Annotated in this window: 60 protein-coding genes and 1 riboswitch (1 of these 61 running past the window's edge); of the genes, 5 read left to right on the top strand and 55 right to left on the bottom strand. The window is 34.0% G+C overall.

Annotation, left to right across the window (positions count from 1 at the left end):
- The 6 genes from ACYSNW_RS14060 to perR all read right to left on the bottom strand — a co-directional run.
- On the bottom strand, positions 1-344 hold the 5' portion of the coding sequence (locus ACYSNW_RS14060; RefSeq protein WP_461745511.1) for a GNAT family N-acetyltransferase. Its footprint begins 130 nt before the window's first position; the window shows 344 of its 474 coding nt (coding positions 1-344); it begins with the start codon at positions 342-344; its stop codon lies off the left edge, out of view.
- A gap of 112 nt (positions 345-456) precedes the next feature.
- Positions 457-1,383: a homoserine O-acetyltransferase MetA gene (metA, locus tag ACYSNW_RS14055; protein ID WP_461745510.1), complete on the bottom strand. Its 927-nt coding sequence runs from the start codon at positions 1,381-1,383 to the stop codon at positions 457-459.
- A 149-nt stretch (positions 1,384-1,532) separates the two neighbouring features.
- Complete coding sequence (locus tag ACYSNW_RS14050; protein ID WP_461745508.1) at positions 1,533-2,171, bottom strand: YczE/YyaS/YitT family protein; 639 nt, start codon at positions 2,169-2,171, stop codon at positions 1,533-1,535.
- 168 nt (positions 2,172-2,339) lie between these two features.
- Positions 2,340-3,692, bottom strand: coding sequence for an NADH oxidase (locus tag ACYSNW_RS14045; RefSeq protein WP_461745507.1), 1,353 nt, complete (start codon positions 3,690-3,692; stop codon positions 2,340-2,342).
- Positions 3,693-3,940: 248 nt separating this feature from the next.
- Positions 3,941-4,321, bottom strand: coding sequence for a RidA family protein (locus ACYSNW_RS14040; RefSeq protein WP_461745505.1), 381 nt, complete (start codon positions 4,319-4,321; stop codon positions 3,941-3,943).
- Positions 4,322-4,340: 19 nt separating this feature from the next.
- Complete coding sequence (gene perR, locus ACYSNW_RS14035) at positions 4,341-4,766, bottom strand: peroxide-responsive transcriptional repressor PerR (protein ID WP_461745504.1); 426 nt, start codon at positions 4,764-4,766, stop codon at positions 4,341-4,343.
- A 477-nt stretch (positions 4,767-5,243) separates the two neighbouring features.
- Between perR and ACYSNW_RS14030 the strand changes: the two genes are divergently transcribed.
- Entirely contained in the window at positions 5,244-6,239 is a 996-nt protein-coding gene (locus ACYSNW_RS14030; protein WP_461745502.1) for a 4-hydroxy-3-methylbut-2-enyl diphosphate reductase, read from the top strand.
- A 102-nt stretch (positions 6,240-6,341) separates the two neighbouring features.
- On the opposite strand, the gene ACYSNW_RS14025 is transcribed toward ACYSNW_RS14030, so the two are convergent.
- The 3 genes from ACYSNW_RS14025 to ACYSNW_RS14015 form a co-directional block, all read right to left on the bottom strand.
- The gene (locus ACYSNW_RS14025; protein WP_461745500.1) at positions 6,342-7,199 is read right to left on the bottom strand and encodes a glucosaminidase domain-containing protein; all 858 of its coding nucleotides are present in this window, start codon (positions 7,197-7,199) and stop codon (positions 6,342-6,344) included.
- Between the two features lie 285 nt (positions 7,200-7,484).
- A complete protein-coding gene (gene tkt, locus ACYSNW_RS14020; protein WP_461745498.1) occupies positions 7,485-9,479 on the bottom strand; it encodes a transketolase in 1,995 nt (664 codons plus the stop codon).
- A gap of 98 nt (positions 9,480-9,577) precedes the next feature.
- On the bottom strand, positions 9,578-9,820 hold the full coding sequence (locus tag ACYSNW_RS14015) for a DUF896 family protein (protein ID WP_461745496.1): 243 nt from the start codon (positions 9,818-9,820) through the stop codon (positions 9,578-9,580).
- A 148-nt stretch (positions 9,821-9,968) separates the two neighbouring features.
- On the opposite strand from ACYSNW_RS14015, the gene lexA reads away from it, so the two are divergent.
- Positions 9,969-10,589 carry a transcriptional repressor LexA gene (gene lexA, locus ACYSNW_RS14010; protein ID WP_461745494.1) on the top strand — a complete coding sequence of 207 codons (621 nt, stop codon included), beginning with the start codon at positions 9,969-9,971 and terminating at the stop codon, positions 10,587-10,589.
- 252 nt (positions 10,590-10,841) lie between these two features.
- Here lexA and ACYSNW_RS14005 read toward each other — a convergent pair whose 3' ends face one another.
- From ACYSNW_RS14005 to ACYSNW_RS13895, 23 genes are all read right to left on the bottom strand, one after another.
- Positions 10,842-11,342 carry a dihydrofolate reductase gene (locus tag ACYSNW_RS14005; RefSeq protein ID WP_461745493.1) on the bottom strand — a complete coding sequence of 167 codons (501 nt, stop codon included), beginning with the start codon at positions 11,340-11,342 and terminating at the stop codon, positions 10,842-10,844.
- Between the two features lie 19 nt (positions 11,343-11,361).
- Positions 11,362-12,309: a thymidylate synthase gene (locus tag ACYSNW_RS14000; RefSeq protein ID WP_461745491.1), complete on the bottom strand. Its 948-nt coding sequence runs from the start codon at positions 12,307-12,309 to the stop codon at positions 11,362-11,364.
- 12 nt (positions 12,310-12,321) lie between these two features.
- Positions 12,322-14,217: an ABC-F family ATP-binding cassette domain-containing protein gene (locus tag ACYSNW_RS13995; protein ID WP_461745489.1), complete on the bottom strand. Its 1,896-nt coding sequence runs from the start codon at positions 14,215-14,217 to the stop codon at positions 12,322-12,324.
- A 66-nt stretch (positions 14,218-14,283) separates the two neighbouring features.
- Entirely contained in the window at positions 14,284-16,344 is a 2,061-nt protein-coding gene (locus ACYSNW_RS13990) for a cation:proton antiporter (RefSeq protein WP_461745487.1), read from the bottom strand.
- 814 nt (positions 16,345-17,158) lie between these two features.
- Positions 17,159-17,434, bottom strand: a complete 276-nt coding sequence (locus ACYSNW_RS13985) for a hypothetical protein (protein ID WP_461745485.1) — start codon at positions 17,432-17,434, stop codon at positions 17,159-17,161.
- A gap of 87 nt (positions 17,435-17,521) precedes the next feature.
- On the bottom strand, positions 17,522-17,989 hold the full coding sequence (locus ACYSNW_RS13980) for a hypothetical protein (protein WP_461745483.1): 468 nt from the start codon (positions 17,987-17,989) through the stop codon (positions 17,522-17,524).
- 170 nt (positions 17,990-18,159) lie between these two features.
- Positions 18,160-18,357 (bottom strand): hypothetical protein, encoded by a 198-nt coding sequence (locus ACYSNW_RS13975; protein WP_461745481.1) that lies wholly within the window; start codon positions 18,355-18,357, stop codon positions 18,160-18,162.
- Between the two features lie 159 nt (positions 18,358-18,516).
- A complete protein-coding gene (locus ACYSNW_RS13970; RefSeq protein WP_461745479.1) occupies positions 18,517-19,365 on the bottom strand; it encodes a DegV family protein in 849 nt (282 codons plus the stop codon).
- Positions 19,366-19,444: 79 nt separating this feature from the next.
- A complete protein-coding gene (locus ACYSNW_RS13965; protein WP_461745623.1) occupies positions 19,445-20,554 on the bottom strand; it encodes an LCP family protein in 1,110 nt (369 codons plus the stop codon).
- Positions 20,555-20,894: 340 nt separating this feature from the next.
- Positions 20,895-21,743: a prephenate dehydratase gene (gene pheA / locus ACYSNW_RS13960; RefSeq protein ID WP_461745477.1), complete on the bottom strand. Its 849-nt coding sequence runs from the start codon at positions 21,741-21,743 to the stop codon at positions 20,895-20,897.
- A 13-nt stretch (positions 21,744-21,756) separates the two neighbouring features.
- Positions 21,757-22,257 carry a shikimate kinase gene (locus ACYSNW_RS13955; RefSeq protein ID WP_461745475.1) on the bottom strand — a complete coding sequence of 167 codons (501 nt, stop codon included), beginning with the start codon at positions 22,255-22,257 and terminating at the stop codon, positions 21,757-21,759.
- Between the two features lie 15 nt (positions 22,258-22,272).
- Positions 22,273-23,556 carry a 3-phosphoshikimate 1-carboxyvinyltransferase gene (gene aroA / locus ACYSNW_RS13950; protein WP_461745473.1) on the bottom strand — a complete coding sequence of 428 codons (1,284 nt, stop codon included), beginning with the start codon at positions 23,554-23,556 and terminating at the stop codon, positions 22,273-22,275.
- A gap of 16 nt (positions 23,557-23,572) precedes the next feature.
- A complete protein-coding gene (locus ACYSNW_RS13945) occupies positions 23,573-24,670 on the bottom strand; it encodes a prephenate dehydrogenase (protein WP_461745471.1) in 1,098 nt (365 codons plus the stop codon).
- Between the two features lie 27 nt (positions 24,671-24,697).
- On the bottom strand, positions 24,698-25,864 hold the full coding sequence (gene aroC / locus ACYSNW_RS13940; protein WP_461745469.1) for a chorismate synthase: 1,167 nt from the start codon (positions 25,862-25,864) through the stop codon (positions 24,698-24,700).
- A gap of 11 nt (positions 25,865-25,875) precedes the next feature.
- Entirely contained in the window at positions 25,876-26,937 is a 1,062-nt protein-coding gene (gene aroB / locus ACYSNW_RS13935) for a 3-dehydroquinate synthase (RefSeq protein ID WP_461745467.1), read from the bottom strand.
- Positions 26,938-27,038: 101 nt separating this feature from the next.
- Positions 27,039-28,061 carry a 3-deoxy-7-phosphoheptulonate synthase gene (gene aroF, locus ACYSNW_RS13930; protein WP_461745466.1) on the bottom strand — a complete coding sequence of 341 codons (1,023 nt, stop codon included), beginning with the start codon at positions 28,059-28,061 and terminating at the stop codon, positions 27,039-27,041.
- Positions 28,062-28,104: 43 nt separating this feature from the next.
- Positions 28,105-28,974 (bottom strand): shikimate dehydrogenase, encoded by an 870-nt coding sequence (gene aroE, locus ACYSNW_RS13925; protein ID WP_461745464.1) that lies wholly within the window; start codon positions 28,972-28,974, stop codon positions 28,105-28,107.
- 576 nt (positions 28,975-29,550) lie between these two features.
- Positions 29,551-29,946: an HIT family protein gene (locus ACYSNW_RS13920; protein WP_461745462.1), complete on the bottom strand. Its 396-nt coding sequence runs from the start codon at positions 29,944-29,946 to the stop codon at positions 29,551-29,553.
- 97 nt (positions 29,947-30,043) lie between these two features.
- A complete protein-coding gene (locus ACYSNW_RS13915) occupies positions 30,044-30,496 on the bottom strand; it encodes a hypothetical protein (RefSeq protein ID WP_461745460.1) in 453 nt (150 codons plus the stop codon).
- A gap of 77 nt (positions 30,497-30,573) precedes the next feature.
- Positions 30,574-30,945, bottom strand: coding sequence for a thioesterase family protein (locus tag ACYSNW_RS13910; protein ID WP_461745458.1), 372 nt, complete (start codon positions 30,943-30,945; stop codon positions 30,574-30,576).
- Between the two features lie 3 nt (positions 30,946-30,948).
- Positions 30,949-32,160: a CCA tRNA nucleotidyltransferase gene (locus ACYSNW_RS13905; protein WP_461745456.1), complete on the bottom strand. Its 1,212-nt coding sequence runs from the start codon at positions 32,158-32,160 to the stop codon at positions 30,949-30,951.
- Positions 32,157-32,945, bottom strand: a complete 789-nt coding sequence (dapB, locus tag ACYSNW_RS13900) for a 4-hydroxy-tetrahydrodipicolinate reductase (RefSeq protein ID WP_461745454.1) — start codon at positions 32,943-32,945, stop codon at positions 32,157-32,159. The genes ACYSNW_RS13905 and dapB overlap by 4 nt, the downstream gene beginning before the upstream one ends.
- Positions 32,938-33,285, bottom strand: a complete 348-nt coding sequence (locus tag ACYSNW_RS13895) for a nucleotide pyrophosphohydrolase (protein WP_461745453.1) — start codon at positions 33,283-33,285, stop codon at positions 32,938-32,940. Before ACYSNW_RS13895 ends, dapB begins: the two co-directional genes overlap by 8 nt.
- 112 nt (positions 33,286-33,397) lie before the next feature.
- Between ACYSNW_RS13895 and ACYSNW_RS13890 the strand changes: the two genes are divergently transcribed.
- Positions 33,398-34,279, top strand: coding sequence for a YitT family protein (locus ACYSNW_RS13890; protein WP_461745452.1), 882 nt, complete (start codon positions 33,398-33,400; stop codon positions 34,277-34,279).
- A 116-nt stretch (positions 34,280-34,395) separates the two neighbouring features.
- Here ACYSNW_RS13890 and ACYSNW_RS13885 read toward each other — a convergent pair whose 3' ends face one another.
- The 10 genes from ACYSNW_RS13885 to ACYSNW_RS13840 all read right to left on the bottom strand — a co-directional run bounded on the left by ACYSNW_RS13885 (position 34,396) and on the right by ACYSNW_RS13840 (position 45,651).
- The gene (locus ACYSNW_RS13885) at positions 34,396-34,950 is read right to left on the bottom strand and encodes a ReoY family proteolytic degradation factor (RefSeq protein WP_461745450.1); all 555 of its coding nucleotides are present in this window, start codon (positions 34,948-34,950) and stop codon (positions 34,396-34,398) included.
- 10 nt (positions 34,951-34,960) lie between these two features.
- Complete coding sequence (locus ACYSNW_RS13880) at positions 34,961-36,217, bottom strand: tetratricopeptide repeat protein (RefSeq protein WP_461745448.1); 1,257 nt, start codon at positions 36,215-36,217, stop codon at positions 34,961-34,963.
- Between the two features lie 8 nt (positions 36,218-36,225).
- Positions 36,226-37,275 carry a hypothetical protein gene (locus ACYSNW_RS13875; RefSeq protein ID WP_461745447.1) on the bottom strand — a complete coding sequence of 350 codons (1,050 nt, stop codon included), beginning with the start codon at positions 37,273-37,275 and terminating at the stop codon, positions 36,226-36,228.
- A gap of 731 nt (positions 37,276-38,006) precedes the next feature.
- Entirely contained in the window at positions 38,007-38,282 is a 276-nt protein-coding gene (locus ACYSNW_RS13870) for an HU family DNA-binding protein (protein WP_461745445.1), read from the bottom strand.
- Positions 38,283-38,533: 251 nt separating this feature from the next.
- On the bottom strand, positions 38,534-39,844 hold the full coding sequence (gene der / locus ACYSNW_RS13865; RefSeq protein WP_461745443.1) for a ribosome biogenesis GTPase Der: 1,311 nt from the start codon (positions 39,842-39,844) through the stop codon (positions 38,534-38,536).
- Positions 39,845-40,337: 493 nt separating this feature from the next.
- A complete protein-coding gene (gene rpsA, locus ACYSNW_RS13860; protein WP_461745441.1) occupies positions 40,338-41,543 on the bottom strand; it encodes a 30S ribosomal protein S1 in 1,206 nt (401 codons plus the stop codon).
- A gap of 113 nt (positions 41,544-41,656) precedes the next feature.
- Positions 41,657-42,337, bottom strand: a complete 681-nt coding sequence (gene cmk, locus ACYSNW_RS13855) for a (d)CMP kinase (protein WP_461745440.1) — start codon at positions 42,335-42,337, stop codon at positions 41,657-41,659.
- Positions 42,338-42,563: 226 nt separating this feature from the next.
- Complete coding sequence (locus ACYSNW_RS13850) at positions 42,564-43,106, bottom strand: SAG1386/EF1546 family surface-associated protein (RefSeq protein ID WP_461745438.1); 543 nt, start codon at positions 43,104-43,106, stop codon at positions 42,564-42,566.
- A gap of 63 nt (positions 43,107-43,169) precedes the next feature.
- Positions 43,170-44,612: a RecQ family ATP-dependent DNA helicase gene (locus ACYSNW_RS13845; RefSeq protein ID WP_461745436.1), complete on the bottom strand. Its 1,443-nt coding sequence runs from the start codon at positions 44,610-44,612 to the stop codon at positions 43,170-43,172.
- Positions 44,599-45,651 carry a helix-turn-helix domain-containing protein gene (locus ACYSNW_RS13840; protein ID WP_461745434.1) on the bottom strand — a complete coding sequence of 351 codons (1,053 nt, stop codon included), beginning with the start codon at positions 45,649-45,651 and terminating at the stop codon, positions 44,599-44,601. The genes ACYSNW_RS13845 and ACYSNW_RS13840 overlap by 14 nt, the downstream gene beginning before the upstream one ends.
- Positions 45,652-45,687: 36 nt before the next feature.
- Between ACYSNW_RS13840 and ACYSNW_RS13835 the strand changes: the two genes are divergently transcribed.
- Positions 45,688-45,900: a ferredoxin gene (locus ACYSNW_RS13835; RefSeq protein WP_461745432.1), complete on the top strand. Its 213-nt coding sequence runs from the start codon at positions 45,688-45,690 to the stop codon at positions 45,898-45,900.
- Between the two features lie 118 nt (positions 45,901-46,018).
- On the opposite strand, the gene ACYSNW_RS13830 is transcribed toward ACYSNW_RS13835, so the two are convergent.
- The 9 genes from ACYSNW_RS13830 to ACYSNW_RS13790 all read right to left on the bottom strand — a co-directional run bounded on the left by ACYSNW_RS13830 (position 46,019) and on the right by ACYSNW_RS13790 (position 54,006).
- Positions 46,019-46,732 carry an alpha/beta hydrolase gene (locus ACYSNW_RS13830; protein ID WP_461745621.1) on the bottom strand — a complete coding sequence of 238 codons (714 nt, stop codon included), beginning with the start codon at positions 46,730-46,732 and terminating at the stop codon, positions 46,019-46,021.
- 519 nt (positions 46,733-47,251) lie between these two features.
- Positions 47,252-47,860, bottom strand: a complete 609-nt coding sequence (locus ACYSNW_RS13825) for an ECF transporter S component (RefSeq protein ID WP_461745431.1) — start codon at positions 47,858-47,860, stop codon at positions 47,252-47,254.
- Between the two features lie 208 nt (positions 47,861-48,068).
- A riboswitch (FMN riboswitch) is annotated at positions 48,069-48,192 on the bottom strand.
- Positions 48,193-48,293: 101 nt separating this feature from the next.
- On the bottom strand, positions 48,294-49,010 hold the full coding sequence (locus tag ACYSNW_RS13820) for a pseudouridine synthase (protein ID WP_461745429.1): 717 nt from the start codon (positions 49,008-49,010) through the stop codon (positions 48,294-48,296).
- Entirely contained in the window at positions 49,010-49,621 is a 612-nt protein-coding gene (gene scpB / locus ACYSNW_RS13815) for an SMC-Scp complex subunit ScpB (protein ID WP_461745427.1), read from the bottom strand. The genes ACYSNW_RS13820 and scpB overlap by 1 nt, the downstream gene beginning before the upstream one ends.
- Positions 49,618-50,400: a segregation/condensation protein A gene (locus ACYSNW_RS13810; protein WP_461745426.1), complete on the bottom strand. Its 783-nt coding sequence runs from the start codon at positions 50,398-50,400 to the stop codon at positions 49,618-49,620. The genes scpB and ACYSNW_RS13810 overlap by 4 nt, the downstream gene beginning before the upstream one ends.
- 432 nt (positions 50,401-50,832) lie before the next feature.
- Complete coding sequence (locus ACYSNW_RS13805) at positions 50,833-51,195, bottom strand: N-acetyltransferase (protein ID WP_461745424.1); 363 nt, start codon at positions 51,193-51,195, stop codon at positions 50,833-50,835.
- A gap of 37 nt (positions 51,196-51,232) precedes the next feature.
- Positions 51,233-52,138, bottom strand: a complete 906-nt coding sequence (gene xerD, locus ACYSNW_RS13800) for a site-specific tyrosine recombinase XerD (RefSeq protein ID WP_461745423.1) — start codon at positions 52,136-52,138, stop codon at positions 51,233-51,235.
- Between the two features lie 211 nt (positions 52,139-52,349).
- Entirely contained in the window at positions 52,350-52,910 is a 561-nt protein-coding gene (locus ACYSNW_RS13795; RefSeq protein ID WP_461745421.1) for a class I SAM-dependent methyltransferase, read from the bottom strand.
- A 166-nt stretch (positions 52,911-53,076) separates the two neighbouring features.
- The gene (locus tag ACYSNW_RS13790; protein ID WP_461745419.1) at positions 53,077-54,006 is read right to left on the bottom strand and encodes an alpha/beta hydrolase; all 930 of its coding nucleotides are present in this window, start codon (positions 54,004-54,006) and stop codon (positions 53,077-53,079) included.
- A gap of 331 nt (positions 54,007-54,337) precedes the next feature.
- On the opposite strand from ACYSNW_RS13790, the gene ACYSNW_RS13785 reads away from it, so the two are divergent.
- Entirely contained in the window at positions 54,338-55,102 is a 765-nt protein-coding gene (locus tag ACYSNW_RS13785; protein ID WP_461745417.1) for a peptidylprolyl isomerase, read from the top strand.
- A 56-nt stretch (positions 55,103-55,158) separates the two neighbouring features.
- Here ACYSNW_RS13785 and ACYSNW_RS13780 read toward each other — a convergent pair whose 3' ends face one another.
- The 4 genes from ACYSNW_RS13780 to ACYSNW_RS13765 form a co-directional block, all read right to left on the bottom strand.
- Positions 55,159-55,689 (bottom strand): TetR/AcrR family transcriptional regulator, encoded by a 531-nt coding sequence (locus ACYSNW_RS13780; RefSeq protein ID WP_461745416.1) that lies wholly within the window; start codon positions 55,687-55,689, stop codon positions 55,159-55,161.
- A gap of 399 nt (positions 55,690-56,088) precedes the next feature.
- On the bottom strand, positions 56,089-56,334 hold the full coding sequence (locus ACYSNW_RS13775; RefSeq protein ID WP_461745414.1) for a KH domain-containing protein: 246 nt from the start codon (positions 56,332-56,334) through the stop codon (positions 56,089-56,091).
- A gap of 11 nt (positions 56,335-56,345) precedes the next feature.
- Positions 56,346-56,621 (bottom strand): 30S ribosomal protein S16, encoded by a 276-nt coding sequence (gene rpsP / locus ACYSNW_RS13770; protein ID WP_461745413.1) that lies wholly within the window; start codon positions 56,619-56,621, stop codon positions 56,346-56,348.
- An 858-nt stretch (positions 56,622-57,479) separates the two neighbouring features.
- Positions 57,480-57,671, bottom strand: a 192-nt coding sequence (locus ACYSNW_RS13765; RefSeq protein ID WP_461745411.1) for a transposase, incomplete at its 5' end; no start/stop codon positions are given.

Genomic DNA, 57,671 nt, shown 5'->3' with positions numbered 1-57,671 from the left:
TCTAAACAATTCAATGCCTTTCTACCATAACCTTGATTTCGAAAGTCTTCAAAAATCAAAAAATCATAAATAAAAAATTTACGTCTATTCAATTCTTTTTCCAAATGAACCCATAAATACCCTATTGATTTCTCTATTTTTTCATCAAATAGTGTAAAAAGAAATTCATTCTTAGTCTCGTTTCCTTCTGGTAAAAGTGTAGCAAAACTTTTCTTAGCAAGTGATAAAGCTTCTGCTGCTTCCCAAGTACCAGCTTCAATTTTATCTTTCGCATAATCTGATATAGCAAAAGACAGATAATCAGTGTATTCTATATTTTTCATTTGATTTAATCGAATTGTCATAAGATACTTTCCAACTTTCGTTTTTTATTTTTAAATACACGATTATCAAACTAAATAAGTTATAGTTAACATAATATAATTATCATAAACCTAATCTGATTTGTCTTTTATTTTAGTTATTCTTTAACAAATCTTCCAAATGATAAGGCGTATTTTGGTACACCGCATAATTCAACCAATTCGAAAAAAGTAGTGACGCAGCCATATGCCAGCGTAATCTCGGTTCTTTCGAGCAATCATTCGCTGGAAAATAATTTTCTGGAATCAAGGGTGTTTCACCTTTATTTTGATCACGTAAAAATTCTTGCTGCAAGGTTTCTCGATCATATTCTAAATGACCCATCGCATAAAATGCACGATTATCTTTATTTCCAACTAAAAAAAGACCTGCTTCTTCTGATTCAACTAATATTTCTAAATCATCATCATTTTCTATATCTTCTCTGCGAACTTCAGTGTAACGAGAATGTGGAGCAAAAAAGCCATCATCAAACCCTTTAAAAATACACCAGGTCGGTTGAATTACCTCATGGAAATAAATACCAGATAGTTTCTTTTCTAATCTGTATTTATTAATTCCATGATGATAATATAATCCGGCTTGGGCTCCCCAACAAATATGGAAAGTTGAAAAAACATGTGTTTTACTCCATTCAAATATTACGTTTAATTCATCCCAATAATCAACTGCTTCAAAAGGTAGTTGTTCAATTGGAGCACCAGTAATAATCAACCCATCATAAAAATTATTTTTAACGGTATCGAATTTATGATAGAAACGCTCTAAATGATCAATAGAAGTATTTTTAACATCATGAGTGCTTGTATATAAAAATTCAACATGAATCTGTAAAGGTGTATTACTTAAAAGTCTTAGTAGTTGAACTTCTGTTTCATCTTTTTTAGGCATTAAATTAAGAACCAAAATTTTTAAAGGTCGGATATCTTGATGCATGGCGCGATCTTCGTCCATCACAAAAATTTTCTCTTTTTCTAATACTTTTATCGCCGGTAATTCTTTTGGTACTCTGATCGGCATAATCATATCCTCCTTTTAGTTCATTTTCTATAATTTTACGACAAAAAGAGCACAAAAGATAGTCTCATAAAGAAAAATCAGGTTCCTTTTCTTTATGAGACTAAAAGGTTGCTTAAAATAAGATTTTCCAAGACTCCACTACCATCGTATTAAGAACTAGATTTAACACTTTTTTCGATCAAAGGCTGACTGACCTTTTGATTCCAAAATTCAATCAACGGTCCTGTAAAAAAGGCATTAATAACCGTGCCAATACCTACAGGTCCAGTGAAAATTAGCGCAAGTACAACGAAAGAAACATCTTGTATGATTCGAATGGTTCGATATTGATAATTTGTATAGTCTACGATTATTGGTGCAATTGCATCATATGGCGCATTACCCAATTTTGCGGACATATAAAATGAAGCACCAAAAGTAAATATGGTAATTCCAATAACTAATAGAAAAATTCTTGATACACTTGTCACATTCAATTTAATCATATCTACATAAATCCAAGTAAAGAAATCAATAAAAAAGCCTGTTAAAACCATATTGATAACTGTACCAACCCCAATGTATTTTCGACCAAATACAAATACTATAAGTAGAATCAACACATTTACACCTAGTTGGTATACGCCTAGAGATAAACCAATGACTTCACTAATGCCAATATTTGCTGCTGTATATGGATCTAAACCAACATTCCCTATTCTTAAAGTAGCAACTCCAAATGCTAGGATAGCAACGCCTATCAAAGCATACAAAGAACGGATTACTAATTCTTTATTTGCACGACTCACTTTACCCCTCCTTTATGCTCTAGACAGTTATATTTATTATTAACATAATTGTAAATTCTATTCTATCTTAAAGCAAGTAAATCAATTAAGTAAAAAAACTAACAATCAGAAAATACTTAAGAAAAGCATTTCAAAATTGTTAGTTAAAAAAAGCATTAGCAAAATTTTTTATTTATTTAAGTTAATATTTTTTAAAGCTTCTTGTGCTAAAAGATTCAAATAGTTCCAAGGACGATCAAAATGAGGTTGGAAGAAGAAATCAGATAATGCTAAATCTTCCACTGTCATTTCATTTTGAACAGCTAAAGAAAGTGTGTTCGCAGATTGAGTGATATCATATTTCGACATCAACTGTCCACCAACAATTCGATTCGTTCCTTTTTCATAAACCAATTCCATCATCACATTTTCAGTTGTTGGCATAAATTCTGGACGATAGTTATCTTCGAAGAACGTAGAATCGACTTCTAAATTGTTAAGTTTAGCACTTTCTTGCGTTACTCCTGTTGATCCAATTTTCCAACCAAATAAATACAAACCAGAGGTTCCTTGTGTTCCACGATATGCAACTTTAGGTTCAGAAATATTAAGGCCAACCAACATCCCTTGACGAACTGCGTTAGTCGCTAATGGAATATAATTAGTTTTACCGCTTGGATTATAGTGTACTACTGCACTATCTCCTGCAGCAAAAATATCTGGATTACTTGAACGCATGTATTTATCAACTACGATTGCACCATTAGGTAACATTTCTACTTTATCTTTTAATAGTGTAGTATTTGGAAGGAAACCAACACACATAATAACCATATCAGCATCAAATTCTTGACTCGGCGTAACAACTTTTGAAATATTTCCTTCGCTATCAGCTTGAAATTCTTGAACGTTTTCACCTAATGCTAATGTAACTCCACGATCCACTAATTCTTTTTCTAAAACATCAGTAAACGGTTTATCCAAGTATTTATTTAAAATACGGTCTAATCCATCAATTAAGGTAACTTCTTTACCTGATTCTACAAATGCCTCAACGAGTTCGATACCGATGTAGCCACCACCAACCACAACAACTTTTTTGGCATCTTTTGCTTTTTCAATGATCACATTCGCTTGGTTATAGTTTTTACATAGTAGAACATTATTTGATTCAATACCAGGGATCGGAGGGATGATCGGCCAAGATCCAGTTGTCATCACTAATTTATCATAAGAAACAGTTTCTTCTTCATTTGTTATTAAATTTTTTGCCGTTACTTTTTTATTATCAACATCAATATTTTCTACGTTATGCTCCATTTTGACTTCAGCACCAAGAGATGCTAATTCTTCAGGATTCGAATAAAATAAGCCTGCAGCATCTTTCACTACTCCTCCAACATATAAGGCAATACCACAAGATAGAAACGAAACGTTATCATTTCTTTCATAAACAGTAACTTCTGCCTCCGGATTATTTGCTAAAATATTTTTTACTGCAGCAGTTCCAGCATGCGTGCATCCTACGACTACGACTTTCATTTGTGTAAATCCCTTCTTTCAAAAAATTGTTTCGCCAATCGTTATTTATTGATTGATCTATTATGACTATAACAAACTAAAAAAACGAGTTCGAGTTCTTTGCTTGTGAATTCATAATTATTTTTTCACAAACAGTAACGATTTTAATCATTTTTATTAAATCGGTTAAAAATCATTAGTTAAAAAGACTATTATAATAAGAAAAAAACTCGAAATCATTTTAATTTCGAGTTTGTGAATTCTATTTTCTATTCAGGAATGCTTGCAATAAATTCGATTTCAATTAAAACATCTTTTGGCAATCTTGCAACCTCAACCGCTGATCTTGCAGGAAGAGTATTAACGAATGCTATACCATAAGTTTCATTAAACGCAGTAAAATCATCCATATTCTTCAAAAAACAAGTTGTTTTGACGATGTGATTAAAATCTGTACCTGCTTCTTCTAAAATAGCCGCCATATTTTTTAATACTTGCATTGTTTGTTCTTCGATTGTTTCGCCAACTACTTCTCCTGTTTCTGGACTTAGAGGTACCTGTCCAGAAGCAAATAATAAGCCATTCAAAAGATTCGCTTGAACATAAGGTCCAATGGCTTTTGGTGCTTTGTGTGTGTGTATTCTTTTCATTATTTACTCCCTACTCCCTTTAATTTTGACACTCTGGACATAATCCATATAATTCTAAACGATGTTCATTGATTTCAAATCCAGTCAGCTTGCTAGCTGCCATCTCCACGTCATCAAGACCTGGATAATGGAAATCAACTATTTTCCCACAATTTTGACAAATTGCATGGTAATGTTTTTTTGAACTGAAATCAAAACGGCTAGATGCATCTCCATAACTCATTTCTTGCACAAAACCTATATTCGTAAACAATCGTAAATTGTTATAGACAGTTGCTACACTCATATTAGGAAAACGATTTTCTAGAGCGCGATAGATTTCATCGGCAGTTGGATGGCTGTGATTTTCAATCAAATATTCTAAAATTGCATATCTTTGTGGTGTGATACGAATATTAGCTTCCTTCAATTCTTCAAGCGCATTTTTTACCAGCGTATTATCCAAATGGCTCTCCTCCCTCTTCTTCTTTATTAAATAATACTATTTCTAATCTGCCTTTACAAGAAATAATCATCTTTTTCTTTGAAAAAAAGAAAATTTTCTTTATTTTTCTTAAAAATAGTTTATAAAACAACTCTTTATGAAAGAATTTTAATCACGAAATAAAGATCCTGTTTGTGATTTTTTTATCTTTACTAAAAAAATTGTAAGATAAACCAATCATTTTTATAACTAATTTTATTTTTCTATTTAGAGAATGTCGGAAATGGATAGCGACGACTATTTTTGTAATTTAGCTGGAATTCATCATCATAAAGCTTCGCTTATCTCACATAAGCTACATTTTCTCTTTTGATTTCTAGTTAATTGGCATTCCTCAATCATTTGCAAACATTTCCTAATTGAATTTCCATCTTTAAACAATTATAATATTTTTGTTGTATAGTAAATATATCTTGAAAAATAGGGGTTAACTAAAACATGGAAATTATAAATATTAGTCCTCGAGGCTATTGTTATGGCGTGGTAGATGCAATGGTTATTGCTCGAAATGCTTCTTTAGATGAGTCACTACCAAGACCAATTTATATTTTAGGAATGATCGTTCATAATGAACATGTCACCAATGCTTTTGAACAAATCGGGATTCACACTTTAGATGGAGCAAATCGAGAAGATATTTTATCCCAGATTGATGAAGGAACCGTTATTTTCACAGCACATGGAACTTCACCTAAAGTTAAACAACAAGCTATCGATAAAGGTCTTGTAACGATTGATGCAACTTGTCCTGATGTAATGATTACCCATGAATTGATTTTAGAAAAAGTAACAGCTGGTTACGAAATCATTTACATTGGCAAAAAAAATCATCCTGAACCAGAAGGCGCAATCGGTGTCGCACCGGAAAACGTTTATCTTGTAGCAAACTTAGAAGACATCAACAATCTTCAACTCGAAAATGATAAAATATTTGTCACTAATCAAACGACAATGAGTCAATGGGATGTAGCTAATTTAATGGATGCGATCAAATTGAAATATCCTCAAGTTGTTGTTCATAAAGATATTTGTAAAGCGACGCAAGTTCGTCAAGAGGCAGTTGTTAATCAAGCGGCAACTTGTGATTTAACTATTGTGGTGGGTGATCCTAAAAGTAACAATAGTAATCGGCTTGCTCAAGTTTCCGAACAACAGATTGGTGTTAAAGCATATCGCATAAAAGATGTTTCAGAAATAAATCCCGCTTGGTTCAACGAAGTTAAAAAAGTCGCGGTTACAGCTGGTGCTTCTACTCCAACGCAAATTGTGCGTGAAGTAATTGACTATTTAGAACAATTTGACTCACAAGATACTACGACTTTTGAGGCACTAACTAAAGTCACTGCCGAAAGCATCTTGCCTCGTCCTCGTATCAAAGATTTAAGTAAAAACAGAGAACGTCGATTAGCTGATTTGAGAAACGGTAAACGATAAAAGCGATTAGCTTGAAATCACAATTCAAAAACAAACGAGGTTGAAAATATTGCCACATTTTCAACCTCGTTTGTTTTATATTCTTAAAATTTTAACCATAAATCATGAAACAATTAACGTTTGTCCGACGGTTATTAATTCTGTACTTAGTCCATTAAGAGCCATCAATTGATCTACAGTTAGTCCATACCGTTCTGAGATTCCCCACAACGTGTCACCAGAAACGACAGTCACACTAGAACTATCAGTATAAGTTTGACCTGTTGCTTCAACAACAGCATTCGACTCATTTGCTACTTCTACCAGACTAGAATAACTCCAATCATAAGCAGTGAGTCCATAATTTTCAATCAGCCAATTCAATTTATAATTATAGTGTGGATCAGTTGCATAACGCCCTGCTAGAGCAGCAGTCGCATCTGAATAGTTTGTTGTATTGCTTTTCCATGATCCTGAATAATAATAATCACCAGTCGTAGAAACAGTTGTCTTTAATACGTTGGCATGATCTTGAAAAGATTCAGCATAAGAACTATAACTTCTAAATGGTTCCGTAATGGTCATCCACTGACCTTCCAGATATTCAGCTGTTGGCATATAAACAGATTGACCGTTATAACTGCCTTTGACGCCAAATAAATTGTAGTTAGGTGCTGAAGCAAGTGCAGAATCGCCAAAACTACTTTCTAATAAGGCTTGTGCTATCATTACAGAGGCATATAAATCATTTACTTCAGCTACATACGCAGCCGAATCGCTAATTGAATTAATAAAGGCTTGTTCTGAAGTTGTATCTCCTAAATTAGCTTCATTTGCCTGAACATTCACTGGTGCGATATTTCCTACAACAGGCATCAAAACTAACGAGGTTCCCACTAATGAAACAGCCTTTTTAGTATTGTCAGTTTTATTTTTTTGTTTCATAAAATGTCTTTCACTTCTTGTCATCTTATCGTCCAATTCCGCTCCTCCTCTAAAATTAGAGTTTCTTATATAATATCTTACTTTATTAGAATTTTTTATACAATAATTCATAACCAAAATTATATTTCTTAAAATAATTGTAACATAAAAGAAACATAAAAAAATGTTTTTAGCATTTTTATTCAAAGTTTCTAATAAAAATAAATAATAAAGGAGAAAACAAAAATTTGTAAAGATAAAAAAACTCGAAACAAAGCCAAAATCAGCTTTGTTTCGAGCTATTAATTTAATAGAAGTAGTCGAATTTTGTTACTAATTAAATTACAATTTATTAAATGTAGCAACAACATTTTCTACTGTAAAACCAAATTCACTTAATACTAAATCTCCAGGAGCAGAAGCGCCATAATGATTAATCGTAATTGTTGTTCCAGCAGAGCCAACGTAACGTTCCCATCCAAACGGAGAAGCTGCTTCAATCGCCACACGTTTTAAAACTTCTTTTGGTAAAACTGATTCTTTGTAATCCACCGATTGTTTTTCGAACAAATCAAAACTTGGCATTGAGACAACTGATACATCTGTCCCATTTTCAGCTAAAACTTTTTGCGCTTGAATCGCCAAATTCACTTCTGAACCAGTCGCAATTAAAATTCCTTCTGGTTTTGATCCTTTTTGTGCAGAGATTACATAAGCACCTTTTTGAACTGAATCACTTGCATGTTCTTTTGTTCCTTCAATTACTGGTAAGTTTTGTCTACTAAGAACTAAAATCGTTGGAGCATCTTTTGTAGTCATTGCAATTTTCCAAGCTGCTACAGTTTCATTTCCATCAGCTGGACGAATAACTTGTACACCAGGCATACAACGAACACTAGCTAATTGTTCAATTGGTTCATGAGTTGGACCATCTTCACCAACCGCTACTGAATCATGCGTCAATACATAGGTAACTGGTGTGTTTTGAATAGCTGCTAAACGAATTGCTGGACGTAAATAATCTGTAAATACAAAGAATGTTCCGCCGTAAATTCGACTTCCACCATGCAATTGAATCCCATTCATAGCTGCAGCCATCGCGAATTCACGAACACCAAACCAGATGTTACGTCCTTCGTATTGTCCTGGCTCAAAATCTTTTTCAGCAGCTACCATTGTATTATTAGAGGCAGATAAATCTGCTGACCCACCCCAGAAGCTTGGAACAGCTTTAGATAAGGCTTGAATTGTTTCTTTGCTAGTGACACGACTAGCTGCACTAGAACCAACTTCATAGCTTGGTAATTCATCTGCCCAATCTGCTGGTAATTCATCAGCAAAAGCGGTCTTGAATTGTTTAGCAAGTTCAGGATGTTCTTTTTCATAATTCGCAAAAAGTTCATTCCATGATGCTTCTGCTTTTTCCCCTTCAGTAATCATTGCTTCTTTAAAACGAGCTGCCACTTCTTCTGGAACAGTGAAATCAGGATATTCCCAACCATAAACTGCTTTTGCAGCTGTAATTCCGTCTTCGCCAATTGGAGCGCCATGAACAGCAGAGGTTCCTTCTTTTGGTGCGCCGTATCCAATAACAGTTTTAACCTCAATCAATGTCGGTTTGTTCGTTTCAGCTTTTGCTTCATCAATCGCTTTTGAAATTGCTGCTAAATCATTACCATCTTTTACTAAAATGTGTTGCCAACCATAAGCTTCATAACGTGCACCAACATTTTCAGTGAAAGCTTTAGAAATCGGACCATCAAGAGAAATATCATTTGAATCATACAACACGATTAATTTACCTAATTTCATATGACCAGCCATAGAACTTGCTTCTTGTGAAACACCTTCCATTAAATCGCCATCACCACATAAACTGAATGTATAATGATCCATCACTGGGAAACTATCTCTATTATAAGTTGCAGACAAATGAGCTTCAGCCATTGCCATCCCAACTGCCATTGCAATCCCTTGACCTAAAGGACCAGTAGTTGCTTCAACTCCATCAGTATGATGAACTTCAGGATGTCCTGGTGTTTTACTTTCCCATTGACGGAAATTTTTCAAATCATCAATCGTAACTTTATAGCCAGATAAATGTAATAAACTATAAAGAAGTGCAGAACCATGACCTGCAGATAAAATGAAACGGTCTCTATTAACCCAGTTCATAGATGTTGCTGGATTCACTTTTAAGTGTTTCGTCCACAATGCATATGCCATTGGGGCAGCACCCATTGGTAAACCAGGGTGACCTGAATTAGCTTTTTGAATCGCCTCAATACTTAATGTACGAACCGTGTTAACGCCTAGCTGATCTGTTGTATCGAACAAATAAATCATCTCCTATTTAGGTTTTTTTTACCTTTATTAGTTTATTTTAGCCTATTTAATCAATGAAAGCAATTACTTTTACAAAAAAAAGCAAAAAATTAATTTCGGTCATGCAATCCTTTTTCTTTTTGAATTTGTTTTAATTTTTCTGGAGTAACATCATTGCCTTCAGGGTCAACTACTTTCATCCCCTCAATATGATGTTTCATTCCACTTCTAAACGTTTCTAAATATTCCTGACGTAATTCTTTTTGTTCTGCTAATTCAGCTTCGGTTAAACTAGATTCTTTCGCCTTTTTAGCCAATTCATTTATACGGTTCATTTTGTCTTCTGATAACATGTTAGTTCCTCCTTCACTTTCCACATCTATCTTATAAGAACCTGCCTAAAAATACAACTCTCAACTCACAAAAAAACACGAACGCTTGTTTGATTATCTGTGAAAACTATGGTAAACTAAAAATATCATTAGAAAGAAGGTGCGACTTGTGGCAAAACGTACAGATACAAGACAAATTGAAGTCCTAAAATATATATATGAACAAGTTGAATTAAAAGGTTATCCACCCACGGTTCGCGAAATTGGCAAAGCAGTAGACCTTTCTTCTACTTCTACAGTTCATGGTCATTTAGCCAGACTAGAGAAAAAAGGCTTAATTTTAAGAGATCCTACTAAACCAAGAGCCATCGAGTTAACTGCTGAAGGTTTAGAAAAAATAGGTATTCAACCAAGCACCATTCCAATGCTTGGTGTTGTTACAGCTGGTGAACCAATTTTGGCTGTTGAAGAAGCTTCTGATTACTTCCCGCTTCCGCCTGATTTAAAGTATGAAAATAATTCTTTATTCATGTTAACCATTCGTGGAGAAAGTATGATTAATGCTGGCATACTCGATGGTGATCAGGTTATTGTTCGAAAACAAGCAACTGCTGAAAACGGCGATATTGTGATTGCGATGACTGATGAAGATGAGGCCACATGCAAACGATTTTTCAAAGAAGCAACTCATTTTCGTCTTCAACCAGAAAATGATGCATTGGAACCAATCATTCTAGCAAATGTTAGTATCTTAGGTAAAGTTGTTGGTTTATATCGCAATCATATTTAACTTTTTCAAGAACTAAAAATAGGCTAGCATCCAGAAAATTGACTCTTCAAATTTTCTGGATGCTAGCCTATTTCTATTCTTATTTTTCAAATTAGGAAGTTACTAAAAACAATTGAGACTTTCAAATTTTTCAAAAATCCAGTTGGAAATCAAGAAAAAAACGTAACGTATGTGAAACACAATCGAAGCTTTACAACAATAGATTTCAACTAAACTATAAAACTGTTTGTCACTATAAGTTTCAGAATTTTCCTAGTCGATTTGACATATTCTTTGATAAGTTTCAAACTGATATGGGTAATTGTTCTTTTGATCCTGCTCGCCCTCACTCAAATTGACAAGCGTCCACTCATCCCAATCAACTGTAGGAAAATATGTGTCTCCTTCAAATGTATGCTGAATAACCGTTCGATAAAGAACATCACAATAAGGAAGAAAGTTTTTATATACAATCGAACCACCTGCAATAAAAGTAATACCTGAAAACTCATCAGCATAGGTCAAAATTTCTTCAACAGAATGCATAACGATGATACCTTGAGCTTGATACAGCTGATCACTCGTCAAAACAATCGTTTTTCGATTCGGTAAAGGTTTACTTCCCATTCCCTCAAAAGTAGTCCGTCCCATTACAATTGTGTTATCTTCTGTCATCTGCTTAAAAAACTTCAAATCATTAGGTAAATGCCAGGGCATTTGATCGTCTTTACCAATCAACCCTTGCTCATCTTGTGCCCAAATAGCTGCTAACATCCTATTCCCCCTTTGTCATTTAAACGGCAATTGGTGCCTTAATCGTTGGATGTGGATCATACCCTTCAAGCATGATATCTTCCATTTCAAAATCAAAAACAGATTGCTTTTCTAGATTTAATTTCAATGTCGGACAGCTTCTAATTTCTCTTGTCAACTGTTCTTCCATTTGTTCAAAATGGTTATTGTATAAATGCGCATCTCCTAGAGTGTGAACAAACTCGCCAACTTCTAAACCAGTTTCGTGAGCAATTAAATGCGTTAATAGCGCATAACTAGCAATGTTAAATGGAACGCCAAGAAAAACATCAGCACTTCTTTGATAAAGTTGACAACTTAGTTTACCGTCATTTACATAAAACTGAAACATTGTATGACACGGCGGCAGCGCCATTGATGGAACGTCTTCAGGATTCCATGCTGATACAATTAAGCGACGAGAATCCGGTGTTGTTTTAATCATTTCAATCACAGCTTTGATTTGATCAATAAATCCACCATCTTTTGTTTCCCAATGACGCCATTGTGCCCCATAAATATTTCCTAATTCACCATGTTTCATTGCAAAATCATCATCAGATAAAATTTTTTCACAAAACAAATCATTTTGTTTGTCATATTCGTTTTTAAAGACTTCGTCTGTTAAACTTCGATGACCAAAATTTGTCATATCTGGTCCTGTATAGTCAGCGCTATTTATGTAACGTTCGAATGCCCACTCATCCCAAATATGATTATTATGTTGCAATAAATAGCGAATATTCGTATCGCCTTTTAAAAACCATAGTAATTCACTTTTTATTAGACCAAATGGCACACGTTTCGTAGTTAATAAAGGAAAACCTTCAGAAAGATCAAAACGCATTTGATACCCAAAAAGGCTTTTTGTTCCTGTCCCAGTTCGATCTCCTTTTTGATGTCCTTCGTTTAAAATTTTTCGTCCCAAATCTAAATAGGCTTCTTCCATAGTTACTTCCTCCTAGTTTTCAGCAAACTCACTTAAGTATTCCCAACGATCTAGTTTTTCTTCCAGTTCTTTTTCTGTTTGGGATAATTCTTTTTGCAGTTCTTGAAGTTTTGTAAAATCATCGACCTGTTGATTCATTTCATTAGTAATTGTTTCTGTTTTCTCTTCTAATTGCGCGATTTCTTGTTCAATCGTTGCCCATTCTTTTTGCTCCATATAAGTTAATTTAGATTTTTCTTTTTTCTCAATAACTTTATTTGAGTCATCTTCAATTTTAAGTTTCTTTTTGGTTTGCGCTTTTTCTTTGGTCGATTCGGCTAGATAATCACTCATTACACCGTAATAAGAAGTAATCTCACCAGCTCCTTTAAAAACTAGCAACTTCTCAATTGTCTTATCCAAAAAATAGCGATCATGAGAAACAGTGATTACAGCACCCTTAAATGTTCGAATATAATCTTCTAAAATTGTTAACGTATCAATATCTAAATCGTTTGTTGGTTCGTCCAGTAATAAAACATTCGGCTGACTAATCAAAAGTTTTAGTAAATATAACCGCCTTTTTTCGCCTCCTGAAAGTTTACCGATAATCGTTCCATGCATAAATCTAGGGAATAAGAAACGTTCTAATATTTCAGCAACGCCTATCGTTGTTCCATCAGAACGCTTAACCTCTTCTGCCGCTTCTTGTAAATAAGAAATCATTCGTTTTTCTGGATTCATCTTTTCATTTGTTTGTGTATAATAAGCAATTCGAACTGTTTCTCCCACTGAATAAATACCACTATCCAAAGGAATTCGACCAGCAATAATGTTCAATAACGTTGACTTGCCACTCCCGTTTTTTCCAGTAATCCCAATCCGTTCTCTTGATTGAACCAGTAAATCAAAGGCGTGTAAAATCGTTTTATTCTCAATAGCATAATCGCCATTTTTAATCTCAATTACTTTTTTTCCTAAACGTTGCGTAGCCAAATCCATATCGATTTGTTCTTTATGATTTGCCTGATTTAAGTTTCCTTTCAGTTCATGGAAACGATCTTGCCGCGCTTGTTGCTTTGTTCCACGTGCTTGAACTCCTGCCCGCATCCATTCTAATTCTTGTTTATATAGGCGGTTTCGTTTCTCATCTTGTTCAACCTCAACCCGTTCGCGTTCTGCTTTACTAATCAGATACGTCTCATAATTTCCTTTATATTCAAAAATTCGTCCAAATGACAATTCGAAGATACGATTTGATACCCGGTCTAGAAAATAGCGATCATGGGTAACCATTAAAACCGCACCACGATACTGATTTAAATAGGTTTCAAGCCACGTAATTGCATCGTAGTCTAAATGGTTGGTCGGTTCATCAAGTAAAAGTAAATCAGGCGATTCTATTAACACTTGAGCTAAACTGACTCTTTTTTTCTGTCCACCAGATAAATCACGGATTTTTTTATCTAATGTATCAATTCCTAATTTTTGAAGAACAATTTTAGCTTCAGTATCTGCATTCCAAGCATCCTCTTTATTCATGAGTTCTTCTGCTTGAACATATTGCTTTTGAATTTGCTCGTTCGTACCGTCTTCAGCCAATGCTAATAAAGCTAATTCATAATTTTTAACGGCTCGAAGAATAGGAGTATCGCCTTGAAATACAGCCTCCACAACAGATAAATCTTCATTCAACGTTTGGTCTTGGGATAAGTAGCCGATTTGATAGTCATTAGGGACCTGAAAAACTGTACTGTCGCCATCACCACTATCTTTTGATGCAAGAATATTCAACAACGTGGTTTTTCCTGTTCCGTTCGTTCCGATTAATCCAATACGGTCTTTTTCATGTATTGAAAAAGCGATTTGATCAAATAACGTTTTTTCGCCATATGTTTTCGTTAAATTGGAAATTTTCAATTCTTTCATTTTAAAATCACGCCCTTTTCATCCTTGCCTATTGTATCAAAAAAAAACGAAAAAAAGAAGCTAGTTTTATTTTTTACTAGCTTCTTCTCTAACTTGTTTCCGTAATCTATTAAAACCAAGCCCATTTGCAGTGTCATTAATTGAAAAAGATTCTAATAAATTGACATTTTTTCGGTATTCATTCGCTACAATTGAAGAAATTTTGTGATTAATTTCGTATGTATCAATTACATTTCGTTCTTCTTGATAGCCAATCAATAATTCTTTGACATAATCAGATTGTGAATGAATGATAAAGGAATCAATAAACGTTCCATCTTCTAATCGTTGCGCTAATTGTAAACGTCCTTCAATGAAAAAGCGAATCAACTCATCATCATAAACATCGGTCAAGTTATTTAAACTTTTAAGAATCACTTCTGTATTCTGTAAGAAGACTTGCCGAATACTTTCCATTTCTTCTTTTCTAAGCTCTGTTTTCACTTCATCCTCTTCATGATCCCACAAAGAATTTGTATGGATAAATAAATTAATGACTTGTCGCACAAACAAGAGCCAGAAACCGATTATTGATAATAATTGTTTTGCGATTGATCGTTCCATTCTAGTAATCAGTCGTTTATACAGTCTATACCCTTCGACATTAATCTCTTTTTGTCGGAAGCTTTCTTCTAAACCATCTTTTTCAATTGATACAATCAATGCTTGTAGTTCTTGCACATCTTGCTTCTTTTCAGCAGATAGCTGTTCCGTATAGAGTTCCTTAATTCTATCTTGATAATTTTCGATTACAACATTCATTTCCACATGAGGATCTGATTCGTTACGAAGCTTTAAATGTTCAATGACTTCTTTTAACAAATTGATTTCAATTGGATTCTCCGGTTGTTCTTCCTCAGTATCGGTTAAAAATGGCAAAATAACCAATCCACTAATTAAGGTAACCAGAATGACACAAGCTGTGATAAACAATAATAAGGAGCGTTCAATAAATAATTCACCATTGATAGTCATTGGCAAGATAAAGATTGTGGCTAAACTGACCGTTCCTTTCACTCCACCAAATGTCAAAATTAAAATTTCATTCATAAATTTACCAATATTTTTAAAACGGTTTTTAATCCCATAAATAAAAACAATCGACAGAAAACGTGTAGCGAATAACGTCACAGAAATTAGCAAAACAACTAACATTAAAAAGATATTTGAATACGTTTCACTATTCCAAATCGGTGAAAAGACTTGAGATAATTCAATGCCCAAAAATAGAAAAACTAAGGCATTAAGCATGAAAACAATTGTACTCCAGGTACTATCTGAAACACTTGACAATTCAGCTTCAAATAAAGAAACTTTCTTCAAACTCGAAGCCTGCATAACACCTGCTACAACAGCGGCGATGATCCCAGATACACCAAAAATTTCAGCAAGTACATAGGATAAAAATGGTAACAACAATTCTAATAGTAAATAGCCAGTAACATCTTTAGCTGAAGCTTTTTCTAACAAATGGACAATTTGTCTTTTTAGCAATACTAAAATGACACCCACTGCGGCACCCCCGACACTAGAAAACAATAATGTCCAAGAAGCATTAACCCATGAAAAAGACCCGGTTAATAAGGCAGCCAAGGCAAACTGAAAAGCAGTTACACCAGAAGCATCGTTAATTAATCCTTCACCGGCTAAAATATTCATAGCTTTAGCTGGAATTTGAATTTTACCAGATAATGAGCCTACTGCTACGGCATCAGTTGGTCCAAGTGCGGCACCGAAAGCAAAACAAGCAGCTATCGGTAACGCAGGAATAATCAAATGCAAAGTCCAACCTACTGTTAATAAGGTGATAATGACACCAGCAAAAGCTAAAAATAAAATGACACTAAAATTCTTTAACATTGAACGAATATTCGTTCTTTCTCCTTCTCTAAACAACAAAGGTGCTATAATCATCACTAAAAAAACTTCTGGTTCAAAAGTGATTCTCTGCCCCATTTCAGTTAAACCAATTAGCACACCAAAAATAATTTGTACCATCGGCAACGGAATAATCGGGACAATTCGATTAAAAACATTAGAAAAGGTAATGGCAAATGCAAATAGAATGATCCAATAAATTAACTCCATCCTATCTCTCCCTTCCTATTTAATATTGATTTTGCTTGGTAATTTGGATTTTTCAGACCCAATCTGATTTTCCAATATTTTTTCATTGTATCGAAATTGATCAAATGAAGATAAGACAAAAGTAGTTTAATTAACCTTTTCACCGATAATACAGGTCATTAAACAATCGATTAGAATCGAGCAATTGGACGAATCATTAGTTATTGCGCTCTCTGCAATGAATGATGACTAGGAAATTGCCGAGATTCTGATTGTTTTACGCCGATAATACAGGTCATTAAACAATCGGTTAGAATCGAGCAATTGGACAAACCAGCAGTGATTACGTTTTTTTACAATGAATGATGGTCAGGAAATTGCCGAGATTCTGATTGTTTTATACCAATTATTCGGTTTTAAAGGATAAAAATTTTTTTACTTTCTTTTATCTCACTCACTTTTCTTTTTGGTGCATAGACTCTTAGAAAAAAAGAGGAATGATTGAAGTCGGTTGTAGTGTTCGTTTTGGGGAGCTAACGAATAAAAGAAGAATACATCAACTACTTACTAGGTAATAAGCTTAAAAAATGTATAAATTTCAGTATTTTTTCAAAATTACTGAATTTAATGATTTGATTGGACTATTTAAATCAAATCACTAGCAGTAAACTTAATTATTAAATCGCAACACTTCTCATCATCAGAGTAAAACAAAAAAATTCTTTAGATAACGAATTTTTTCTACTTGAAATTGTGAAGAACTTCAAAAAACAAGCGAAACAATTCACCCGTCAAATTTTTTCTAGAACATCTGAAAATGATTATTCTTAGCATACTAATTTAATTGTCTATCTAAGCAGCGCAGTAATTTTTCTTTTTTCATACGAATTTTTTCTTCAATAAGCGCTAAATCTTTCTCTTTTTCACAAAGCTCCATTTGTGCGCGTTTAGCTTCTAAACGAAGCAATTCTGCTTTTATGATTTCTATTTTCTTATAGTTAAGAAAATTCCTTCTTTTAAGTTTATGTTTAAACTCCATTTTCTTTTCACAAGGTAACAAGCTGTATTGTTCCTTTAATTTAGCTATACGCTGCTCAAGTTCGTCGCTCACAACAAGACTTCCTTTCAAAATATCTTTAATTGATTTTAGTAATAAATACTAATCTATTTTACTTTGTAGACTGCTAATCAACTATAGTTATTCCTCATCTATCAAAATATCAATTTCCACTTGTTTATTTAATCTGGAAGCTAAAAATTCTAATAGCTCTTCAAGTGAACCAGAAAATTTTAACATCGGTTCTCGATGACCATTTTTGAAATAATTCATTTTTATTTCTTCATTTTTTAACAATAACACGATTCTATCAATTTCAGAATATAAAGTACCTGTCCGATCAAATGGACTCGCAATAATTCGATCTTCACTTAAGCCTCTAGCATCAATCAAAAAACTAAGCAAAATCAACGCTGCCAATACGCCTTTAATTTGATGCCCAATTAAAAATGAATAAATCAAACTCGCAGTACTTATCAAAAATAAAAACCAAAAATTTGTGCTCGCTTTTTGTGATTTTATACGAATGCTTTTTTGTACTAAATAAAGGTAACTATATAATACTAAAGTAAATAGACCTAAAATAATTGTAAAAAAATCAATAAACAAATAGATTACTCCTTTATAAAAATCATTTGAGACCAATCATAAAATTTTGTATGCCAACTTAATCAAATATGAGCGTCTATTTTGTCTATGAAATAGATTATAGCACTTATTTTTTAGAAAGATACAACTAAACCTTATATTTTATAATTTTGACAAAGTTTACTATTTAATTACTTGGTACTATCTGTAGCCAATTCAGTTAGTTGCTGGTTGATTTTACTTATTGCGTTTTTACAAACCAATATTTCTCGAATAACTTGATCTCGTTTTTCGCCATTTGGTAATTGCTTAAGACTTTGGTAATAAACAGCAAGCAGTTGAACCTGTTTCATTTTATCTTTTTGTAAACGCGCCTCCGTTCGATTCATCCATTCGCCTCCCGCATCAATTATACTAAATATCCAACAAAAAAACTGAAATAATGCTTTGAATTTTTTCATAGCTAGAGGGTCTGGAAAACAGCTGACTAAGCACCTTTCCAGACCCTTCGCTCTTACAATAAAATTTAATGATATCTAAAAAACAAATTATTGTGCAGAAATACAAATACCTATCGCTTTTTCTCCCAAATGACTTCCGATTACAGGTCCAAAATGACCAATTTCAACAATTGCATTAGGATATTGCGCTTGTAATTTTAACTTTTCTTCCTCAGCAACGACTAAATTGTTAGCATGAATCACATAAAATTTTACAGGTATATCAATTTCTTGATCTCTTTCACCAATAATTTGTTTTGCTCTTGCAAAAGCTTTTTTAGTAGAGCGAATTTTTTCGTGTAACACAATTTGCCCATCTTCAAATGTCAAAATCGGTTTAATTTTTAATAAGGTACCAATCAAAGCTGCGCCATTGGTTAAACGTCCTCCACGAACTAAATTATTCAAATCATCTACTATTAAATAAGCATATGTATTATCTCTTATCGCATCAAGTTTTGAAAAAATTTCATCTAGTTCAGCTTTTTTATCAATTAAATCTAAAGTTGCTTCGACCATATGACCCATCGGTACACTCGTAATTTTAGAATCGTAAGGATACAGTGTCACACCATCAATCGAATTCGTTAGCGTAAATAACGTATTAATAAAACCTGAAATACCAGAAGACAAATGAATACTAATAATCGTATCATAGCCTTTTCTAGCAATTCTTTCATATAGTTCAATTACCTCGCCCAATGCCGGTTGAGAGGTTTTTGGGAATTCCTTACTGTTATTTAATAATGTATAATATTCATCAGCTTCAATATCAATGCCTTCATTATATGTTTTTCCATCTAAAATAACTGGGATCGAAATAACAAAAAGATCTGGATGATCTTTTATTCTATCAGGCAAGTAAGCTGTACTATCTGTTACAACAGCAATTTTCATCTTTTAACCTCATTTCAATAAATTCACACAATAAAATAAATATAACACAAAAAAGATTATAATCACACCATTAATTCTTTTAATTCAAAAAATTTTCTATTGCTTGTTGGTTTTGGTCAAAATCTATTTGTAAAACACTACCTGCATAATCATAATCTGCATAAGTCCAAGAATTTTCAACTGGAACCGTAAGACGATCAATCCCACCTGAACCATTCAATAAAAGTGAAGGACCATTTTTAATCATAAAACTTGTTGGAATATCTGTTGACATATATCCTACTAAACGACCTAATGCTTCTGGTGTTCGAATCAAGGTCAGTGGATTTTTCAATTGAGACATGACTGCAGACATCACTTGCTGTTGCCTTCTCACTCGCCCAAAGTCTCCTTCTTCATCCATTCGGAATCGCGCATACTGCAATAAGACATGACCATCCATTTTTTGAACACCTTTTGCAATATCAACGCCATCTAAATTGATATCTTTTTCAGCATCTATTTTAACGCCGTTAGAAAACATCGCATCTATGATTTTTTCAAATGATTGAAAATCAACTTTTGCATAATATTGACAATCAATATTAAAGTTTTCAGCTAATGTTTCCCGAACTAACTCAGCTCCACCATAAGCATATGCACTATTGATTTTGTTAGGGTCTAATCCAGGAATATCCACAAAAGTATCTCGCATAAAAGAAATTAGTTTAGGTTTCTTCGAGGGTCCGTCTAATTGAAGAACCATGATTGTATCTGCACGCCCAGCATCTTCTCCTCTAGTATCACTACCTAAAATTAAAATATTATGAGCACCATTCGCACTTTTTACTCCATTAAACGTTTCTGTAGCTTCTTTTGGAAGTGACGTATCATTTTCAGCAAAATTTTTCCCTTTAAAAAATAAACCGATTGCTAATACAAGAAGTAATATAAAAACAAGAAAGATTTTTTTAAACCAACCAAATTTCTTACGTCTTTTTGGTGGTTTTTGTTTTTTTAATTTTTGTGATTTTCTCTTTTGAGAAGTATTTTGCTCTGAGTAATCCTCTCTTGGTTCCTCATTTTCGAAATAAACATTTTGTTGTTCTGAATGATTCTTTACTTTTTCTTTTCTTGGGCTAAAGGTCTTTTTTGTTTCTGGTGACTCTGCTTGTTCATGAATATGTTTATAACGATCCACCCGACTTATTTCCCTCACCTCTTTTATGTAGTATCATTAGCTATATGCAAAACGTTATAAAATCAATAACCGTGTACGTTTTAGGGATATAGCGAATCCCTTTGTCACTCCAATTTATAGATACAATCAGCTCTTATTGATAAAATTATTTTTGTCAAAAACTATCGAAAGGAGTTGATTGTTATCCACCGTCAAGAAATGCTTGAAGATATTCGTTTTTTTACTTCACAACTTATTTTAGTAGTAGTTATATCTCTATAGTATCATTATTAAGAATACTCTATTTTAACGGTATTTCTCAATCTATATTACCTAATTTAATAAAAAATAAAAAGACCTTTTCAGATCTTTATACTCCATGGATTGGATGTACATCATAAATTCCAAATATTTTCACTTCGCCACCCATTAAGCGAACTTCATCAAGCGCATTTTCAAGTAGCTCTAATGGTCGTTGTACATTGATATCAATCAAAAAGAAATACTCACCTAATGTCGTTTTTAGTGGTCGCGATTCAATTTTACTCAAGTCGATTTCGCGCCAACTGAATGCAGATAAAGCTTTATGTAAAGCTCCTGGCATATTATTCGGCATCGTAATGGCAATCGTCATTTTTTTATTCTCAACTGGTATCGGCAATTCTACTTTCTCGGCACCAATAACCCAAAATCTTGTTTGATTAATGGCCACATCTTGAATATTCTCACCTACAATAGCTAAATCATAGGTTAACGCAGAAAGTTTAGGCGCAATCGCAGCAATTTTTTGGTTTGAATTTTTTGCAACATAACTCGCTGCATAAGCAGTCGATGGTGTCTGCTCTAAATCCGCCATCGGAAAAATAGATCGAATAAATTCTTGAGATTGCGCTAATGCTTGAGGATGAGATAAAATTTTGGTCACACTTTGCCAATCTTGTGCATTCTCTTTTGCGACCATCAATTGTTGGAAAATCGGCAATACAATTTCCGCCCCAACTGGAATCGTTGTTTTATGAAAAAGATAGTCCACTGTTGTATTGACAGAACCCTCAATTGTATTTTCAATTGGAACGACCCCAAGATCTACTTCACCAAATTCAACCGCTTTTATACAGGCCGGAATAGAATGACAGGGAACTAATTCTTGATCAGGAAAAGCGGTTTTTGTCGCAGTGTGTGTAAAAGAGCTTTCTGGTCCCAGATAACCAACTTTCATTTAGTTCACCTACCTAAATATTCTCTAAAATTTCTTTCACAATTGCTTCAGGAGTTCTATTATCTGTTTCAATTATAATGCTTGCACTTTCTTCATATAAAGGGATTCTTGGTTCAAAAACTTCTTGAATTTCCGCTGCTGATTTCGAAACGACTAACGGGCGAACAGTAGTATGATCTTGTTTCAGACGAGAAATAAAGCTTTCTGGTTTGGTCTTCAAATAAACGACTGGCGCCATTTGTTTTAGCAACTCACGATTTTCAGGACGCATCACAATTCCACCACCAGTAGATACAACTTGATTATGGTCTAAATATCGTTTTAAAACGGCTGTTTCTCGTTCTCTAAAAGCAGCTTCACCATGCAAATCAAAATATTCTTGAATCGTCATCCCGATCTCTTCAACGATTTTGTCATCAAAATCAATATGATCCATACCTGTTTCTTGAGAGAGCAATCTACCAACAGTTGTTTTCCCAGCTCCCATAAAACCAATTAATATAATACCTTTCATCTATTGTAATCCCCTTTATTTATATAGTTTTTCTAAATCATCAAAGAAGGCTGGGTAAGAAACAGAAATCGCTTCAGGTTTATCTAGATGAACCTCACCATCTTTTACTAACAAAGCTGCTATTTGCAACATCATACCAATGCGATGGTCGCCATAACTTGTTACCTCTGCGCCATGTAATTCAGTCCCACCATGAATAATCATTCCATCTTCAGTAGGTTCAATATTTGCGCCCATTTTATTCAATTCGGTAGCCACGGCATCAATTCGATTCGTTTCTTTTACTTTTAATTCTTCCGCATCACGAATAATTGTTTTTCCTTTTGCTTGCGTTGCTAATAAAGCAATAATTGGCAGTTCATCAATCAGACGTGGAATGATTTCACCACCAATTTCGATGCCAACTAAGTCACTCGTTTCTACCGTTAGTGAACCAGCCTTATTCGATTCATTGCCAGTTTCTTCGATGGTTAATTTGCCGCCCATCTGTTGAATAACATCAATAATACCTGTTCGAGTTGGATTTAGTCCAACATTCGTCAATTTAATTTGGCTATTCGCTAAAACAAGCCCTGCAACTAAGAAAAAAGCAGCAGATGAAACATCTCCAGGTACTGTGATTTCTTGTCCTGTTAATTTTTGCGGACCCGTTATTGTGATTTTTTTACCTTCAACCGAAATACTGCCACCAAATTGTTTAATCATATCTTCTGTATGATCCCGAGTTTTTTCTTTTTCAGTAATTTCCGATTGTCCATTTGCTTGCAAAGCAGCAAATAAAATTGCTGACTTCACTTGTGCGCTAGCAACTGGCATTTCATATGAAATAGGTTTTAATTGTTCTGTTCCCTCAACTTTCAATGGTGGGAATTCTGATCCATCATGTCCAGTACAAACAGCTCCCATCTCATTAATCGGCAACATGACACGATTCATTGGTCGTTTAGCAATTGAATGGTCACCAAATAATTCTGTAGTAAAGGGACGCCCCGCTAAGATTCCCATGATTAAACGAATAGTAGTCCCAGAATTACCTACATCAATTGGATTTTTTGCCTCTTTTAAGCCCGAAAAACCTTTTCCATGAACAACAATGGTTTCGCCATCGTCTTCAATAAAAACGCCTAAATCTCTAAAGGCTTGTAATGTACTTAAGCAGTCATCGCCTCGCAAGAAATTTTTGATTACGGTTCTTCCTTCTGAAATAGAACCGAACATAATGCTTCTGTGAGAAATTGATTTATCACTTGGAACCGCAATTGTTCCTTGAAGTTGTGTTTTATTTGTTACTAAATCCAAGAATACCCCACCTTTTTTATTTTTCATAACATAAATAGCTTGTTTGTTTTTCTAATATTTCTTTTGCTTTTTGTAAATCAAGTTGATTTTTAAAGGTTAATTGTAAAATACCATAAACATCTTCTCGTGTCTCTAGTATTTTTAAATTAATCAGTGATAAACGATTTTCGCCTAAAATTCCCGTCACTTCTGCAATTACTCCAGGTACATCGGGAACGTCAACGAATAAATCGTGAAAGGCAGGAATAGCACCTTCTTTATGGATAGGCATTTGGTTACGTGTTTCTTTCGCCTCATAAAAAAATTGGAAAATTGCTTCTTGATTTCCTGTCGCAATCCATTCGATTATACGGTCCATTTCTGCTTGCCAATCTTTCATTAGTGAAAGGATTGGTTGTTGATTACTCAATAAAATATCCGTCCACATCCTTGGATCAGAGGAAGCAATCCGAGTAAGATCTCTAAAACCTCCTGCTGCCAGTTGCTTCGATCTTGGATGTTCATTATTAAACTCACTACTTTGATTGACCAAGCCTGCTGCAATAATATGAGGCACATGACTAAGCATCCCTGTGATTTGATCATGCTCTTCACTACTTAAAACAACAAATTTAGCTCGTGTACCGCTTAAAAGGTCTTGTAACAGCTTAACTGACGACGCTTGCTTTTCTGATGAAGGCGCTAAAATGTAATACGCGTTTTCAAATAAATCGACATCCCCAGCACTAACACCAGATTTATGGGAACCTGCCATTGGATGACCACCGATAAAATTAGTCAAACCAAGAAAATTCGCCTCATCGACAATCGCTTTTTTTGTACTTCCAACGTCAGTAATGATGACATTTTTTTTTAAATGCATCTGACTGATTTCTTTTAATTGTGTCACCATATTTTTGACTGGGGAGCTTAAAATGATGACATCCGCATTAGCTAGTGCCTTTTCAGTTAGCTCGGCAGACTCATCGATCATCCCTCTCTTTTCAGCAAATAGCATAGATTCTTGATCAACGTCAATCCCAGTAATTTTTACTAATGGATGAGCTTTTTTGATTGCCAACGCTAGTGAGCTACCAATTAAACCCAAACCGATAATAACAACATTTTTTTTCATTTCGCCACTCTCCATTTTTTAGTTGATTTAGAATGTTTGAGTATAAAGGCGATAATTTTCAACTTCTTTTTTCATTTGCTCAAAAGAATCACTTGAGAATTTTTCCAACATTGCTTGAGCAACTTCAGTCGCAACAACCGCTTCACAGACAACACTAGCGGCTGGAACAGCTGTACTATCAGAACGCTCAACACTCGCTTTATAAGGTTCTTTGGTATCGATATTGACACTTTGAAGTGGTTTATACAGTGTCGGAATTGGTTTCATTACACCTCTGACAATGATTGGCATTCCATTGGTCATTCCACCTTCAAAACCACCTAAATTATTGGATGTACGAGTATAACCAGTTTCTTTACTCCAAACAATTTCATCCATGACTTGACTTCCAGGACGGTTACCCATTTCAAAACCAATCCCAAATTCAACTCCTTTAAATGCATTAATACTCACAACTGCTTGAGCGATTTTAGCATCTAATTTACGGTCCCATTGAACATAACTACCTAGTCCAACTGGCACACCACCAACAACGACCTCAACTACTCCACCAATTGTATCACCATTTTTTTTCGTTTGATCGATTAAATCACGCATTTCTTGTTCAACTGAAGGATCCAGAACACGAACATCAGATTTTTCTGAACGCTCTTTGATTTGGGCAACAGTTAAATTTTCTGGAATCGTCGCTTCAATGCCACCTAATACTGCCACATGACCTGCCACATCAATGGCTAATTCACTTAATAATTTTTTAGCAACTGCTCCAATTGCAACGCGCATTGTGGTTTCTCGTGCCGATGAACGTTCTAATACATTTCTTAAATCTTCGTGTTGGTACTTGATTCCACCGACTAAATCAGCATGACCTGGACGAGGTTTATTTAACCGTCGGATCTTTTTCTCCTTTTCAGAGACTTCTTCGATTGACATTACTGAAGTCCAGTTTTTCCAGTCTTTATTTTCAACCACTAACGTCACAGGAGAACCTAACGTTTTTCCATGACGAATGCCTGAGGTAATCTTAACTTGGTCCTTTTCTATTAGCATTCGTCCACCACGACCATAACCACCTTGGCGGCGCGCTAATTCTAAATTAATATCTTCTGGAGATAGCGGCATCCCGGCCGGTAATCCCTCAATAATTGTTGTTAATTCTGGTCCGTGTGATTCACCAGCTGTAATAAATCGCATCTTACTTCCTCCTATTGTAAATAACTTTTCATTTCTTCCACAGGTACTTTTACTATTTTAGCTTTCCCGAGTTCTTCTAACAAAATAATATTAATTTGACCGCCTCTTGTCTTTTTATCATGAGTCAATGCCTCATAAAGTTTCGCCTCATCCCAAGTATCTGTAGTAATCGGTAAATTAAATTTTAGAATCATTTCGTTTAATTTTTCTGTTGTTCCTAAAGGAGTTAGACCTTTCGCTTCGGCAACTTTATTAATTTGGCTCATCCCAAGAGCAACACCTTCTCCGTGAGTCAAAACACCATAACCAGCCGTATTTTCAAGCGCATGACCAATTGTATGCCCAAAATTAAGTAATAAACGAACCCCGTTATCTAGTTCATCTTCTTCCACTACTTTTCGTTTGATTTTACAGCATGCTGCAATAATTTCTTCCGCATGATTCAATAAATCTTGTTCATCTTCTAATATTGCTAAACGTTCCCAAAGCGTACTATCAGCAATAGCCGCTGACTTAATGATTTCGGCGATTCCTTCACGTACACGTCTGATTTCTAATGTATTCAGAGTATTACTGTCAATCAATACACCATCTGGTTGAGCAAACGTACCAACTAAATTTTTAGCTTTCGCTGTGTTAACTGCTGTTTTGCCCCCAATACTACTATCCACTTGAGCTAATAAAGTAGTGGGAACTTGCAGAAAGTGTAGGCCTCTCATATAGGTTGAAGCAACAAAACCCGCTAGGTCTCCAACAACACCGCCACCCAGCGCAATCACACCATCACTACGAGTTAGTCCTTTTTCGGCTAAAAAATCATATAACTCAGCGGCAACAGTCAAACTTTTACTTTGTTCACCAGCTTCTACCGCATAGATAGACGTTTCAAAACCAGCATTCTTCAAACTTTCTACAACTAAATCACCATAGAGTGCCTGAACATTTGTATCCGTAATAACGACAACTTTCTGAGGGTTCCATAAATTTAACGCCCATTGACCAATTGAAGCTAACAAGCCTCTTTCAATTGTTAAATCGTATGAATGATTAGGTAATGTTACTGTCAATTTCATTTTATTCAAGCTCCTTTTGTACTATTTATGACAACTAGGATAACGAAGGATAAACTTTATATTATACGTTTCCTCTTATCCTTCGTTCCATTTATTTCTACTTAATCTAATGCGTTAATTTCCTGCATTGCTTTTTCAATAATATTGACTTCTTTCATCATACGTATGTATGTTTTCTCATTCAGTGATTGAGGACCGTCTGACCATGCATTGATCGGATCTGGATGAATTTCTACAATCAGTCCATCTGCTCCTGCAGCAACTCCTGCTCTAGCCATTTGTGGAACTAAATCCCAAATACCTACACCATGACTTGGATCAACAATGATTGGGAAATGACTTAATTTTTTGATTAATGGTACGGCACTTAAATCCAATGTATTTCTAGTTGCTGTTTCGTAGGTACGAATTCCACGCTCAATAAAAATCACATTGAAGTTACCTTGAGCAGCAATGTATTCAGCAGCATTTAACCACTCATCAATTGTACCAGAAATACCACGTTTTAGACCAATTGGTTTACCAGTTTTTCCTACAGCTTGTAATAATTTAAAGTTTTGCATATTTCTTGCACCAATTTGTAGAATATCACTGTAAGCAGCTACCATATCGATATGTGCTTCATCCATGACTTCTGTGATGACTTGCATACCTAATTCATCGGCTGCTTGACGGATATATTTTAATCCTTCTTCTTCTAATCCTTGAAAAGCGTAAGGAGAAGTTCTTGGTTTAAATGCTCCACCACGTAAAACTGTTGCGCCACCTTCTTTAGCAATGCGCGCGCATTCTCTGATTTGATCCAAACTTTCAATTGAACAAGGACCCGCCATTGTTGTTAATGATCCATCACCAATTTTCACGCCATTAACATCTACAATTGTATTTTCTGGATGAAATTCTCTACTTGTCAATTTGTAGGTTAAAGAAATTCGAACGGCTTTTTCAACCCCATCGTAACTGTTAAAAGCTACATCCTGCATTTTTCTTGTGTCACCAACTAAACCAATAATTGTTTGTTCTTTTCCTTCACTTAAATGTACTTCAAGTCCTTCACTTTCCACACGATTAATAACTGATTTAATTTGGTCCTTTGTTGCTTCTGGTTTCATGATTACGATCATTAGTAGTTGCTCCTCTATTTTAAGTTTTTTTTAGTTTATATTTTTAGTTATTTTCGATGATTGGTTTCACAATATCGATTGGCATTTCTTGTCCTGTCCACAATTTGAAAGCCGCTGCGCCTTGATATAACAACATACCCAGACCATTATTTGTTTTAGCGCCACGCAGTCTTGCTTGTTTTAAAAATTCTGTTTCTCTTGGATTGTAAATCACATCGCATACAGCCAAATCTGGACGGATGATGGAAAAATCTTGGATTGGTGTTTTATCTTGCATCGGTTTCATACCAACACCCGTTGCATTTAATAAAAGCGCACTCTCAGCAACATCCGCTGCTAATTTTGTTTCATCAGCTAAATCATTCAACTGAATTTTACATGGCGTATTATCAGCAATATACGTCAATTTTTCTTGTATTGTTTCATAGAATTCATCCTTGCGATTGTAAACTGCGATTTCCTTCACCCCATCTAACGCCGCTTGAACAATAATGGCCGTTGCTGCTCCGCCTGCTCCAATAATCGTCATTTTCTTGCCGATTACATTTACATCAATGTCATCTAAACTTCTCATAAATCCTGTTCCATCAGTAATATGTCCAGTAAGTTTACCGTTATCGTTGGTAATTGTATTGATTGCACCAACTAATTTTGCCGCTTCACTTAATTCATCCATTGATTCAAGTGCCAACATTTTATTCGGCATAGATAAATTCGCTCCAAGCATTTCTAAATTTTTAATTGATTCAATTGCCTGTCCTAATCCGTCATTGCCTACTTCAAAAGCAAGATAGACCGCATCAATCCCTAATGCTTGAAAAGCGGTATTTTGAATCATTGGCGAAACACTATGACGAATAGGTGTTGCAAATAGTCCGACTAAACCTGTATGTCCCGTGATTTTGTTTTCCATTTTTGTTCTTCCTCCTAATTTTTTTGATCCATTCTTCTTTGTTTTAAACTTAGATAGAATGATTCTTGCTTCATTTTTTAACAAAAAAGGTGTTCACGTAAATTTTTTAGAAAAATCTACAGTGAACACCTCATGTAAAAAGGAACTAAAAAAGCCACTATAGATTTTCTAATCTACGCGGCTGAAAGTCATCTCAAAATTCCCTAGCCATCATAGATACAAACGTTTTAGTCTGCACCCATAATGATATATGAATACAAACTCATCTAAAATAGCTAAAGTAATAATTATTCAGTTGTATAGGGTTTTGCTTCATGTTTAACATATGAATCACTCCAACACTGATATTTAAGAATGATATAAGTATAAACCTAGAAAAACGCGCTGTCAATAGTTTTTTTATCCATCAGGCAAAAAGTCTCTTGGTTATTAGCATTCTTTCAAAGAAATTCAATGAATCTCGTGCTAAGCCAAGCGCTATAAAGTCTTAAAAAGATCCGATGAACTAGATTAATGTTAAGAACAATTTATCTTTTCATAATTTATTATTCGCTGATTTGTTATTTAAAAAAACTCTTAATCCTCGTTTAATGTTTTGACTATCGTCGTTTTAGCTAGTTTATGTTGAACAACCTTTTGATTCGACCAAAAATCATCCTCAGCATATCTAGGAACCATATGTACATGAAAATGAGTTCCTTCATCCATCGTTTTACCATTATTTTGAATTATCGAAACACCTAGAAGCGGAAAATTTTTTTCTAGTTTCCTCGTCAATGTTTGTTCCAAAGTAACTAGCTCCAATAGGTATTCTTTTGATAATTCCGTAAGATTAGTCAGATGTTTTTTTGAAATAATTAACAAATGACCATCTTGAATAGGATCTATGTCAAAAACAACGTTAAAATTATCCGTTTCAAAGAGTATTTGCTCTGGTTTTATTTCATTACAAAATATACACTTATTTCCCAACCTTTTTCCCCCTTTTTAAATAAAAAACGACTGTCCTAACAAAAAATCGTTAACTGACAGTCGTTTTCATTACCTGATTCATGATACGTACTCTATTTTATAATTCTTCTCCATAAACATCTTCAACTGTTTGCCCAGGGTCGATTACAATATACAGGCTTTTTGATTTTTCACTGATTTTGGTAGATTGATACACGTTATCCAAACCTTCATCAGTCTTATCTTTGTATGGGAAATAAACTAAATCTGGTGTACCATTTTTATACAAGATTTCCATTCTTTCAATATCTTGATATTTTAGCGCACGGGCAAACATTCCTAATTCTAATCCACCTAAATTAATATCATGTGTTTGAACGTGATCACCCTCTTGGAAAATTTCAATTTTAAAGCCTTCACAAGGGTGGATTTCCATAAATTCGCTTCCATGGATTCGACCAAAACTAGTAGATATTTGTTTAATCCAAAGGTCTCCAATATAACGGCGACCGATTGTCCAAGTTTCACCATTTCTAAAATAAAATTTTAAGCCAGTCATTTCTCTACTCATAGTGATATTCTCCTTACTAAATAATTTCTATCATAATTAGTTTAGCACAACTTAAGCCATTGGTCACAATAAATGCCCTAGTTGGATTTACCAAGTTTCGTTAAAAATAACTCTGTTAAAACTACGACTCTTTGATGCTTCCCAGTAGCAACAAGTTGCTCATTTTCAAACACGTCAAAAGAAAAATCAATTTTGGCTTTTTCTTTTGATGAAACTGAAATTTCAACAACTATCTCAGTTCCAATAGGTGAAGGTTTCAGATGCTTCGCTTCAATAAAAGAACCAACACTTGTTTCTGCAGCAGCTAATTCTTTTTGCAAATATTCTTTCGCTGTATTCTCAACCATTGCTATCATAGCGGGAGTTGCAAGTACTTCTAAATCACCAGAACCAATTTTTTCAGCTGTTTTATCGGCTGTTACTATAAATTTTTTCGAAAAAGAAATCATTTTTTACTCCTTTGCCATTCTATTATTTACGTACAAAAGCAATGTTTGTTTTTGATTCTCAACCTGACTATTGATTACAGCTGCTTCTATTTCTTCAATTAAGTCGCCTACCCATTTTCCAGGTGCTAAATTTGTGTTTTCAAGCAAATCTTTACCTGTCACAGCTAGTTGACCTCTATTTTTGATTGGTAATCGATCATATAACTGATGCGCTTCCTCAAGCCTACTCTCTTCGCCGAAATACTGCAACATATTTTCAATCGCAAGTGTTGCATCTAACCCTAAAAAATAAACATCTGCTAATTGCCAATCACGAGTCAGTCGAATATTCAAGCCATAAAGCAGCTGTTGAACTGAATGAATCAAACGATTAGATAATTTCCATGCTTTTAGAAAGTTTTGCGTGTCTTTTTCTGAGATGTTTAGCGTTTTAAGTAGCAAGGTCCAAGCTTGTGTGACATCAGTAATTCGGATAGATGGTAATGCTGAAAATCGTAATAAGCCTTCTCCGTGCCTACGCAACTCTGGACAATATTGATAGCATTCTGTTTCGATAAATGGAATAAAACCCGCACATCGATTTTGTCCTAGTAATAATTTTTCAAATTCAATCGAAATACGTTCAACAGAAATTTTTTCAAGTAATGAATGAAAGGTTTCAATTGCTAAAATCGTATTTTCTTCAATCGAAAAATTTAATTGGCTGGCAAAGCGTAATCCACGCATCATTCTTAAGGCATCTTCATGAAAACGTTCTTTAGGATTTCCCACAGCTCTAATTATTTTATGATTTAAATCATAAATGCCATCAAATAAGTCAACGATTTCACCATTGATATCCATTGCAAGGGCATTAATTGTAAAATCGCGCCGTTTTAAATCCTCTTTTAATGAACGGACAAAAGTCACTTCATCTGGTCTTCTAAAATCTTGATAAGTAGATTCTGTCCGAAACGTCGTGATTTCATATTGCTCTTCCCCATCCAAAACAAGGACAGTTCCGTGTTCAATCCCAACATCAACCGTTCGAGGAAAAATAGTCTTTATTTCTTCTGGGTAAGCACTTGTAGCGATATCTACATCATGAATTTCTTTTCCCAACAAAACATCTCTAACACTTCCACCGACAAAATAGGCTTCAAAACCACTCGCTTCCAAACGCTTGATGACCGATTCGGCTTTAAGAAATTCACTAGGAATGTTAGCTAATTTCATAATAGGTTTTCCAGCCCATAAACAAGTTCAGTTAAATTGACCACTTTTTCGCAACCTAAAGCAACGCCAGTCATAAACGAACTACGATCGTAAGAATCATGCCTAATCGTTAAGCCTTCACCTAAACCACCAAATTGAACTTGTTGATGGGCAATCAGACCTGGCAAACGTACACTATGAATTCTCATACCTTCAAAATCCGCTCCTCGAGCTCCCGCAATCAATTCTTTTTCTTCCGAATGACCTTGCTGTTTTGCTTGACGAACTTCACTCATCATTTCAGCAGTTTTCAACGCTGTTCCGCTTGGCGCATCCAATTTGTTATCATGGTGCAATTCAATAATTTCAACATTCGGAAAATAGGCTGCTGCTTTTTGGGCAAACTGCATCATCAAGACCGCTCCTACCGCAAAATTCGGTGCAATCAAACCACCAACTTTTAACTCTTTCGATAAATTAGTTAATTCTTCTAACTGATTTTCAGTTAATCCAGTAGTTCCTACTACAGGTGACATATGATTTTCAATCGCAAATTTCGTGTTTTCATAAGCAACGCTAGGAATCGTAAAATCAATCCAAACATCTGCCTTAGCAGTTGTTGTTGCTTCTTTACTTTTAAAAATTGGCACATTCACATCTGTAAATTCAGGTAATTCATTTAAATTATTTTTTTCTTCAAAAGGGTCTAATACACCAACTAGATTGAAATTTTCATGGTTCAAGACCATTTTAGTAGATGTATGTCCCATTTTCCCTTTAAAACCTGCCACTAAAATATTAATCATTACTTTGTTCATCCTTTCTCTCAAAACGGTATTTATCACGCTGATTAAATTTTTCCATATTTTTATTAAACGCCTCAGTTAAATCAATATCTAAAGAATTGGCCATAATCATGGTCACAAATAATACATCTCCAAGTTCTTCTGAGACTGTTTTAGGTTGTTCATCTTTTTTCTTTTGCTTCTCTCCATAGTAGTGATTAATTTCTCTAGCAAGTTCGCCCACTTCTTCTGTTAAACGAGCCATTTGACTAAGCGGAGAGAAATAGCCTGCTTTAAATTGTTGAATATAATCGTCCACTTCTTGTTGCATTGAATAAAGCGATTGGTTTTGTTTTTCCACTTCCCCACCTCTTTCATGTTATATCTTATCAAAATCTAAGCAATCTGCAAAGGTTCTACTTGTTGTTTTATTTACGGAATGATAAAGTAAAGCTTGGATAGAAGGTGAAAAAATGGAAGATAAACGTTTTTATATCAAAGATATTTTGTTTATACTAGCAGGAACTTGCTTATATGCATTCGGTTTAGTAACATTTAACATCGCTAATGAATTAGCAGAAGGCGGTGTTACAGGGATTACGTTGATTCTTAGGGCATTATTTCAGATTAATCCCGCTTATTCAACACTACTAATCAATATTCCTTTGATTTTGATTGGCGGTAAAATTTTAGGTAAAAACTCTTTTTATTATACAATCTTAGGGACCATTTCTCTTTCAGTCTTTTTATGGGTATGGCAATTATTTCCAGTAGTTATAGATCTCGATCATGATTTACTGATAGCATCTTTACTTGCTGGATTAGCCGCAGGATTAGGCAGTGGACTGGTCTATCGCGCTGGTGGAACAACTGGTGGTACAGATATTATTGCTCGCATCTTAGAAAAAAATTATGGGATAAGTATGGGGCGGTCACTGTTGATTTTTGATGTTTTCGTTCTTGTTCTCTCACTTAGTTATATTGATTTAAAACGAATGATGTATACATTGATTGTTTCATTTGTATTTAGTCGAGTTGTTGATTCAGTAATTGATGGAGCCTATGCTGCCAAAGGGATTCTAATCATTTCAGATCAATCAGAAGAAATCAGCACCGCAATTATGACGTTTTTGGAACGAGGAGTGACTTATTTACATGGTGAAGGTGGTTATTCAAACGTAGATAAAAAAATTATTTACGTTGTTGTTAGCCCAAGTGAAATCGTTGAAATCAAACGACTAGTTCATGATTCTGACCCCAAAGCCTTTCTTTCTGTAATCAATGTCCACGAAGCAATTGGTGAAGGGTTTACTTACTCTAAACCAAATAAAAACATCTTCAAAAAAAGAAAATAAAAGAAATTCATAAAATGATCGATAATGGTAAACTAGAGAATCCTCACAATTCTAGCGTATCTTTCATTTTATGAATTTCTTTTTATTGACTTTTTAAATACAACTAAATTGAAAACTTAGATGTTTGTTTTTTTTTCTTTTTTGAATTGATTTAATTCATCTGAAAGCTTTAAAAAACCGTCTTGATCTTTATTCTCTAACGCTAAATCAATTTCTGAATATAGTAAATCGATTTTTGCTTGTTTTTCTTCTTGATTGAAAAATTCGTTTATCCGTTCTAAAACGTCTTCACTGATTTGTTCATTCCATTTAGCATAAGGATTATCTTCTAAAATAGATAAATATTGACTATTTTGCCAAGAATCTTCAAAAATACATTCCAAATATAGGTCTTTTTTCCAGTTCATACGTATCTCATGAAATACTTGATCAGTATCAGTAAATTCTTTCCCTGCCAAAAAAAGACTAATTGGATTCTCATCTGTTCCAGCCGAAGCAACTCTGACTCCTCGATCCGTTTTATCTGCTTGTTCAACAAAATGTACATTATTCAAAATAGCTTCATGGTTAATCAAATAATTAAGAATCCATAAAATTTCCCTTTGACTAAACGAAACATTATTGACCAACCAAACTAAAAAATCTTTTTTATCGGATACATTGATAAACATTTGCCCACCTCTATTCTTCTTCGATTGCATCTATTAACGATTGTATCTCAGGGTCTCCAGGTTCGTGATGTAAATAATGTTCCAAAATACTTTTAGCCTCTGCCAACCGTCCTTCTTCTCTCAAGAAAATACCATACTCTTTCAAGAAATCAGGTTCATGATTTAATTCTTGATATGCTTGTTCAAAATGAACTTTTGCTAAATCAAAGTTTTCCAACGCATTGTATGCTTGAGCTAAATTCCATTCCGCATAAGGATGTCCTTGTTCTTCCATTTGGCCAACAGCCGCAATCACCTCTTCATAACGTTCTTCATCTACATACAAGTTACTAAGAGTTAATAACGTCTCATCTTTTCTATCTCCGATTTCTAACCCTTGTTTCAACAAATTTTCAGCAGCTAAAACATCATGCAATCGATAAGCATTTTCTGAAGCCAAATGATAAAGCTCTATTTGATAAGGATTTTCTTTCAATCCTTCAGCTAATATCTCTTTTGCTTGTTCAATTTCCTCTTCTTCATGCAAAGCTTCGGCTAACGAAATATACAAAGATTGATAATGAGGATTTAATGCTCGTAACTGCTGTAGCAAAGCAATGGCTTTTTGATTTTCTTTTAACTGTAAATAAGTAAACGCCAATTGGAACAAACGATCGTCTGTTTGTTCTTCATTTAGAGCTTTTTCTAAAAACGGAATTGCTGTTTCAAAATCACCCATCATACTATAACAACTACCTAATCGCTCATAAATAGATACAGCTGAGATAGTTAAAACATTATCTGCAACTAATTTTTGATAACATTCAACCGCTTTCGTAAATTGATTATTTACAAAGTAAAGTTCTGCCAAAGCAAAAAGAATCAATGGTTCCTGCGGTAAAAGTTTTTGCGCCTCTTTCAATTTTGCTTCACTTACTTCTGGAATGCCAATAACTTGATATAAATCGGCACTGACTAACAAACTTTGAACATAACTTTCATTTTCCTTTGAAACCTTTTCTAATAATTCAAAAGCTTCATCGATTTGGTTATTTTCAATTGCTATTTCAGCCAGAGGTAAATTTAATCCTTGTGCCTCAGGATACAACTCAAGTAAATGAATAAAGACTTTTTTCGCTTCTTCTAAAAAACCTAAACTTAGCAATTCTTCGCCTAAATCGGCTAATAAATCATCATTATCATTGCGTAATGCTTCAATCAACATTAATTGAGCTTCCGCTAAATTTTCATTATGTAATGCTTCTAGCATTTTTTCACTATATGTCATATCACTTCTCAACCCTCTCTAATTTCACTTAAAATCAAGTAGTAATTTTCAATTGTTTCTATCAGTTCGACAGCTGTTGGTTTCTTGCTAGTCTCAATGATACCGACTTCTTTTAAAACAGAAGGTCCTTCATCATTAGCTGCACATATCATAATGTTCTCAACATAATCACTTATCAAAATCTGTTCTGGAAAGTCGATTGGATACCCTAAATGAATTAACCAAACTAAAAAATTCCTATATTGAAAAGAAAATTGATTAACTCTTTGTGACCACAGTAATTGTAATAAACAACCTAACAACTTTTTCATGGGATCAGACAATAGATGGCCACTATCTGTTTTTAAAAATGCTTTTTCAAATATTGAACCAAATCGATCAATTTCATCCCCTTCAGCTGCAAAAAAATCGGTCAATTCATTGATCATACCATTGAAAGACTGCTGTCTCAACTTATTTTTATCATTAAAATTTATATATAACATTCTTAAGAAATCATGACTACAAACCAAACCACAACGAATAAATACTAAAAAATCAACTAGCTTCCCTTCACCACGATCATTCGTCAATGTATGGTCATAAATAATTTGATCAGACAAAATTTTTACTGTTAAAACAAACTCACGTTGTCTTTCGATTTGAGCATTTGGTAATAAGGTCTGCGCAAACGCTCGAATCGATAAGGGTAAAAGCCAACAATTAGAAGTAACCGGTGTTGTTTTGTGAAGAAAGCTGGTTAACTTCATTACTCCTTCATTTCCAATTCCTAAAAAAAGAAAGTCTTCTAATTTATTAAAATCAGTCAAAAACGTAAGCAAACTTTCTAACTCAGACAAATTATTACAATGACTATCATTTTTGCAAATATACCAATCCAACTCTTGATCAGTACCAAACAATTGGACTAATTTATCGGAAAATAAATCATAATATCGTTGATTAGTAAGTAAAATCAAATGTTTTTCTTTATATTCTTTTTTTTCAAGCCATGAGGCGAATGTTTCTCCATATGTAATAACTGTTTGTTGTTGCTTCTTCGTATAAGTTAATTCCATTTAATTAAATCTCCTTAACTTGATTCTATCGACTACTTCTTTCTCTAAGTCTAGCATAAAACCTACAAAACAGCGACTTGAATATCTAACTGTATTCATATAATAATTCTAATTTTTTTATGATAATATATAAATTTTAAAAAAACAAAAATAATAACTTATCAAAAAAATTAATTGCTCCTATATTATCTATTATACAAGAATAACAATCCGTGAATAAGATATAAAATAACTATATTTTTTTTAATAATTAAAGTAAATTTGATTTAATTATAACAAACTTTTCTTTATCAAAAAAGATTTTGTTGTCTTTTTCACTTACTTTTTCATGCTCTCTTCATATTTACCGTTTTTTGTCTGCCAAATAAACTCAAAATCATATTAATACACAAAATAGTAAAGATTGTTTAAAATAGATATTGTAGTGGTAATTAGATAATCGATAGACTACATAAAAAAAATCATCCTGTCACTAATCTATCGAAAAAAGGAGGTTTTATTGTTGATTGATGAAGAATTAGCGTTAATGATTCCGTGGGCATTAGGTGCTCTTCTAGCAATTATAGCAATTGTGATTTTTATAAAACAATTGAGAAAAAAGAAATAATCATTTATTGAATAATTTAGAAAAAAAGCAGGCGCCTAATTGGCAACTCAAATTTTTGATTTATGATTTCTAAGAAAGAAACAAGCAAAAAACCCTTGACTAATCAAGGGTTTTTTTAACTGTCTTATTTAACAGCATCTTTCAACGCTTTACCTGGTTTAAATGCAGGGACTTTACTTGCAGCGATTTGAATTTCTTTACCAGTTTGTGGGTTACGACCTTTACGAGCAGCGCGTTCGCGTACTTCAAAGTTACCAAAACCGATTAATTGAACTTTTTCACCTTTAGCAAGAGAGTCTTGGATTGTTGAAAAAACAGCATCTACTGCTGCAGTTGCGTCTTTTTTAGTTAAACCAGTTGAAGATGCAACGTTTTCGATTAATTCTGCTTTATTTGCCATGGATTATTTCACCTCCTCCATAAGGGATAAGATACCTGACTAGGCATCAATTTCATGTTGATTTTTGAGTGGTCCAAAAATCAACATACAAATATTGTTTTTTGATCAATATTCATTTAACACGATATCATAGGAAACTAGTAATAGCAAGGGTTTTAATACTATTTAACTAGATTTCAACAAAAAAAGTGCTTTTTTTAAAGATCGTATAAAAATCATTTGAACATTCTAAACTAGTGTGGTAAAATACATTATTTTCGTCTTCTTGGAATAATTTTAATTGGTGTTCCTTCAAATGTAAAAGCTTTACGAATTTGATTTTCTAAGAAACGCGCATAAGAGAAATGCATCAATTCTTCTTCATTCACAAAAATAACAAATGTCGGCGGTTTGATTGCTACTTGCGTTGCATAAAAAATCTTTAATCGCTTACCTTTATCAGTTGGTGTTGGATTAATAGCAATCGCATCCATAACAACATCGTTTAACAATGCAGATGGAACTCTTAAGGTTTGATTCATACTTACTGTTTCAATTAGTTCTGGTAATTTGTTCAAACGTTGTTTCGTAATCGCTGAAACAAAAATAATCGGTGCATAATCTAAATATTGGAATTCATCACGAATTTTTTGTTCAAAATCACGCATGGTATTGGTTTCTTTCTCAACAGTATCCCATTTGTTAACCACTATAACGATTCCTCGACCGGCTTCATGAGCGTATCCAGCGATTTTCTTATCTTGTTCACGAATACCTTCTTCCGCATTTAAAACCATTAAAACAATGTCTGAGCGCTCTATAGCACGCATGGCACGCATCACACTATATTTTTCAGTACTTTCATATACTTTCCCACGCTTACGCATTCCTGCTGTATCAATCATCAAGAACTTTTGTCCTTCTTCTGATTCAAAATAAGTATCAATCGCATCTCTAGTCGTTCCTTCTATGTCAGAAACAATCACTCGATCCTCACCTAAAATAGCGTTAATCAAAGAAGATTTCCCTACATTAGGACGACCAATCAAACTGAATTTGATTGTATCTTCATCATCTTCTTCAATTTCAGTAGAAAAATGTTTGACAGCTTCATCTAATACGTCACCGATTCCTAAACCATGACTTCCTGAAATCGGAAAGGGCTCTCCTAAACCTAACGAATAAAATTCATAAATTTCATTTCTCATTTCAGGATTATCCACTTTATTGACCGCTAAAATAACCGGTTTTTTACTTTTATACAAAATTTTCGCTACAAATTCATCTGCATCTGTGACCCCTTCACGCCCACTGGCAATAAAGATAATCACATCTGCCTCTTCAATAGCGATTTCTGCTTGATATTTAATTTGTTCCATAAAAGGTTCATCACTTAAATCGATTCCTCCAGTATCAATAATACTGAATTCTCGTCCTAACCATTCCCCAGTGGCATAAATACGATCTCTAGTTACGCCAGGCGTATCTTCCACAATAGAGATTCTTTCACCAGCGATACGGTTAAAAATAGTCGATTTGCCTACGTTAGGTCTCCCGACTATTGCAATTGTTGGATTTGCCATTTAAACTACCTCCTTGACAATTTTCAATCTTTATCAGTTTACCTAATGCTTGCTTAATATGCAAGGGAAACTCGCCAATAACTATAAATTGTTTATTATTCAGTAAAAGGAGTTATTAATTTAGAAAAAAATCCGGTTTTTTTAGAAAATTAGAGCGAAAAACATTGATTGAAATCAGTATAGTACCGATTTAGGAATTCAGTAGTTTGCAATTTATCGTAAAAAAAGTATTTTGGTAGAATGAAAAGTGGTCAGATAAATTTTCTTAGTTTATAAGGCCCACTTTTGTTTTATCTCTTAGAACCGAACAAACGGTGGTGCAAAAGCAGCTCCTACGGAAATAAGCTGAAATTGTTGTAAAACACAGTGAATGAAATGAGCTGATGTTGCACAATACCTACTCGGTTCTCGGAGCTAACCACTTTTGTCTTAGTCACTAAAAAAACTGTTACATAGTGAATTTACTATGTAACAGTTTTAAAAACAAATTATTTTATTCTGAGTCTTGATCTTTTAACGCTTCACCTAAAATATCACCCATAGTAAACCCAGTATTTTCTTCAGGAAGTTCATATTCTTGAACTTCTTCAGGTTCTTCTTTAGATTCAGGTTTTGCTTCTAAGGCTTTAATACTTAATGCAATTCGTTGTTCTGTTGGATTAATTTCTAATACCTTCACTTGAATCGCATCTCCTTCATGTAACACTTCATGAGGCGTAGCGATATGTTTGTGAGAAATTTGTGAAATATGAACTAGACCTTCTACTCCTGGGAATACTTCAACAAAGGCACCAAAACTAGTTAAACGTTTGATGACTCCGTCAAGAATTGCGCCAACAGCTGCTTTTTCTTCAATATCTGTCCACGGTCCAGGCAATGTTTCTTTAATAGAAAGAGACACACGATCTTCATCTGGTTTAATCGACAAAATTTTCACGTTGACAACATCACCAACAGATAATACATCGCTTGGTTTAGCAACATGCTGGTGTGCAATTTCAGAAACGTGGACTAATCCATCAATTCCACCTAAATCTACAAACGCACCAAAATCAGTTAAACGAGCAACTTTCCCTTCAACTACATCGCCATCTTTTAACGTTTCTAATATTTCTTTTTTCTTCGTTGCTTTTTCTACTTCTACAACAGCTTTATGAGATAAAATCAAGCGATTTTCAGAAGGTTCGATTTCGATAATCTTAACTGATAATGTTTGATCTTTATATGCAGAAAAATCATCTACAAAATGTTCTTCGACCATTGAAGCTGGGATAAAACCACGAACACCAACATCAACAACTAAACCGCCTTTGACTACATTTGTTACAGGTGCTTCTAATATTTTCCCTGATTGGAAATCTTGTTCAATTTCTTCCCAAACTTTTTTAGCATCTAAACGACGTTTTGATAATAAGTAACTACCATTTTCTTTGTCTTTACCAATAGAAGTGATAACTACTAAATCTAAAATATCGCCAACTTTTACTAATTCATTGATATCTTCAACTTGAGTTGTTGATAATTCTTTAGCAGGAACTACCCCCTCAACTCCAGCCCCTTCAATACCTACGATGACTTGTTTATCTTCAACGGCAAGAACTTCTCCTTTGACGATGTCACCGACATTTACTTCTTGAACACTGTTCATTGCATCTTCCATTGTTTCACTGTTACTTTGCACTTGTTTTTCTTCTGTCATGACCTACATATCCTCCTATACCAACAAAATTAGTTAAAGACTAACATACTTACTTATATAGTACGGGATTTAGCGAAAAAAATAAAGCGATTTCTATCTTTTTTTCTTTTTTTTTAAGAGAAAGTCGAACTTTTTTCAATTATAACGTTCTCAATTGCTTCAACTACTGCCTCTATTTTCATACCAGTCGTATCGATTTGCACCGCATCTTCTGCCTTGATTAAAGGGGATACGAGGCGAGTGGAATCAATATAGTCTCTTTTCTCGATTTCTGATTTTAACGTCTCAAAATCGGTCATAATTCCTTTTTCAATATTTTCTTTATATCTTCTTTCAGCACGTTCTTCAACGCTTGCCACTAGAAAAATCTTGACTTCTGCATTTGGTAACACGGCTGTGCCAATATCTCGTCCGTCCATCACAATTCCACCTGACTCACCGATTTCTCTTTGGATTGTTACTAGTTTTTCACGAACCCTAGCTTGCTTAGCTACAATGGATACCGCGTTTGTCACATCAGATTGACGAATCGCTTCAGTAACTTCTTTTTCGTCAATGTACACTCGTTGTGACGGTTCACCAGGCTTAAATGAAATAGAATGTTTTTCAATCAAAGCGACTAATTTGGACTCATTTTCAAAATCAACATTATTTTGAAGTGCTAAATAAGTAACCGCTCGATACATCGCTCCAGTATCACAATAAACATAATTCATTTTCTTGGCTACTATTTTCGCTACTGTACTTTTTCCTGATGAAGCAGGACCATCAATTGCAATACTAATTTTTTTCATAGTTAACTCCTTAGATAATCATTGATTAAAACAAAAATATTCAAGTTATCGAATTTTTGTAAGACAGAAAAGTTAAACTCCAAGAAATAAGCGATAAATCACGAAAATTATTTTTCAAATTTTTGCGGCTTATCACTTATTTACGTAGAAGCGATATTTACTCCTACTCATTTGTTTATTTGGTTTTAAGGATAGGAAAGCGTAATAGTTTCTTCTTTTCATCCCATTATTTCACTCGTAAGGTTTCTCCAGGATAAATCGTTTCTGTGCTAGATTTTCCGTTTAATTGTTCTAATTGTGCAACTGTAATACCATTTCTAGCAGCTACTTGTTGGAAACCTTCTCCTGCAAGAACCGTAGTATATTCCGCTGCAGCCTCTGCTTCTGGGGTCTGTTCTGGAGTTTCATTTCCTCCATCAGTAGCCGGTTCACTTGAAGAACTTGAATTTTGTTGTTCTTCGCTTGATGAGCTAACTGATGTGCTTTCGCTTGTTGTAGTGGAAGATTGGACAACAGACGAAGAAGCCTGACTAGAATTAGCTGTATTTTCTGCAGGTTTTTTATCCCTAGAAATGTACATCCAAGTTCCTATTGGAAGAGAAATAATCAATAATAATAAGATGACTAAAATCGTTAGGAACGCGGTATTTCCTTTTTTATTTTGTCGTTTACCAACTCGAGAAGCACCTGCCTCTCTATCAGTTTCATAGATAGATTGTTCCCAAGGTTCACGAACTTCTGTCGTTCTTTTTTTATCTTGTTTACTCACATGCAGTTCCTCCTAGATTTGTATCGATTGTTATTATACCACAGCTTTATCTTGCTTGCAGAGTTAATTAGTTTCTTTAAATAATCTTAGTAAAATTTCTTCCCACGATGCAGATTGTTTTTTCTCCTTTGGCGATTGTACTATTTGTCCTTTGAAGTTGTCAAAAGATAACCCACAGTTATTGCAACATTTTTGAGGCATCATTTTTTCTGCTTTTTCAGAGAAATAGTGTTGAATAAACGATCTACGGCAACTCGTTTCATCAATATAGTCTAACATGTCAGCTAATTGCTCTCGTCGTTCTTGTTCTTTTCTTAATAATTTTTGTTCAAATTCTTCCAAAGTAAACTCATCAGCAAGATATCCTGCAATTATTTTTTGTTGAAATTCATTCAACTCAGAAGTTATCGTTTGCAATTCTTCACTGTTTATTTGACTTATCTCTTTGATTTTATCTCGGTTTGCACGACTTTCATTCTGAAAGAAATAATGGATTGATTCATCACCTGTATGATAGAGCAGTATGGCTAAACTTTGCCCTCCGTCCCGTCCAGCTCTTCCAATTTCTTGAACATAATTTTCCAAGCTGTCTGGACAATCGTAATGAATCACCAAGCGAATATCCGATTTATCAATTCCCATTCCAAATGCATTTGTTGCGCATAGAACGTCCAATTGATTACCAATAAACTGTTCTTGTAAAATTTTTCTTTCCAGAGGCTCTAAACCGCCATGATAAAATCCAGTACGTAAATCTGTGTTCCCCTGAATCAATTGAGCAATCTCTTCTGTTCTTTTTCTCGTTGCACAATAGATAATCGTTGTATTACTGATAATTGATAAATACGAAAGCAAGCTCGCTTTTTTATCTTCCACATAATCTACAATTAGACCAATATTGGGTCGATTTACTGAATAGGTGATTTGTCTATTTTTTCGTGAACTTGAGAATAAGTGTTCTTGAATTTCTTGTCTAACTCTAACTGTTGCAGTCGCAGTTAGAGCTAAGGTTAAGGGACTATTCAATTCTTTCTTAATTTGAGCTATCTTTAAATATTCTGGTCTAAAATCTATGCCCCACTGCGAAATACAGTGCGCTTCATCAACCACAAACAAGGCAATTCTTTGTTGTATCAATTTCTGCTTTACTTCTTGTTGGTTCAATGTTTCAGGACTAACAAATAAGTAGTTGTATTCATTTAGATGATCTACTATATATCGTTTTTCGAAAAATGTTAAATTACTATTTAATGCAGTTACTCGTTTTTCACCTAATAATTGTAGCTGCATCACCTGATCTTCCATTAAAGAAATCAATGGAGAAACAATGATTACTAAACCTGGCCTAATTTTGCCAACAAATTGATAACATAAAGATTTTCCTGTTCCTGTAGGTAAAACAGCCAACGTATCTTCACCATTTAGTAAGGCTTCAATCACTTCTCTTTGCCCCGGTTTAAACGTTTCAAAACCAAAATAAGCATTCAGCATTTTAGTTAGTTCCATTCGTTACTCCTTGTTCAAACTGTTTCTTTTTTATTTGATACAATCTAAAATCAAAATAATCAAGTTTGGTAATTTTAGCTTTCAATTCGCGATATTGCCATTCTTGATAAGGACTTTGAATTTGATTTAGTTCAGTAGAAATAGCTGTAGTTAAAATTTGATCGATTTCTATGGATCCAATAATTGCGGCTTCTAAAAGATGATCTTTCACTGTACTGATTTTAATATTTCTTTTTTGTGCAATTTCTGTTAAAGAATAAGCTGAATTTACATATTTTAAGGTTTCATTCATGCTCTTATTTTTATTTTGCTTAATCAAAGGAAATACAAGTTGCTTTAAAATGGATTTATCTTCCCTTGTTGAAATAATAGAAAGCAATCTATGTAAGCGGTTTTTAAAAATAAGTTGTTGCTCTAACTCTGTTTTACTTTCAGCGATTAATTGTTGTGGTAGCTGACCTGTATGATGATAACCGATAAATTGATTCGCGAAAAAATTCGCTACTTCTATTGGTAGCTCTGAAAATAAATCAGACCATTCCGTTTTGATTTGTTGAATTAAGTATTTTTTCGGATAGTTCTTGATAATTCTTTTTATATGTTGCTGAAAAATAGGGGATTGTTCTAATGGAACATAACGGTTTTCTTCATAAGATAAATATGAAATAATTTGAACTGAAAATTGCAACATACGCCAACAATCATCATCTGTTTTGCCAAACTTAAAATAATCAATCCAAGGATATTCAGAAAAAATAGCAACTGGGTTTGACATCAAATAATTGATTCCATTCTCAGTTATTTGTCCGTATCCTTCTTCTGAATAAAACAACTGACTTTTTTTGCTTAATTTAGCCAAACAGTGTTCATATTCTTTTTCAGAAAGATCAGGAAAAGCGCCAAAAAAACGTAAATCATCAAACAAAAAACCATATAACAAAACAGAGCTTGTATGCTTTCCCTTTAATAAATGAAATAAAGTAGAGGTTCGAGCCTTGTATCCATGTTGAAATAAGGCTAAAATAAATTGAGTCTCCATATTTAGCTCCTTACAATTCGATTGGATGTGTTTCTAATGCTATGTAAAATAATTCCAGAAAAATGTATTGCTTGTGGTCTTTGTCAAATTTATGCGCCTAATTTTTTCGATTATGATGATGAAGGAATCGTTCTTTTAAAAAATGAACCGATCATTACCAAACAGCTTGTTCCTCTTAGTGAAAATGAAGAGGTGTTAACAGCGTATCGTAAATGTCCGGTTCGTGCAATAGAAATTAGTGATAAATAGAAAAATAATAGCTTCTATAAGTTAGCTTACGTCTAAAAACTTTAAGAAAAAAATAAGATTAATGAATGGTTTTCAGACGTGAGTTGACTTTAGCAAATTATTTTATACGACAGAGCGTTTATTTTATTTGAGCTAACCAATCAATTAGAATATCTGCAATTTGTGTTTGCTGGATTGCATTTGAAATAGAAGCATCTTTATCTTTTTTCTGCTTTCCATAACTACCAAAACCAGCGTGGTTCCCGCCCTCAATCGTTTTATACGCTGTTTGACTAGGTAAATACTCTTTGGCCTCTGTATAAGCTTCCCAATTCAAAACGCCATCTTCGCTTCCAGTTATCGATACGATTTCACCTGAGAATGAATCTAAACTCCCTTTTTTATCTGGATAGCTTGCTAAGAAAAATACTCCTTTTAAACTAGAATCATTTTTCTGTTCAGCAGCAAATCGACTAGCCATCACGCCTCCTAATGAGTGTCCGCCAATAACGTAGCTGTTAATGTGGTTCGTTGAAATTATCTTTTCTGCTTTATTAGGCGCAAGAACGGCTAAATTCAATGGTTCTTTAATCAGATAAACTGGGTATCCAGCCTCAGATACTTTTTTTGCCCATATACTATAACTGGCATTTTCTACTAAACCTCCTTGGTAAAAAAGAACTGTTGGTTTATCTGAATCACCTTTAAAAAATAAGGTTTTATTTTCAATTTTTGCCGTTTTTGCTTGGTCTAAAGCCTCAGCTGTTGGTTGATAAGTATTAAAATGAAGGAATAGTCCACTCGCAAGCAGCAAGATGAGTACAATGCCTAATCCCCAAGCTCCTCTTTTCATCCATTTCTTATTCACGTTTAATGGCTCCTTTCAGATTCAATATATTGATTGTACCAAATAATTCTTGTTGACAAACATAAAAAGACTTGTTTACTTTTAAAAGCTAATAAACAATAAAAAACTACGAAACTCAATTGATAAAATTATTTTGAATTTCTAATTAGATAGCAAATTACAGCATTTTTCCGACATCATTCTTATTACTCAAAAAAATTCTGAAAGATACCATCACTCTACAACAGTTTAGAGTTAGACTTGTTTCATTTAAAACGCACGTATTTATTTAGAAATTAAGCTTCCTAAATAAATACGTGCGTTAACGATTTAAATCAAATTATTTTAGTTGTTTCATGAGAATGTCTGAAAACGATTGAGGAATTCAATTTTTTGTGCTTTAGCTGGAAATCAAGAAAGAAAACGTAGTGTATGCGAGACATAAACGCATCTTCATTCTAGTAGGTTTCAGCTGAATCACAAAAATATTTGCCATTATCGTTTGCAGACCTCCTTATTTATTTTCTATTTTAATAACGTTTTTTTATCACCTAAATGAGGTTGTTTTCTTGCTAACCACGGTAGTAACTTGGCATGTAAAACCAAGAAAACCACACTAACAAGCGTCCCTTTAATCAAATTGAAAGGCACAATCCCAATTGCTACATAACTTGCTAAAGAAGTTCCTAAAAATTGATCAGCCGTAGTTCCAAAAAGTTTCAAATAAATCGGTGTGATGACAAAGTAATTAGCTACACTCATAAAAAGAGTCAACGTGAGAATTCCTGTCACAATTCCAATTCCTTTATTTAATTTTTTATTCGCTCCATTTTGGAAAAAATAATAGATTGGTAAAGTAAAAACAGTAGTTGCTAAAAAACTAGCAATATCACCAACCATATTTTGTGGCGCTAATCCTGTCATCAATAGATGCAATAATGAGCGGATAAACGCTGTAGTTATTCCTGCTAATGGTCCAAACAAAAACATGCCAATTAAAACCGGAATATCACTAAAATCAATTTTCAGGAAATTAAATCCTGGCATGATTGGAAAGTCTACAAACTGCAACACTGCCCCAATCGCTGCTAACATTGCGACACTAATCATTTTTTGTACCTTGCTGTTTCTCATTATGAAATCCTCCTGGTAAGGACCCATCTTCAACGAACTTTTCGAATTGCTTCATTTCAACTTCTCTAGTTAACTATTTCACTAAAAGATTGCACTTAATAAATTTTTAGTTATTTAAAAAAGAAGCAATCAATTAGACAAAAAAACTCTATTTTCTGCAGGGAAAATAGAGTTAGAGTCATCTTATTTGAAAAACAATTCAAATAAGCCCTATCTTCTTTATCCAGACTGTACTGTCGGTATTGGAATTTCACCAATTCAGCCACCTCAATGAAGTGGGTCGTGGACTATAACCACCGGTCGGGAATTTCACCCTGCCCCTGAAGACGAACCTTTAATTATTTTGTTACAACAACATTATACATGAATTTAACTAAAAAAAGCAATAGTTACGCTTCATTTTATAAATTATTCACAATCTTATCATTGTTACCTATTTTGCTTGATTCAATAAACTGCTGATTTCTTTTTTGTTCAATGAACGGTATTCCCCTGGGCGTAAACCTTGTAAGGTTAAATCACCATAACGTTCACGTTTTAGCTTTTGAACAGGATAACCAACAGCTTGGAGCATCTTTTTCACCTGATGATTTTTGCCCTCATGAATAGTTAATTCTAAAATACTCGTCTGCGTTTTTAAGTCAACAGATAGTATTTGAAATGCAGCAGGTGCTGTTTTAAATCCATCGATTTTAACACCTCTGGTCAATGGCGTTAGATCATGTTTTTTAGCCAAACCTTTTACTTTTGCGATATAGACCTTATCCACCTCATTACTTGGATGTGTCAATTTTTGAGAAAAATCACCATCATTTGTTAATAGTAATAAGCCCGTCGTATCATAATCTAAGCGACCCACTGGATAAATACGTTCTTTAACATGAGATAGGTAGTCAGTAACCACTTTTCTGCCTTTATCATCAGAAACAGCTGAAATAACTCCTCTAGGTTTATAAAATAAATAGTACCCATAATCTTCCTGATAAATTGGAACACCATCTACCTCTACAATATCTTGCTTAGAGACTTGTGTTCCTAATTCTTTTACAAGCTTGCCGTTTACTTTCACACGACCATTAACGATATATTCCTCTGCTTTTCTACGAGATGTAATTCCAGCATGAGCAATGACTTTTTGAAGTCTTTCCACTATTTTTCTTCCTCCAATTCACCAGAAATGTCCTCTGTAGTAATGTCTTCTTTGTAACGTTCATAAAATAAATCTAACGGGATTTCTTCCGCTATTTCCGCTTCCATTTGTTTAATATCTGGTAATTCTGATAAGGTTTTCAACCCAAAATAATCCATAAAATAATTAGTTGTACCATATAAAATAGCACGCCCTGGACCATCCACTCGACCTTTTTCTTCAATTAATTGTCTCGCAACTAATTTTTGAATCGATCCAGAAGATTGAACACCGCGTATTTCATCCACTTCTACTCTTGAGATTGGTTGCTTATACGCAATAATTGACAATGCTTCTAACGCTGCTTGGGATAAAGCATTTGATAAGGGCGATTGTGCATATTTTTTTAACAAAGGAGCAAAATCTCTCTTCGTTGATAATTTAAAATGATTCCCCACCTCTAAAATATTTAGAGCAGAATCTGGTTCAGATTCATACTTTTCTTTTAGCGACATCAACGTTTCGTAGGTTTTTGAAGTTGATGTCTCTAGCAAGTAAGCAAGTTCTTCTAAGCCAATTCCTTCTTCACCAACAACAAAAAGAATCGCTTCAATTTTACTTGTTATGGTCACTTGATTTCCTCCAAATTTGTCTCAGTCTCTACGCCAGTGTTGTATAAAAGGATTGTACTATAATTGTCCTCTTGCTCAACATAGACAACGCCTTTTTTCATTAACTCTAACAATGCCATGAACGTGGTGACAACTTCTTGTTTTGAATACGTCGTAAAAAAAGAATCAAAATTTACAGCCGTCTCTCGACTCAAAGATCTCATTCCTTCTGAAATAATCGCGATTTTTTCTTCAATCGACACATCATCATTCGTAACGGTTGTTTCAATGGGTTGACGTCGTTTCTTTTTTTCTAACATTGAATGAAATGCCAAGAATAAATCGATTGTATTTAATTGATTTGGCTCTAAAAAAGGGTTCTCTTCTTTATACTCATCCACATCCATCGCTTCTTTTGTATAATAGAGACTCCTCTCTGATTCTTTTTCATGTAATAAAGTCGCTGCATATTTAAACTTACGATACTCTAAAAGTTGAGCCACTAAAGCATCTCGCGGATCTTCTCCATTTAAAAGACTCTCATCTTCTTCAATGATTTCCATTTCTTGTTTTGGTAATAGCATTTTACTTTTAATTGCCATTAAAGTGGCTGCCATCACTAAATATTCACCGGCTACTTCCAATTCTAATGTTTTCATTGTATGAATATAACTCATATATTGCTCAGTCACAGCCGCAATTGGAATATCATAAATATCAATTTCAAGCTTTTTGATTAAATGTAGCAAAAGATCCAACGGGCCTTCAAATACATCTAATTTCACATTGATTTCTTGCAAACAAACCCAACTTTCTTTTTTTGACTAACTCTTACTCAGGACATAAAATAATTGCTTTGAATCAAGCAATTGGACAATGCTGCAATTATTGCGCTCTTTGCAATAAATGCTGCCTTGGAAATTGCCGAGATTCTGATTATTTTATGCCATTTACTCAGGACATAAAATAACTGGTTTGAATCGAACAATTGTATTTCTATAAGTTCCTTTTAATTACGAAAAATGAAATGACTTAATGATACATAGTAGCAACGTAATCCTCGAAGCTAACCGCTTTTGTTACAAATTCCTCAGCCATTGTACAAATAATTCTCATGATATTTGTAGCAGAGCTGTTTATTCATCTACTATAATTCTGTTATTGACACAAAAACTGCTGGAAATTTGGGCTTGTACCCGAATTTCCAGACACGTTCTAGTATAACACAATTTCTAATTTTTATATTCTTTCCATTTAGATAGATAGGGAGAAGTTGCTAACGTTCCATAAATTTTAGCCTCTGAATACAATTCTGTCAATTCATCTAATAAAATAAATCCAACTGCTTCTCCTCTAAAAGATGGAATAATTGAAATATCGTGTAATGTGATGGCATCTTCACTTTGCACTTCAATGCCCACGATTCCTTGAATATTTTTTTCTCCTTGAGGTGTCCAAAGGAACAAATGTAACGTTTCTTCTTGCTCATACATATCGATTTCCTTAAGTACCAACTGATATTCCGTTAATTTTTGATGGAAACTTAATAGCCCCATCGCAATTTTTCGTTGCTCTTTTCGATAATTCGCTAACAATTTTTACACCTTCCTTTCTTCTTACTCACTAACAATCTTAAGCTCTTGGAAAATGTTGTTTATAGACATCAGCCATTCGTTGTTTGGTGATATGCGTGTAAATTTGGGTTGTAGAAATATCAGCGTGTCCTAATAACTCCTGCACGATACGTAAATCAGCTCCATTCTCTAGTAAATGAGTCGCAAAACTGTGACGTAGTGTATGGGGCGTAATCGTTTTATCGATACCTGCATCACGAACAATTTGTTTTAGATTCTTCCAAACCCCTTGTCTTGACAGCGGACGACCATGATGATTAACAAATAAATGAACTTCGTCTTGATTTTTTTTAATCAATTGAGGTCTAGCTTCTGCTAAATATTTTTCAATCCACTGAATGGCGTAATCTCCAAGTGGTATAATCCGTTCTTTATCTCCTTTACCGACAGTTTGCAATAAACCAATCGCTAAATGTAAATCACCAATTTTCAGTTCTACTAATTCACTGACTCTAAGTCCGGTAGCGTACATCACTTCTAAAATCGTTCGATTCCGAACCCCTAATACTTTCGTTGTATCAGGAGTTTCAATCAGCTTTGTGACTTCTTCTACTGATAAAGTATTCGGTAAATGCTGCGCTTTTTTTGGTGAATCAATATGTTGCATTGGATCATGATCCGTTTTTCGTTCTTGTCTTAAAAACTGATGAAATCCTCGTAAAGTAGAAATCATACGAATAATTGTCGCAGAAGAGTTTTTTTCATTATGTAATAATTGTAAGTATTCCATGACTATGTATCGATCGACTTGCTGAAAAGAAGTCACTTGATTATTTTTTAAAAACTGAAGATATTTATTTAAATCTCGTTCATAACTTTTTCTCGTATTCAATGATAACCCGCGTTCGATTTGTAAATAATATAAATAATCTACCACCTGATCTTCCACAAAAAAACACCTCATTTCTTTCTTATCATATCAAAATATTGTAAGAATTGCACAAAAATTCCTTTCCATTCCACTCTACTCTCAAAAGAAAGTAACTAAATGTCTCAAAAAATTAGTATCTAATTAAAAGTAAAGAGTGTCTGGAAACGAGCTTTCAGAAAAATTCGAATGCTTTAATCGTTTTCTGACTCTCCCAACTCTCTAATTAACTTCTAACGCAATATCGTTAAATTTTTTTAGCAATAAAAGTAATTGCTTTGCTATTCATTTTTCGCATACCTGCTGAGCGCTGAATCAAGAAATCAAGCTCCTTCATAATGGATTCATTACATGGCCAATCGTGAAAAGCTTCTCCCAGTAATGTAATAACCGAATCAGTCGATAGGTTTATCTCCAGAAAAGGAGTAACTTCTGCTCCAGTCAGATCTTGTTCAGTTACTTCACTATTAATGACAAAATAAATACTGCCATTAGGTTTTACTGCTTGCTTAATTTTTTGTAGCGTATTTTTCAACACCGGAACAGAAGAAACGTGTTCTAATGTTGAAACTGCAAAAATACCGTTATAATTATCAAATGAGAACTCTTCAATACTTGAAATTTCTGTGACTAAACTCAAATTTTGTGCCTGGCAAGTTTTTCTTATGACACTAATTGCTTCTGGCAAAAGATCAATCGCTGTGAGTTGATACCCTAATTTTGCTAATGGGATTGCATTGCGTCCATTGCCACAGCCTAAATCTAAAAAATGAGCATTTGAAGGATAACTACTAAAATGCTTGAGCAACTCTTGAACAGGGTAATTTAATCAGCTATTTTCAGGATGAGGATTTAAATAAACATTCTTATGATACCAAGCTTCTTCTGTTCTAATTTCAACAATGTTTTTCATCTTTACTCCTTTTTAAACCATTTTCACTCTTTATGAAAACCGAAACAAAATCACCAAATTGCTACTCAACATAATTTTCTAAAAACTCAGTAATTACTTTTTTATATTGCGCTGGATCTTTTTTATACGCTTCAGCATGTCCCGCCCCATGAACAACATATTTTTCTTTTGGACCATTTGTTGCATCGTAGTTTTGCTGCAACATCTCATATGGAACAAAATCATCCGTATCTCCATGAATAAACAGCATCGGTAAGTTGTTTTTCTTTAATTGTGCCACGGCATTCGCTTCCCCGAAGAAGTATCCTGCACGAATTTTAGTGATTAAACTGGTTACTTGGATTAAAGGAAAACTTGGCAAATTAAACATATCTTTTAATTGATAACTAAGCTCATCCGAAACAGAAGAATAGCCACAATCTTCAACTATTGCTTTTACATTCTCAGGCAGCGATTCACCGCTGGTCATCATAACTGTCGCTGCTCCCATACTAAGGCCATACAAAGTAATCTCAGCATTTTGCCCATTCTCATCAATTAGCTTATCAATCCATAATAAATAGTCTTTTCTTTCAGGCCAACCAAAACCAATATAATCCCCTTCACTTTCCCCATGCCCTCTTGCATCAGGAACTAAGACATTATAGCCTAAATCATGATACACTTTAGCATAATCTGCCATCGCCTCAGCTGTCCCCATATATCCATGAGCCATAATAACATTTTTATTCGTATTTTCGTCTGCTTTTAAATAGATAGCATGTAATTTTAATTCATCATCAGAGGTTAGTGTCCAATTGGTTCTATTTTCTTTAGTTGTAAACCATTTTTCTTCTGCACTTTGATTGATACCTGTGCCTGGAGTATCATTACTTAAAAAATCCTTTTTAGATGGGACGACTGCATAATTATAAAAATACAATCCCGCACCTATTAATAGAATAAATAGCAAAATGACAATCACTATCACTATTTTAGTTACTGTTTTCATTTTAAGTCCCCTTATCGATTAGTCTTGATTAGTATAATATGTTCATCTAGAATCCGCAATATTATCGATTCAGATGATTGGGTAATGTAAAAATTCGGCGAAAAGCGACGTATGTGAGACATAAACGAGGCCGTTATCAGGATGAATTCCTGTTGAATTACGAAACTATTCGTCGATTTAGGTTTCAGGCGCTCACTAATTATTATTTATAAAAATTACTATCTTACTACCTTCCAACCAATCTTCATAAAAAATTATCTTTTTAGGCTAGTTCTCATTGAAATGATTTGTTATGATTAAGTGTAACTATTTTTGAAGGGAAGACTTATTTATGAAAACAAGAAAATTTCTTGCAGGTGTAGGCATTCTAGCGAGCTTATTACTATTCGCAGCTTGCGGATCACCAAAAGAAAATACAGGAAGCAGTAGTTCGTCAAGTAAAACTGAAACAAAAACATCCGAATCAGTGGATTTAAACTCACTTGATTTGCCTCAATTATCTGATGAAGTGACAGATGATGAAGATTTAGTTGAACTTGTTACAACAGAAGGAAACATTAAAATCAAACTATTTCCTAAGTATGCACCAAAAGCTGTTGAAAACTTTATGACTCATGCAAAAGACGGCTATTATGATGGTGTTACGTTCCACCGTGTCATGGAAAACTTTATGATTCAATCTGGTGATCCTAAAGGGAATGGTACTGGTGGTGAAAGTATTTGGAACGAAGAATTTGCCCCTGAAATTTCTCCGAATCTTTACCATATCGACGGTGCTCTAGCTATGGCTAGGACGCAAGGAGATGTAACTGCAAAAACACAAGGTAGTCAGTTTTATATCGTTCAAAATGAAAAAGATGTTTCTGATGGATTACTAAAAGATGATTATCCTGAAGAAATCATCAAAGCATATAAAAACGGTGGCACTCCCTCATTAGATTTTAACTACTCAGTCTTCGGTCAAGTAATCGAAGGAATGGATGTTGTGAAAAAAATCGCTACTGCTGAAACAAAGGCTGGTGCCTCTGGCGAAAATAGCACACCTGTCAGCCCAGTCAAAATTGAAAAAATCAATATTCTGCAAGAAGCTAAATAAAAAACAAGTAAAAACGAACTTAAATCTGATTATTTAAGTTCGTTTTTATTATTCTCTTAAATCGCAAGAGTCAACAAATCAATCATTTGTTCTTCAGATGGTTGAATAATTCCTGATAATCCTAATGAAGCGATTCCTGTTGCGACAATCCAGACATTCAAGTGAACTTCCTCCATCTTGTCCGCAGATAGTTCCTCTTCCAATTCATAAGTATCTAAAAAATTACGAAATAATTCAAAAGAACGTTGCTTCATTTTCCCACTGTATTCATGCTGATCAACATAAAGTGCAAGAAACAGTTCTCTATTTTGCTGTGCAAACGTGATTGAATTCATCCCGAAATCAATAAACGCATCCCCTGTTGGTCTTTTTGAATAAAATTCTGATTTTAAATAATCATAGATAGACGAAACTAAGGTCGATTTTAACTCTTGCATATTTTTAAATTCTAAATAAATTGGTTGTGTTGAAATCCCCATATATTCAGCCACGTTTCGGGCAGTAATACTTGAAAACCCTTCTTTTACAACGATTTGCTGTGTTGCAGCTAAAATTTGTTCCTTTGTATACACCTTTTTTCTAACCATCCAACCCCACCTTTCTTATTAACTATGCAGTCTTATAAAATATGCAAAATCACAATAGCAAGCTTGTCGACCACACTATAATCACTTTATTGAATAATCTAACGTGTATAATTTAAAACACTAAACAAAGTATAGTTATTTCACGTTTGTCTTTCGTTTTATTTTACACTCTTTTCTTACTAATTTTTCTCAATAATTATGCAAATGACAGAAAAAGATGATAATTCCCAACGCAGAAAAACATTATGTTAATTAATCAACTCTTATTTATTAGAAATGGAAAATTTAATGTTAATAAAAAATAAACAGCAACAATTAATCATTTCAAACTAAACGTTTTATCACAAAAGAAAGAGAGAAGCAAAAACTAAATGTTTTTACTTCTCTCTTTAAAATCAATTATTTTCCATCAATAATGTTTAGACGAACTTTTTTAGAGCCCTCTAACCGAACACTGTAAACAATCGTACGAATTGCTTTGGCAACACGTCCTTGTTTTCCAATTACTCGACCAATATCTTCTGGAGAAACAGATAAGTTATACTCTAAAAAAGAATCTGATTCCTCTATTTCTAACGTAACCTGCTCAGGCTGACTGACTAACGGACGAACAATAGTTAACACTAGCTCTTTCACATCTGTCATTTATAGTCACCCTATTTCTTTGTAAATTTAGCTTCATGGTGTTTCTTCATAACGCCTTCTCTTGAAAGTAAGTTACGAACTGTATCAGAAGGTTGCGCACCTTTAGATAACCAATCTAAAACTAAATCTTCTTTTAAAACTACTTCTGCAGGATCTTTTAAAGGATTGTATGTTCCAACAGTTTCGATAAAACGTCCATCACGAGGAGAACGAGAATCTGCTACTACAATACGGTAAAAAGGACTCTTTTTAGAACCCATACGTTTTAAGCGAATTTTAACTGACATCTTATTAATTACACCTCCATTAACTTAATCACAAAAATTAGTTTAACAGATTTCCCGCAAGCTGTAAAGAGTTTTTTCTTTACACCCTAAATATTTTTAGGCAAAAGCCATTTGCTCATCCTTTCTCGACAAAATTATTACAAAAAAGCTGCTTTAAAATCATATGAAATACCGCTTTAGTCTGCTCAAATAGATTCATTTATCCATTTGTTTTTTATAATTAATATTTTCTTCATTTTCACTAGATAGATTATTCGTTGTTCGAGGAAAGAAATTAACTAAGAGCGATTCTCAGATTCCCAATCTGCCAAAAATCATGTTACAATACAATTACCTTGGCAGGGGCGATTGCTCAAAAGAAGCTGTGATAAAGTCTATTAGAATTGATATGGAGATTTCTTTGAATGTTCTTCCTACAATTACTGATTTTTTACAGCTTCATTTTCTCGTACAGCGTATATGACTTTCTAGCTATTCGAAGTTCTGATAGTCATTCCAAATAGAACTAGATTTTTAAAATATTCTTTATCCGTTGCTATCCATAAACTCTACTAAGAAATGCTTTTAAATCACTATATTTTTCTGGTTCTATGTCAAATTGTGTTGGTGATATAAACAACTGAATAAAATCGTAAAGCTTGGAATAAAAATCAGAGACCTTCTGGTTTTGTTCTGAGCTTTTGTAGTAGTATATGAGGATTTCGCCAATTATCAGAGCAGCTGGCCGGAAGCGACTTGGCGAAACCCGTGCCAATTCCATTCCTAAATAGAGTCAAACCAGCTGTACTTAACCCTACAAAACAGCTGCTAATTCCCTATTTGCCTTTGTAGCTGCGAAGATATTGGCTACATCCTCCTTTACTCTTGTGAAAAAATAAGACCTTGAATAATATAAATACGTGAACGAAAATGATAGAAGTTACGATACCCATAAGCCACTCTTTTAATTCCCTTGATTTTGTTGTTTAGTCCTTCTGTAATGCCATTTGAAAAAGGATGACAGAACGCATTTGTGATTCCTTGTTTGTGTTTCTTAAAGAAGGTGAGTTT

It is taken from the genome of Enterococcus sp. LJL99 (assembly GCF_054871725.1).
Note: the sequence above shows the minus strand (reverse complement) of the source record. Positions and strands in the feature narration are given on the sequence as shown.

Excerpts from the sequence above, each read along its gene's own strand:
- dapB (WP_461745454.1), bottom strand. The coding sequence starts at position 32,945 with ATGATTAATATTTTAGTGGCAGGTTTTAAAGGGAAAATGGGACATACA.
- ACYSNW_RS13955 (WP_461745475.1), bottom strand. The coding sequence starts at position 22,257 with ATGAAAGGTATTATATTAATTGGTTTTATGGGAGCTGGGAAAACAACT.
- aroC (WP_461745469.1), bottom strand. The coding sequence starts at position 25,864 with ATGCGATTTATTACAGCTGGTGAATCACACGGACCAGAATTAACAACA.
- ACYSNW_RS14030 (WP_461745502.1), top strand. The coding sequence starts at position 5,244 with ATGGAAATTATAAATATTAGTCCTCGAGGCTATTGTTATGGCGTGGTA.
- ACYSNW_RS13875 (WP_461745447.1), bottom strand. The coding sequence starts at position 37,275 with ATGGAATTAACTTATACGAAGAAGCAACAACAAACAGTTATTACATAT.
- ACYSNW_RS13825 (WP_461745431.1), bottom strand. The coding sequence starts at position 47,860 with ATGAGAAACAGCAAGGTACAAAAAATGATTAGTGTCGCAATGTTAGCA.
- ACYSNW_RS13945 (WP_461745471.1), bottom strand. The coding sequence starts at position 24,670 with ATGAAAAAAAATGTTGTTATTATCGGTTTGGGTTTAATTGGTAGCTCA.
- ACYSNW_RS14000 (WP_461745491.1), bottom strand. The coding sequence starts at position 12,309 with ATGGAAGAAGCCTATTTAGATTTGGGACGAAAAATTTTAAACGAAGGA.
- ACYSNW_RS13840 (WP_461745434.1), bottom strand. The coding sequence starts at position 45,651 with ATGGAGACTCAATTTATTTTAGCCTTATTTCAACATGGATACAAGGCT.
- ACYSNW_RS13790 (WP_461745419.1), bottom strand. The coding sequence starts at position 54,006 with ATGAAAACAGTAACTAAAATAGTGATAGTGATTGTCATTTTGCTATTT.
- ACYSNW_RS13990 (WP_461745487.1), bottom strand. The coding sequence starts at position 16,344 with ATGGAGTTAATTTATTGGATCATTCTATTTGCATTTGCCATTACCTTT.
- ACYSNW_RS13845 (WP_461745436.1), bottom strand. The coding sequence starts at position 44,612 with ATGGAACTAACTAAAATGCTGAATGCTTATTTTGGTTTTGAAACGTTT.
- xerD (WP_461745423.1), bottom strand. The coding sequence starts at position 52,138 with ATGAGGTGTTTTTTTGTGGAAGATCAGGTGGTAGATTATTTATATTAT.
- metA (WP_461745510.1), bottom strand. The coding sequence starts at position 1,383 with ATGCCGATCAGAGTACCAAAAGAATTACCGGCGATAAAAGTATTAGAA.
- ACYSNW_RS13785 (WP_461745417.1), top strand. The coding sequence starts at position 54,338 with ATGAAAACAAGAAAATTTCTTGCAGGTGTAGGCATTCTAGCGAGCTTA.
- ACYSNW_RS13775 (WP_461745414.1), bottom strand. The coding sequence starts at position 56,334 with ATGACAGATGTGAAAGAGCTAGTGTTAACTATTGTTCGTCCGTTAGTC.
- ACYSNW_RS13885 (WP_461745450.1), bottom strand. The coding sequence starts at position 34,950 with ATGTTTATCAATGTATCCGATAAAAAAGATTTTTTAGTTTGGTTGGTC.
- ACYSNW_RS13915 (WP_461745460.1), bottom strand. The coding sequence starts at position 30,496 with ATGAGTAGAGAAATGACTGGCTTAAAATTTTATTTTAGAAATGGTGAA.
- aroB (WP_461745467.1), bottom strand. The coding sequence starts at position 26,937 with ATGAAATTGACAGTAACATTACCTAATCATTCATACGATTTAACAATT.
- ACYSNW_RS13890 (WP_461745452.1), top strand. The coding sequence starts at position 33,398 with ATGGAAGATAAACGTTTTTATATCAAAGATATTTTGTTTATACTAGCA.
- ACYSNW_RS14045 (WP_461745507.1), bottom strand. The coding sequence starts at position 3,692 with ATGAAAGTCGTAGTCGTAGGATGCACGCATGCTGGAACTGCTGCAGTA.
- ACYSNW_RS13905 (WP_461745456.1), bottom strand. The coding sequence starts at position 32,160 with ATGAAATTAGCTAACATTCCTAGTGAATTTCTTAAAGCCGAATCGGTC.
- ACYSNW_RS13835 (WP_461745432.1), top strand. The coding sequence starts at position 45,688 with ATGCTATGTAAAATAATTCCAGAAAAATGTATTGCTTGTGGTCTTTGT.
- der (WP_461745443.1), bottom strand. The coding sequence starts at position 39,844 with ATGGCAAATCCAACAATTGCAATAGTCGGGAGACCTAACGTAGGCAAA.
- aroF (WP_461745466.1), bottom strand. The coding sequence starts at position 28,061 with ATGATCGTAATCATGAAACCAGAAGCAACAAAGGACCAAATTAAATCA.
- pheA (WP_461745477.1), bottom strand. The coding sequence starts at position 21,743 with ATGAAAGTTGGTTATCTGGGACCAGAAAGCTCTTTTACACACACTGCG.
- ACYSNW_RS13780 (WP_461745416.1), bottom strand. The coding sequence starts at position 55,689 with ATGGTTAGAAAAAAGGTGTATACAAAGGAACAAATTTTAGCTGCAACA.
- ACYSNW_RS14005 (WP_461745493.1), bottom strand. The coding sequence starts at position 11,342 with ATGTTAGCAGCTATTTGGGCACAAGATGAGCAAGGGTTGATTGGTAAA.
- ACYSNW_RS13830 (WP_461745621.1), bottom strand. The coding sequence starts at position 46,732 with ATGAAAAGAGGAGCTTGGGGATTAGGCATTGTACTCATCTTGCTGCTT.
- ACYSNW_RS13970 (WP_461745479.1), bottom strand. The coding sequence starts at position 19,365 with ATGAAAATTGCTGTTGTAACAGATAGTACAGCTTACTTGCCTGATAGA.
- ACYSNW_RS13995 (WP_461745489.1), bottom strand. The coding sequence starts at position 14,217 with ATGAAAGAATTGAAAATTTCCAATTTAACGAAAACATATGGCGAAAAA.
- ACYSNW_RS13880 (WP_461745448.1), bottom strand. The coding sequence starts at position 36,217 with ATGACATATAGTGAAAAAATGCTAGAAGCATTACATAATGAAAATTTA.
- rpsA (WP_461745441.1), bottom strand. The coding sequence starts at position 41,543 with ATGACAGAAGAAAAACAAGTGCAAAGTAACAGTGAAACAATGGAAGAT.
- cmk (WP_461745440.1), bottom strand. The coding sequence starts at position 42,337 with ATGAAAAAAATTAGTATTGCAATTGATGGTCCTGCTTCATCAGGAAAA.
- ACYSNW_RS14040 (WP_461745505.1), bottom strand. The coding sequence starts at position 4,321 with ATGAAAAGAATACACACACACAAAGCACCAAAAGCCATTGGACCTTAT.
- ACYSNW_RS14015 (WP_461745496.1), bottom strand. The coding sequence starts at position 9,820 with ATGTTATCAGAAGACAAAATGAACCGTATAAATGAATTGGCTAAAAAG.
- rpsP (WP_461745413.1), bottom strand. The coding sequence starts at position 56,621 with ATGTCAGTTAAAATTCGCTTAAAACGTATGGGTTCTAAAAAGAGTCCT.
- ACYSNW_RS13910 (WP_461745458.1), bottom strand. The coding sequence starts at position 30,945 with ATGATTTCTTTTTCGAAAAAATTTATAGTAACAGCCGATAAAACAGCT.
- ACYSNW_RS13975 (WP_461745481.1), bottom strand. The coding sequence starts at position 18,357 with ATGAATCGAACGGAGGCGCGTTTACAAAAAGATAAAATGAAACAGGTT.
- aroE (WP_461745464.1), bottom strand. The coding sequence starts at position 28,974 with ATGGAAAACAAAATCACGGGACATACAGGTTTAGTCGGACTATTTGCA.
- ACYSNW_RS13870 (WP_461745445.1), bottom strand. The coding sequence starts at position 38,282 with ATGGCAAATAAAGCAGAATTAATCGAAAACGTTGCATCTTCAACTGGT.